Raw genomic sequence first — 56,214 nt, 5'->3', positions numbered from 1 at the left:
CCCGCGGCCAGGCCATGGACCCCGCCTTCGTCGACGGCATGCGCACCGCCATCGAGACGCAGATCGACAAGGAGTCCCTGCCCGCCTTCATGTCCGGCATGCTCTACGACGACGGCATCATCGACCCCCGCGACACCCGCACGGCGCTCGGCATGGCCCTCTCCGCCATCCACAACGGCCCCGTCCACGGCACCGACGCCTTCGGCGTCTTCCGGATGTGAGGAACTCCATGACGACATTCGAGTCCGTCCTCGTCGCCAACCGCGGCGAGATCGCCCGCCGCGTCATCGCCGCGGCGCACGCCCGCGGCCTGCGCGCCGTCGCCGTCTACTCCGACCCGGATGCGAACGCGCCGCACGTCGCCGAGGCAGACGAGGCCGTGCGCCTGCCCGGCGAATCCCCCGCCGACACGTACCTGCAGGGCGAGAAGATCATCGCCGCGGCGAAGGCCACCGGCGCGCAGGCGATTCATCCCGGCTACGGCTTCCTCTCCGAGAATGCCGACTTCGCCGCCGCGGTCCAGGCCGCGGGCATCGTCTGGATCGGCCCCTCGCCCGAGGCCATCACCGCGATGGGCTCCAAGGTCGCGGCCAAGGCCCGCCTCGCCGAGGCCGGCGTGCCCATGCTCACCAATCTCACCCCGGACCAGGTCTCCGACAGCGACTTCCCCGTCCTGGTGAAGGCCTCCGCCGGCGGCGGCGGCCGCGGCATGCGCGTCGTCCGCACCCGCACCGAACTGCAGGAGAACCTGGAGACCGCCGAGCGCGAGGCCAAGTCGGCCTTCGGCGACGGCACCGTCTTCTGCGAGCGGTACCTCGAGCGCGGTCGCCACATCGAGGTCCAGGTGATGGCCGACTCCCAGGGCACCGTCTGGGCGGTGGGCGAGCGCGAGTGCTCGATCCAGCGCCGCCACCAGAAGGTCCTCGAGGAGGCCCCGTCGCCCCTCGTCGAACGGCACCCGGCGATGCGCACCGCCCTGTACGAGGCTGCGGCCAACGCCGCCAAGGCCATCGGCTACACCGGCGCGGGCACCGTGGAGTTCCTCGCGACCGACGCCGGGGAGTTCTTCTTCCTCGAGGTCAACACCCGCCTCCAGGTGGAGCACCCGGTCACCGAGGCCACCACCGGCCTCGACCTGGTCGGCCTGCAGTTCGACGTGGCCGCGGGCCTGCCACTGCCATCGGCCGAGCCGCCCGCGACGCGCGGCTGGGCCATCGAGGCCCGCCTCTACGCCGAAGACCCCGCCAACGACTGGCGGCCCGCGGCCGGCACCGTGCACCGCTTCGAGGTGCCCGGCGTAGTGAGCGAGTTCTCCGGGCCCGATCGCCCGGGCATCCGGCTCGACAGCGCCCTCGCGCCCGCGGGCAGCGTCGTCGAGGTCTTCTACGATCCAATGCTCGCGAAGGTGATCGGTTTCGCGCCGACCCGAGCGCAGGCCCTCGCGATCACCGAAGCGGCGCTGCGCAAGGCGGTCGTCCACGGCATCACCACCAACCGCGACCTGCTGGTGCGGATCCTCGCCGACGCCGACTTCAAGGCCGGCGACTTCGCGACCGACTTCCTCACCGGCGAGCGACTCGAGCGACTCGCCGCGCCCCTGCTGGACGAGGCCGAGCTCGCAGAGGCCGCGTCCGCGGCCGGCGCCGTGCTCGACCGCCGGGGTGCCGCGGCGAGCCCGCTGCCGCACGTCGCGCCGGGATGGCGCAACCTCGGCTCCCGCACCCTGGTCCCCGAGTTCCGGACCACAGACGAGCGCGAGTTCCGCGCCGACGGCGGGCAGGTCGCGACCATCACCGACGACGGTGACCGCGCGACGGTCGCGGTCGAACGCGACGGGATCCGGCGCACCGTCGCCGTGACGACGTACCCCGGGGACCGCACCGTCGTCGAGGTGGAGACCGCGCGCGGCGCGGCGACCCTCACGCTCGTCGACCCCCTCCCGTCGGCGGACGCCGCCGCGGCGGCGGGCTCGCTGCTCGCGCCGATGCCCGGCGTGATCACCCGGATCGGCGCCCAGGAGGGCGATTCGGTCACCGTCGGGCAGCCCGTGCTGTGGATGGAGGCGATGAAGATGGAGCACGCCATCTCCGCCCCCGCAGACGGCGTCATCACGACCATCGCCGTTGAAGTGGGCCAGAACATCGATGCCGGCGCCGTCGTCGCCGTGCTGGAAGATTCGGAGTAGGAACACATGAGCATTTCCATGGACGTCATCGAATCCGAGGAGCGCCAGGCGCTCCGCGCGACCGTCTCGGAGCTGGGCCGCAAGTTCGGCCCCGAGTACATGCGCGAGAAGATCGCGGCGGGCGAGGGCCCCACCGAGCTGTGGAAGGCCGCGGGCGATCTCGGCCTCATCGGTGTGAACATCGCCGAGCAGTACGGCGGCGGCGGCGCCGGCATGTACGAGCTGGGCATCGTCGGCGAGGAGCTCGCGGCAGTCGGTTCCTCTCTACTCATGTTGGTGGTCTCCCCGGCGATCAACGGCACCATCATCTCCAGGTTCGGCACGGAGGAGCAGAAGCAGCGCTGGCTGCCGGGCATCGCCTCCGGCGAGACCATCGCCGCCTTCGCGATCACCGAGCCCGACGCGGGCAGCAACAGCCACCGGATCACCACCACCGCCCGCCGCGACGGCTCCGACTGGATCATCTCCGGCCAGAAGACCTTCATCTCCGGCATCGAGCTGGCCGACGTCATCCTCGTGGTCTCGCGCAGCGAGGACGCGAAGACCGGCAAGCTGCGTCCTGCGCTCTTCCTCATGCCCACCGACTCCCCCGGCCTGCAGAAGACCAAGATCCCCATGGAGGTCGGCCTGCCGGAGTCGCAGTGGACGCTGTTCTTCGACGACGTCCGGCTGCCCGCCGAGGCTCTCGTCGGCGAACCCGACGCCGCCATCGCGCAGCTCTTCGCGGGTCTCAACCCCGAGCGCATCATGGCCGCGGCCGGTTCGGTGGGCTCGGCCCGCTACGCGATCGATCGCGCGGTGGACTACGCCAAGCAGCGCACCGTCTTCAAGGTGCCGATCGGCGCGCACCAGGCCATCGCCCACCCGCTCGCCGAGCTCAAGGTGGAGACCGAGTTGGCGAAGCTGATGCTGCAGAAGGCCGCCACGCTGTACGACGCCGGTGAGGAGTTCGCCGCCGCCGAGGCCGCGAACATGGCGAAGTTCGCCGGCGGCGAGGCCGGCGCGAAGGCCGTCGACCGGGCGATCCACTCGCTCGGCGGCAACGGCCTCACCACCGAGTACGGCCTGGCACAGATGCTGGTGGCCTCGCGGCTGTTCCGCATCGCCCCGGTCAGCCGCGAGATGGTGCTCAACTTCATCTCCGAGCACAGCCTCGGTCTGCCCAAGAGCTACTAGGAGCCCGTATGACCGAGTCTCTGGTCGGATACGAGACGCGCGGCGGTGCCGCGTATCTCACGATCGACAGCCCGCACAACCGGAACGCGATCTCGCAGCGGCTCCTCGCCGACCTGAGTGCGGGACTGGAGCGGGCCGCCGCGGACGATGCCGTGCGCGCCGTGGTGCTCACCCACACCGGCACGACCTTCTGCGCGGGCGCCGATCTCAAGGAAGCTGCGGCCAACGGGGCAGGGAGCGATCCGAAGTCGCGCACGCTGGCGATGATCGGTGCGATGCGCGGGATCATCGAGTGCCCGAAGCCGGTGATCGCCCAGGTCGACGGGCACGTCCGAGCCGGTGGCTTCGGCCTCATCGGCTCGTGCGACTTCGTCTTCGCCGGTCCCGGGGCGTCGTTCGCCGTGACGGAGACGCGGATCGGCGTCGCGCCGGCGATGGTCTCGCTGGTGCTGCTGCCACACCTGCCCTCGCGGGTCGCCTCCACGCTGCTGCTCGCGGGACGGAAGTTCGACGCCGCCGAGGCCGCCGGGTACGGCTTGATCACCGCGGCGGTCGGCGACCCGGCGGCTGCGGTCGCGGAGCAGCTCGCCGAACTGCAGCTGTGCAGCCCCCAGGGCCTGCGCGAGACGAAGCAGATCCTGTGGCACGACGTGCTGCGTTCCTTCGACGAGCGGGCCGACGCCCTCGGCGAGCAGTCCGCGCGACTGTTCGGCTCCACCGAGTCCGTCGAGGGGATCACCGCGTTCCTGCAGAAGCGCGCGCCGAGCTGGGCCGAACCGGTACCGGCGGAATAAGCTGTTCGCGATGACTCCCCTTCGCCCGCCCATCCGCGCACCCCAGCAGTCCCGCAGCCGCGAGACTCGCCAGCGCCTGTTGGAGACCACCATCGCGTCGCTCGCCGCACGCGGATGGACGGCCACCACGGTGGGCAGCGTGGCGCGGCAGGCGGGGGTCTCGCGGGGCGCCGCGCAGCACCACTTCCCCACGCGGGAGGACCTGATCAGCGCCGCGCTGGAGTACATGGGCGAGCAGCGACTCGCGCAGGTCGCGCAGGCGGGCGCCGCGGTGCCAGACGGGCCCGACCGCCCGCACGCGGTGGCTCGGCTCATCGTCGAGTACTACACCGACGACCTGTTCAAGGCCGCGCTGCACGTGTGGACCGCCGCCGCGAGCGACGACGCGCTCCGTGAGCGGATGCTGCCCTTCGAGAACAAGCACTCCCGCGAGGTCTTCGCCCTCGCCATGCGCCTGCTCGGCGTCGACCGGGACGACGAGGAGGCCCGGCGCGCAGTGCAGGCGACGCTGGACCTCGCGCGTGGCCTCGGCCTCGCGGACCTGTTGTCCGACGACGAGGCGCGCCGCGAGCAGGTCGTCGACTTCTGGGGCCGCCAACTCGCCTCGGTCTTCGCCGCGCGCTGATGCCGGAGATCGTCCGGACTAGGCCTTGTCGAGGTAGTCGCCGCGGTCTCCGCCGAGGATGACGTCGTTCATGGCCCGCAGGGCCGCGTGGCGCTCGAGATCCGGGTCCTCGCCGACGATCTCGTAGGCGAGATCCCGTGCCGCGGCGAGCACGTCGCCGTCCTGCGCGAGGTCGAGGAAGCTCAGACGCCGCGCGAGGCCGGACTGGTCGACGCCGAGGATGTCGCCGAAGCCGCGGTACTCGAGGTCGAGCTGGGCCAGTGCGAAGCCGTCGACGGTCTCGGCGACCTTGTGCAGTCGCTCCAGTGTCCGCTCGGACCCGGTAGCGGTGATGAGCAGGCAGAGCCCGGGCAACCCGCCTCGGCCGACGCGGCCGCGCAGCTGGTGCAGCTGGCTGATGCCGAACCGGTCGGCGTCGCGCACCACCATGGTGGTGGCGTTCGCGACGTCGACGCCGACCTCGATCACGGTGGTCGCCACCAGGACGTCGATCTCGCCGGCGGCGAAGGACGCCATGATGTCGGACTTCTCCTCGGCGGGAAGGCGCCCGTGCAGCAGCGCGATCCGGTGCTCGCCGAGCGGTCCCGTCGACAGCTGGTCGTACATCTCGATCGCCGAGACGGTCTTCGGCTTCGCTTCCTCTTCTTCGTCACGATCGTCGCGATCGTCACGGGAAGAGCTCCGCGCCTGCGCCTTCGGCGCGGTCGTCGGCTTGTCGAAATCGTAGTCCTCGTCCGTGAAACCGGCCTTGGCCTGCTCGCCCGTCGCGTCGTCGCCGATCCGCGGGCACACGACATAGATCTGGCGGCCCGATCGGACCTCCTCGTCCACGCGCGCCCAGGCCCGCGCGACCCAGGCCTCCCGGTCCTCGGGGACGACAGAGGTCTGGATCGGCTGCCGCCCACGGGGTAGCTCTCGCAGCACGGACGTGGCCATGTCGCCGAACTGCGCCAGGGCGACGGTGCGCGGGATCGGCGTCGCCGTCATCACGAGCAGGTGCGGCATCGCGTCGTCGTCAGTGCTCTCGCCGGTACCCTTGCGCCGCAGCCGGTCGCGCTGCTCCACGCCGAACCGATGCTGCTCGTCGACGACCACGAGACCCAGCCGAAAGAACTCGACGGTGTCCTCGAGCAACGCGTGCGTACCGATCACGATGCCGGCCTCGCCGGTCACGATGCGAAGGAGTGCCGCTCGGCGCTGCTTGACGGTCATCGAGCCCGTCAACAGGGTCACCGTCGTGGCGGCGTCGGCCGCACCCAATTGTCCCGCCTCGGCCAGATCGCCGAGCATCGCGGTGATCGACAGGAGGTGCTGCGTCGCGAGCACTTCCGTCGGGGCGAGCAGCACAGCCTGGTGTCCCGCGTCGACGGCGGCGAGCATCGCCAGCAGCGCGACCAACGTCTTGCCGGAACCGACCTCACCCTGCAGCAAGCGAGTCATCGGGTGGTCGCGGGCCATGTCGCCGAGGATCTCGGCGAGCACCTCATCCTGGCCCGCGGTGAGCGAGAACGGGAGCCGCTCCCGTAGTCCCGCCTGCAGCGGACCGTCGGGCGCGCGCAACGGTGGCGCGCCGACGATGCCCACGTCGTGCGCCCGGCGGGCGAGGGCGGTCTCGATCGCGACGGCCTCGTCGAAGGCGAGGCGGCGGCGCGCCCGGTCCGCCTGGGCTCGGCCGTCGGGCTTGTGCGCGGCCCGCACCGCGTCGTCGAGGCTCATGAGGGCGTGGAGCGCGAGGAACTCGGGCGGCAGCGATTCGGGCACCGGCGCGAGCCTCCTCAGCACGCTGTCGACCAGCGAGAGGATCAGCCACGTCGGCATGTTCTTGGTGCCGTGGTAGATCGGCACGGTGGGCTGCATCAGCAGGCTCAGGTCGGCGAACTTGAGCCGCTTCGACCCGGCCTTGGTCGAGCCCGCCTCGTTGGCGGCGAGTGCCTCGGCCGAGGTGATCGTGGTGTCCGGCAGGACCAGCCACTCGGGATGAGTGAGCTGCAGCTTGCCGTTGAACTCGCCGAGCCGGCCGATCAGCAGCAGCTGCCGGTCGGGCTGGATCGGCTTGGGCAGGTAGTTGAAGAAGGTCACGTCATAGGCGCGGACCTTGTTGACCACCTGCACCTTGAACATCTTCTTGCCGCGATGGTGTGCGCGCGGCGGGGTGATCGCGGTGACCGTGCCGATCACCACCACGTCGTCGCCGATCCGCGGCTCGGAGCGCCGGGTCCCGTCGTCCTCGACGGCCCCGCCCTCGTACCGGAACGGGAAGTGCCGCAACAGGTCGCCGACGGTGACCAGTCCGAGCTCGGCAGTCGCCGCATCGGCGATCTCAGGGTCGACGGCCTCGGCGAGCGGCGTCTGCAGCGTGAGGGGGCGCGCTGAGGTCATTCGACGCCGATCTCCATCACGCTCGCGTTCTGCCCGCCGACGTAACCGACCACCTCGACCTCGGGGCGGTCGGGACGCAGGGCGGCGCTGACCCGGTCGGGGAAGTCACCGTCGCCCGCATCGCCGAGGAGCACCGTCACCATGTCGCCGCCCGTCGCGAGCAGGAGCTCGGCGAGCGCCTCACCCGCGGAGTACTGGTCCTCCTCGAGGACGACGACCTCGCCGCCGACCATGCCGAGGTAGTCGCCGGGACCGCAGGGCCCGAGGATCGTCAGCGCGTCTTCCGTGACGGCGACGACGGACCCGCACCGCGCGCCCGCGGCGGCCTCCGCCATCGAGTAGGTGTCGTCGGCGGCGTGGCCGTTCGGCTCGTGCACCGCGAGCGCGGCGATCGCCTGCACCATCGACGAGGTCGGTAGCAGCGTCACCAGCACGCCGGATTCGCGGGACCGTGCGGCGACCGCCAGCAGCTCCGGAGTGGGCAGCGCGCCATTGGGCATGAGCAGCACCTCGCGGCCCTCGAACCGGTGCAGCGCGGCGAGCAGCTCGGCGTGGGTCATCCCCTTGTCGCACCGGATCACCTCCGCGCCCGCGCCGGTGAACAGCTCCGCGGCGCCGTCACCGGAGACGAGCGCGACGATCGCGCGCGGAGCGTCGAGCAGCGCCTGCAGCGGCGTCTCGGCGTGGCCCGCCTCCTGCAGTACGTTGACGGCGATGCTGCGCAGCTTCCCATGCCGTAGGCCCGCCTGGATCGCGGCTCCGGGTTCCGTGGTGTGGGTATGGACGGACCACGTCGCGACCGGGTCGGGATCGGCCGCGGCGACCACCACCACCGAATCGCCGAACGCCTGCAACTCCGTGCGCAGCCTGTTCGCCGTGGCCTCGGTGGCGGCGGGCAGCAGGTACATCACCTCGTAGTCGGCGTGCGGGCCGCGGGGCGGGTCGGCGTGGTCGTGGGTGTGACCGTGATCGACGTGCACCTGGACGTGCGGCGCGATCTGCCGGCCGAACCGCGGGCGCTCCGGCACAGCGCCGGAGGTGACCTCGACGAGCGCATCGAGCAGGACGAGCAGGCCGCGGCCACCCGCGTCGACGACGCCGGCGGCGGCGTTGTCGGCGAGCTGGTCCCGGGTGCGCAGGAGGGCGTCGAAGGCCGCGTCGGCGGCGGCCCGGGCGCAGGCGGCGAGGTTCCCACCGCCGGCGAGTGCGGCACCGGCACCATCGGCGGAGGCGCGCAGAACGGAGAGGATGGTGCCCTCGATCGGGTCGGCGACGGCACTGGTGACCAGGTCCGTCGCGTTCCGCAGGCCGGTCGCGAGTCCCTCGGCTGTGAGGTCCGCGTCGGGGCCGAGCTGCGCAGCCAGGCCGCGCATGATCTGCGAGACGATGACGCCCGAGTTGCCCCGCGCTCCGGCGACCGCGCCGGCGACGGTGGCGCGAGCGACTGCGTGCGGCCCCTCGGTGCGGTCCGCCACGTCGGCGGAGCGGGCGGCCGCACGCAGGGTGACCAGCATGTTCGTACCGGTGTCCGCGTCGGCGACCGGGAAGACGTTGAGGGTGTTGATCTCGCCGACCGCACGCTCGAGCCCGAGGACGGCACGCCCCAGCCAGGCCACCACCACGCGGCCGTCCTCCGCAATCGGTCCCGTCACGGCTGCCAGCCTAGTGGGCCGTCGCACAGCGCAGGAGCCCCGGCGCGGTTTGGCCGTAGACCCATATCGGTCTATGATTGCAGGGTTGCCTCGCGTCCGAGCGTGTCCTTCGCGTCTACGACCGGCGGGGCGAAGCACAGGTTTTCAACTATTGCGAGGAGTACACGACTATGGCTGCCGTCTGCGACGTCTGCGACAAGGGCCCCGGCTTCGGTAAGTCGGTCTCCCACTCGCATCGGCGTACCAACCGCCGGTGGAACCCGAACATCCAGACCGTCCGCGCCCAGGTCGCGCCCGGTCAGACCCGCCGCCTGAACGTGTGCACCTCGTGCATCAAGGCCGGCAAGGTCGTTCGCGGCTAGTACGCATCAGCTGTTCCGAAGGCCCGTAACCTCCCCGAGGTCGCGGGCCTTCGCCGTTCGCGACGACGGGCGTCAGCGCACCTGCGCGAGGTGCGGCAGGCGCCAGTCGACGGGCTCTGCACCCAGCCCCGCGAGCGCCTCGTTGGCCTTCGAGAAGGGCTTGGAGCCGAAGAAGCCGCGGGACGCGGACAGCGGCGACGGATGTACCGACTCGATCCGCGGGGTGTCGCCGAGGCGCGGTCCGAGCGAGGCCGCGTCGCGCCCCCACAGGATCGCCACGAGCGGTGCGTCCCGTACGACCAGCGCGTCGATGGCGCATTCGGTGACCTTCTCCCAGCCCTTCCCGCGGTGCGAGGCGGGCGTGCCCGGGCGTACCGTCAGGACGCGGTTCAGCAGGAGCACGCCCTGAGCGGACCACGGCGAGAGGTCGCCGTTCGCGGGCATCGGCAGCTCGAGGTCGTCGCAGTACTCCTTGTAGATGTTCTGCAGGCTCCGCGGGATCGGCCGCACTGACGGGTCGACCGAGAACGAGAGGCCGACCGCGTGCCCCGGGGTCGGGTACGGGTCCTGGCCGACGATGAGCACCCGCACGTCGGCGAAGGGCTGCCGGAAAGCGCGCAGGACGTTGGCCCCGGCCGGCAGGTATCCGTCGCCGGAGGCGTTCTCGGCGCGGAGGAACTCGCCGAGCGCCGCGATCTCGTCGGCGACCGGCGCGAGGGCCTGCGCCCACCCGGCCTCGACGCTGTCCGTCAGTGGTCTCGCCGTCATCGCCCGCTCTCCTCGGTTTCGGTGAAGGTGTTCCAGCCGCCGGCCGCCGGCCCGGCATCGCCGTCGACGGTGACGGTGCCCGCGGGCAGCGCGGCCGGGGCGAGAACCGCCCCGATCGCGCGCCAGCCCTCGGGCAGCTCCGTGGCGGCCGGGAAGGTCGCCAGGAGGGCGTGATCCTCGCCGCCGGTCTGCACCCAGTGCTCGGCGTCGGTGCCGAGCACGGCGGCGCAGGCGACCAGCTCGGCGTCGGGGGCCAGCAGCGCACCGTCGAGCGCGATGGTCACGCCGGAGGCCCGGGCGAGAGATCGTGCATCGCGGAGGAGGCCGTCGGAGACGTCGGTGAGCGCCGTCGCGCCGGCGTCTGCCGCGCGCGGCCCTGCGGCGAGCGGGGGCACCGGGCAGCGGTAGGTCTCAACCAGGCCGTCGAAGCCGTCGAGCCCCGCGAGCAGAACGTCCAGGCCCGCGGCCGAGTGCCCGAGAGTGCCGCACACCGCCACCCGATCGCCGGGCCGCGCGCCGGACAGCAGGATCGGCTCCCGGCCCTGCAGGTCGCCGAGCACGGTCACGGCGAGCAGCACCTGGTCCGTGCGGACCACGTCGCCGCCGGCGATCGCACCGCCGGCCTCGGCCGCGCCGAGGGTGGTGCCGCGCGCGATACCTGCGATGACGTCCTCGCCGGTCTCGGGCGGGCACCCCAGCGTCACGGTGAAGGCGGTGCACACGGCGCCCATCGCCGCGACGTCCGCCGCGTTCTGCGCGATCGCGCGCCGACCCACGTGCTCGGGAGTGGTGAGGTCGAACCGGAAGTGCCGGCCCTCGACGATCGCATCGGAGGAGACGACTGTCCGGCCGTCGGGCGCCACCACCACCGCCGCGTCGTCGCCCGGACCGACCGGGATCCGCGGATCCGGACCCACACCGCCGGTGGCCAGCGCGATCACGCCGTCCTCCCCCAGCTCCGCCACAGTGCGCACGCGGGACTGCGCAGGGCTCTCGGGCTCCTCAGATGTCATCGCGGCTACCGTATCGGACGTGAGCGATGCAGACGACGAGACCACCGCGGCCCCGGACACCGGGAAGCGCCGCAGCCCCGCCTTCCTCGCGACGGCGGTGGCCCTGCCGGTCGCGGTGGTCGCGTGTTTCATCGCGTTCCTCGTGCTGGCGCAGCAGAAGCAGGGCGACGCCCGCGATACCGCGGAGGCCGGCCACCTGAAGTCGATCGCGGCACCGTCGTCCGGCGACGCCGCGTGCGGGAGACTCCTCGGCGCGATCCCCGTCGACCTCGACGGCTATCGGCGCACCGACGACACCGCACCCGGCGGCTTCGCCCGATGGTCCAGCGAGAAGGCCGGCGCCGTCGAGGTGCGGTGCGGCACTGACCGTCCCGCCGAGCTGACTCCGACCGCCAAGCTGCAGATCATCAACGGCGTGCAGTGGCTGCAGGCCACACCGGCGGGCGCGCCCGCCCCCGACGGGGGCAGCTACTGGACGGCCGTCGACCATCGCCCGTACGTCACGCTCTGGGTGCCCGACGGTGCCGGTACCTCCGCCGTGCAGGCCACCTCGGACGCGATCCGGGAGCACCTGCAGGCGGCCTCGCTCGACCTCGGCCGGTAGCCGGCGGCTACCGGAGTCCGATCCCGCGCGCGAGCGCCGTCTCGATGAGGATCGTGAGTAGCTCGGCGTAGTCGACGCCCGACTCGGCCCACATCCGCGGGTACATCGACGTCGAGGTGAAGCCCGGCATGGTGTTGACCTCGTTGATGACGGGGCCGTCGGGGGTCTGGAAGAAGTCGACGCGCGAGAGGCCCTGGCAGTCGAAGGCGTGGAAGGCGCGCACCGCGAGGTCGCGGATCAGGGCCGCCTGCTCCTCGGTGAGGTTCGCGGGCACGGTGTACTGCGCGCGATCGTCGAGGTATTTGGTCTCGAAGTCGTAGAAGGAGTGCTCGGCATCGGCGGCCATCTCGATCTCGGCGATCGCCGACGCGCCGACGCTGCCGTCCGGCCGCTCGAGCACGCCGATCTCGACCTCGCGGCCGATCACGGCCGCCTCGACGATCACCTTCGGATCCCATTTCCGGGCCGCAGCGATCGCCGCGGGCAGCTCGGTCAGGTCCGTGACCCGGGTGATGCCGATCGATGATCCGCCGCGCGCGGGCTTGACGAACAGCGGCAGGCCCAGGCGGTGCAGGACGTCCGACGGGACCTCTGTCTCCCGCTGCCGGAGTACGTGGAAGTCGCCCACAGGCAGGCCGTCCGCCGCGAGCAGCTTCTTCGCGAACTCCTTGTCCATGCCCGCAGCCGAGGCGAGCACACCTGCTCCCACGTAGGGCACGCCGACCATCTCCAGTAGCCCCTGCAGCGTGCCGTCCTCACCGTACGGGCCGTGCAGAACGGGGAAGACGACGTCGACGGCCCCCAGCACCGAGCCCGCCTCGTCGGCGTTGACGGACACCAGTTCGGCGCCGGGTAGGAAGGCGAGATCCGTCGGCCCTTCGGGCACGCTCGGGAGCGCGCGATCAGCGAACTGCAGCGCCTTCGCGTCGCCGTCGGAGAGCACCCACTCGCCGGCCTGAGTGATCCCGACGGGGACAACCTGGTAGCGCTCGGGGTCGAGGTGGGCGAGAATGCTGCCCGCCGAGACGCACGAGACCGCGTGCTCGCTGCTGCGCCCGCCGAAGACCACTGCCACCCTGATTCGCTCCGTCACGGTCGCCCACCTTACGTGTCGGCCGTACGGAGGGCCACGCGGTTACCCGCGCGGACGGCCGTGGGACTAGTCGGCGTCCCTGGGGCGCCACTCGCCGCCGACGTCGCGGTTGAGGAGGTCGTCCATGGCGCGGGAGACGGGGACCCCGTCGTAACAGACGGCGCGCACGGCCTCGGTGAGCGGCATCTCGACGCCGACGCGTCGCGCCAGGTCCGCGATGGAGATGCACGACTTGGCCCCCTCGGCGACCTGCCCGTGCGCGGCGGCCTGCGCCTGCTCGACGGTCATGCCCTGGCCGAGGCGCGCTCCGAAGCTGAAGTTGCGGGACTGGGGCGAGCTGCAAGTTGCGACGAGGTCGCCGACCCCGGCGAGGCCGGCCAAGGTGAGCGGCTCCGCGCCGAGCGCCGTTCCGAGGCGCAGCGTCTCGGCGAGGCCGCGGGTGATGATCGCGGCGCGCGAGTTCTCGCCCAGGTTGATGCCCGACGCGATCCCGCAGACCAGAGCGATGACGTTCTTGGTGGCACCGCCGATCTCGCAGCCGACCACGTCGGCGCTGGTGTAGGGCCGGAAGTAGTCGGTGCGCGCGAGGTACTGGGTGCGGGAGGCGCGATCGGCGTCGTCCGAGGCGACCACGGCGAGGGTCGGCTGGCCCTTCGCGATCTCCTTCGCGAAGTTCGGCCCCGTCAGCACGGCGATCCGCTCCCGATCGATACCCGCGGCGTCGACGACGACCTCGCTCATCCGGTCCAACGTACCGATCTCGATGCCCTTGGCCAGGTTCACGACGGTGACGTCCGGCGGGATCAGGTGCCCCCAGTCGCCCAGGTTGGCGCGCAGCGACTGTGAGGGGACGGCGAGCACCACGAGCCCGGCGCCGCGCATCGCCTCCTCCGGATCGTGTGTCGCGGAAAGGTTCTCGGGGAGCACACCCTCGGGCAGATACTGCGCGTTGATCCGGGTCTCGTTGATCTGGTCGGCGACCTCCTGCCGCCGGCACCACATCCGCACCCGATGCGGCTCCGGACGGGTGGCCTCCGCGAAGACCTTCGCCATCGCGGTTCCGAACGAACCCGCCCCCATCACCGCAACGTCGACCATCCGGGCCCCTCCTCGCATCGCACAGGCCCCACCTGATTCGTGGGCACCCGGGGCGAGCCTATCGCCCGCCCGCACGCGGCGGGTTCGGTTCCGCACGCCTACATTGGTGCCCATGAGCTCACCGCAGGGGGCCGCCGAGCGCCCCGCCGTCGTGGTGGTCACCGCCGTGAAGTCGCTCGACGCAGCCAAGTCCCGCTTCGCCGCGCCCGGCGACGGCCTGCGGGACACCGTCCCGGGGCTGGTGCTGGCGATGCTGCTGGACACCCTCGCCGCGGCCGCCGCCGCGCCCGGGGTCCTCGGGGTGCACGTGGTCTCGCCCGATCCCGACGTCCGCGCCGCGGCGGTCGCCGCCGGTGCGCGCACCGTCGACGAGCCGGAGCCCGGCGGGCTGAACGCCGCGCTCGAGGCGGGCGCCCGCGCCGCCCGGGCGGTCCACGGCCCGGCGGTCGCGGTTCTCGCGCTGCAGGCGGACCTACCGGGGATCACCGCCACGGAGCTCGGGGAGTTCCTCGCGGCAACGGCAGGCCGACGGGGCTTCGTGCCCGATCACGCAGGGACCGGGACCGCGGCGCTCTACGCACCACCGGGGACCGAGCTGCGCGCCGCCTTCGGCCCGGATTCCGCGGCGGCGCACCGGTCCGGAGGCGCCGCGCGTCACTCCGGCCCCTGGCCCGGCCTGCGCACGGACGTCGATACACCGCGGGACCTCGCCGCGGCGGGACACCTCGGAGTGCACACTGCGGCGGTCCTCGCGGCGGCCGATCGGGACTTCACGTCGAATGCCTGCGTCCGGTACGCCAGAATGGAACCGTGACGACCGAGCCCCCCGCCCCCTCCGCAGAACCGACCTCCGTCCCGAGCAGCGCGGTGGCCGAGCCGGCCGTCCCGCCGTCCGGACGGCCGACCGCGATCCCGACCGCGCCGCCCGCCGCACCGCCCGAGGTGCCCAGTGATCTGCCCGCAGACCGCTACCTCAACCGGGAACTGAGCTGGCTCGACTTCAACGCCCGGGTTCTGGCGATGGCGGAGGACGCCTCGCTGCCGCTCCTGGACCGCGCGAAGTTCCTGGCGATCTTCGCCTCGAACCTGGACGAGTTCTTCATGGTCCGGGTGGCCGGGCTCAAGCGCCGCGACCAGATGGGCCTCTCGGTTCGCTCGGCCGACGGTCTCTCGCCCCGCGAGCAGTTACGGCTGATCTCCCAGCGAACCCAGGAGCTCTCGCACAAGCACGCCCTGGTGTTCAGCGACGCGGTGCGCCCGGAGCTGGCGGCGCAGGGCATCTCGGTGGTCAGCTGGACGGATCTCTCGACGGCCGAACGCGACAACCTCTCCGCGTACTTCCACACGCAGGTCTTCCCCGTGCTCACGCCGCTCGCCGTCGACCCCGCGCACCCCTTTCCGTACATCTCGGGCCTGTCTCTGAACCTGGCCGTGGCAGTGGTCGACACATCCACGGGCGGCGAGCATTTCGCCCGCGTGAAGGTGCCGGATAACGTCGCCCGGATGGTCTCCGTCCGCAGCGAGCGGATGGACCACGCGGTGCTCCCCCTCGAGGACCTGATCTCCGCGCACCTCGATGTCCTCTTCCCGGGGATGACGGTGTCCGAGCACCACGTCTTCCGCATCACACGCAACGCGGACTTCGAGGTCGAGGAGGACCGCGACGAGGATCTGCTGCAGGCCCTCGAGCGGGAGCTCGCGCGGCGCCGCTTCGGCTCGCCGGTCCGCCTCGAAGTGGCGGAGGATATGTCCGAGCACATGCTCGAGCTGCTGCTGCGCGAGATGGACGTGGACCCGGCCGATGTCATCACCGTGCCCGGTCTGCTGGACCTGAACTGCATGTTCGAGCTGTACGGCGTGGACCGGCCGGATCTGAAGGAGAAGCCCTTCGTCCCCGTGACCCACCCCGCGTTCGGTGAGCGGGAGACGCCCAAGAGCGTCTTCTCCACGCTTCGCGAGGGCGACGTCCTGGTCCATCACCCGTACGACTCCTTCTCGACCAGCGTGCAGCGGTTCATCGAGCAGGCGGCGGCGGATCCCCATGTGCTGGCGATCAAGCAGACCCTGTACCGCACGTCGGGCGATTCGCCGATCGTCGACGCGCTGATCGACGCCGCCGAGGCCGGCAAGCAGGTCGTCGCCCTGGTCGAGATCAAGGCCCGCTTCGACGAGCAGGCGAACATCAAGTGGGCCAGGAAGCTGGAGCAGGCCGGGGTGCACGTGGTCTACGGCCTGGTGGGCCTCAAGACCCACTGCAAGACCTGCCTGGTGGTCCGCCGCGAGGGCTCGACGATCCGCCGGTACTGCCACATCGGCACGGGTAACTACAACCCCAAGACCGCGCGGCTGTACGAGGACGTCGGCCTCTTCACCGCCGATCCCGATCTGGGCGCGGACCTGACGGACCTGTTCAACCGGCTCACGGGCTACTCCCGCAAGGAGGAGTACCGCAACCTGATGGTGGCGCCGCACGGCATCCGGTCGGGCATCGTGGAGCGGATCGATCGCGAGATCGAGCTGCAGCGCGCGGGCAAGCCTGCCGGCGTGCAGCTCAAGGCCAACGCCGTGGTGGACGAACAGATCATCGATGCGCTGTACCGCGCGAGTCAGGCGGGCGTGCCAGTCGAGGTCGTCGTCCGGGGCATCTGCGCGCTACGGCCCGGCGTCCCGGGGGTGAGCGAGAACATCACCGTCCGATCGATTCTCGGGCAGTTCCTCGAACACTCCCGGATCCTGCACTTCCGCGGCGCCGACGAGTTCTGGATCGGCAGCGCCGACATGATGCACCGCAACCTCGACCGTCGCGTCGAGGTGATGGCGCAGGTGAAGGATCCGCGCCTCGCGCGGCAACTGGGCGAGATGTTCGACTCCGCACTCGATCCCGCCACCCGCTGCTGGGTGCTCGACGGTGACGGGAACTGGAACGCCTCCCCCGTCTCGGGCGAGGCCGTCCGAGATCACCAGCGGGAACTGATGCGCGCGCACCGCGCGAGCCTGCGGTGAGCGGCGGAGGCGAGGGCGCGGTCGTCCGCGCCTCCGGGGGCGTGCTGTGGCGTCCCACCCCGGACGGCCCGGAAGTGGCCGTGGTGCACCGCCCGCGGTACGACGACTGGTCGCTCCCGAAGGGACACGTGGAGCCCGACGAGCACCCCGTCGTGGCCGGGCTACGCGAGGTCGTCGAGGAGACTGGCTTCTCCGCCCGGTTCGTGCGCGCCGTCGGCCAGGTGTCGTATGACGTGCCCCGGCGCAAGCGGCATGGCCCGGGCAGGGCGACGGTGCGCAAGCGCGTCGGATACTGGTCGGCCCTGGCGGGTTCCGGTGTCTTCGCGCCGAACGAGGAGACCGACGAGCTGCGTTGGGCATCGGTGAAGACGGCGACGGCACTGCTGACCTACCCGATCGACAGGCGGATCCTGCGGACCTTCGGCAAGCAACCGCGCTCCACGGCGACGATGCTGATCGTCCGGCACGCCAAGGCCGGCCGGAAGCAGGGCTACCAGGGAGACGACCTCGCGCGGCCGTTGGACAGCAACGGGCGGGCCCAGGCCGAGGCCCTCGTGGACCTGCTGGGGACGTTCGGGCCCGGGCGCCTGCTCTCCGCGCCACCGGTGCGGTGCCTGCAGACCCTGGAGCCGCTGGCGGCCGAGACGGGCCTGCCTCTAGTGGAGGAGCCGACGATGTCGGAGACCGCGTACGCCCGCGATCCGGTGGCGGCCCGTCGCCGGATCCGCGAGATCGCGCGAATGGGCGAGGAATCGGGCACGGTGCCCGTGGTGTGCAGCCAGGGCGGCGTGATCCCGGATCTCACCGCGTGGTGGGCGGGGGCGGACGACGTGCGCCTTCCGGCAGCCCGCAACCGCAAGGCCAGCGTGTGGGTCCTCACTACCGAGGGCGGGCGCCTGCTGACCATGGACCACATCGACAGCCCACTGCCCCTGGAGCACTGAGGCGTCCAGGGGCAGTGGGTCCGACGGGGTCGGGTTACTTCTTAGCGGCCTTCTTGGCGGGAGCCTTCTTGGCCGGAGCCTTCTTGGCCGGAGCCTTGGTCGCGGCCTTCTTCGCCGGGGTGGCCTTGGCCGGGGCCTTCTTGGCGGGGGCCTTGGTCGCGGCCTTCTTGGCGGGGGCCTTGGTCGCGGCCTTCTTCGCCGGCGTGGTCTTCGCCGGGGCCTTCTTGGCGGGGGCCTTGGTCGCGACCTTCTTGGCGGGAGCCTTGGTCGCGGCCTTCTTCGCCGGCGTGGTCTTCGCCGGGGCCTTCTTGGCGGGAGCCTTGGTCGCCTTCGCCGGGGCCTTCTTCGCGGTCGCCTTAGCGGCCTTCGCCGGGGCCTTCTTCGCCGCCGTCTTCTTGGCGGGCGCGGCCGCGGTGGCCGAGCTGCGACGGACGGCGGGACCCGAGGCCGGCAGCTTGGCCGAACCGGAGATCACGGCCTTGAACTGCGCACCGGGACGGAAGGCGGGCACGGACGTGGGCTTGACCTTCACGGTCTCGCCGGTGCGGGGGTTGCGGGCGACGCGGGCGGCGCGTTTGCGCTGCTCGAAGACGCCGAAGCCCGTGATGGTCACCGACTCACCGGAGTGGACGGCACGGACGATCGTGTCCACGATCGCCTCGACGGCGGCGCCGGCGGTCCGGCGGTCAGTGCCCAGCTTCTCGGTGAGCGCCTCGATCAGTTCTGCCTTGTTCATGGACGATCTTCCCTCTGTGGTCGGAGGCTCACCGCTGAGCCAACTAGGGACACCGTAAACGCAGAATTGCATTCAATCCAAGAGCCACGCCAGATTTGATCGAAGATGTGTCGGAATGACAAGTGGCGGCACCGGTTCGATCCGGTGCCGCCACTGACGGGTTTCGAGCTACAGAGTCACGGGTTTGTATGCAGGCCTGCGATTTTCGAACTCGGCGATCGCCTCGTCCTGCTGCAGGGTGATGCCGATGTCGTCCAAACCGGCCATCAGTCGGTGTCGGACCGGATCGTCGATCGTGAAGGGAACTACCAAGTCCCCCGCGGTCACCGTCCTGTCTTCGAGGTCGACGGTGATCTCCAGCCCGGGATCGTTCTCGAGGGCCTTCCAGAGCAGTTCGACGTTCTCCTGCTCGACCAGAGCGGCCACGAGGCCCGCCTTGCCCGAGTTGCCGCGGAAGATGTCCGCGAAACGCGACGAGATGACCACCCGGAAGCCGTAGTCCATGAGCGCCCACACGGCGTGCTCGCGGGAGCTGCCGGTGCCGAAGTCCGGTCCGGCGACGAGCACCGAGCCGCGGTCGTAGGGCGGGATGTTGAGGATGAAGTTCGGATCGCCGCGCCAGGCCGAGAACAGTCCGTCCTCGAATCCGGTGCGGGTCACGCGCTTGAGGTAGACAGCGGGGATGATCTGGTCGGTGTCGACGTTGGTGCGGCGCAGCGGCACGCCGATGCCGGTGTGGGTGACGATGGCTTCCATGCTCGTTCTCCTTGGACTGCGGACGGGCGGGCGCTACGCGCCGGCGACGGGGGCCAGATCGGCCGGGGCGGAGAGGGTGCCGCGGACGGCCGTCGCAGCGGCGACCGCCGGCGACACCAGGTGCGTGCGACTGCCCTTACCCTGGCGGCCCTCGAAGTTGCGGTTCGACGTGGACGCGGAGCGCTCGCCGGCGGCGAGCTGATCCGGATTCATGCCCAGGCACATCGAGCAGCCGGCCTGCCGCCATTCCGCTCCGGCGTCGAGGAAGACCTGCCCCAGACCCTCCTCCTCGGCCTGGGCGCGCACGCGCATCGACCCGGGGACGACGAGCATCCGGACACCGTCGGCCACCTTGCGGCCGCGGAGGATCTCGGCGACGGCGCGCAGATCTTCGATCCGGCCGTTGGTGCACGAGCCGACGAAGACTGCGTCCACAGCGATGTCGCGCAGCGGGGTGCCCGCCTCGAGGCCCATGTACTGCAGCGCCTTCGCGGCGGTCTCCTTCTCGCCGTCCGAGCCGAAGGACTCCGGATCGGGCACCGAGGCGCTGAGCGGCAGGCCCTGTCCGGGGTTCGTGCCCCAGGTGACGAAGGGGGTGAGCGCGCTGCCGTCGATGTCGACCTCGGCGTCGAAAGTCGCCCCCTCGTCGGTGCGGAGGGCGTCCCAGGCTTCGATCGCCGCGTCCCAATCCGCACCCTTGGGCGCGTGATCGCGCCCCTCGAGGTAGTCATAGGTGATCCGGTCGGGTGCGATCAGTCCGGCCCGGGCACCGGCCTCGATCGACATGTTGCAGATGGTCATCCGGGCCTCCATCGAGAGCTTCTCGATGGCGCTGCCCCGGTACTCCAGGACGTAGCCCTGGCCGCCGCCGGTGCCGATCTTGGCGATGATCGCCAGGATCAGGTCCTTGGAGGTGACGCCGGGCTGCAACTCACCGGAGACGTTGATGGCCATGGTCTTGAAGGGCTTGAGCGGAAGGGTCTGAGTGGCCAGCACGTGCTCGACCTCCGAGGTCCCGATGCCCATGGCGATGGCGCCGAACGCGCCGTGCGTGGACGTATGGCTGTCGCCGCAGACGACGGTCATACCCGGTTGGGTCAGACCGAGCTGCGGCCCCATCACGTGGACGATGCCCTGCTCGCCATCGCCCATGGAATGTAGGCGCACGCCGAACTCAGCGCAGTTGCGGCGCAGCGTCTCCACCTGGGTGCGGGAGACCTCGTCGGCGATGGGCTGGACCAGCGTGTCGGTAGGCACGTTGTGATCCTCGGTGGCGATGGTGAGGTCGGGGCGCCGCACCGGTCGGCCCGCCAGGCGCAGGCCGTCGAAGGCCTGCGGGCTGGTCACCTCGTGCACGAGGTGCAGGTCGATGTAGATGAGGTCGGGCTCACGCGAGGCGCCCTCGCCCTCCCCCTTGACGACGACGTGCTGATCCCAGACCTTCTCGGCCATTGTGCGCGGCTGCATGCTTCCCACCTGCTCCATGATCTTCGCTCCGCCGGTGGCCGCGGGCTGCGCGTTGAATCCCACCATGCGAGAGCCTAGTATCGAACTATGGGAAATGATACCGCACCGTCGGACGCCCCCGAAAGCCTCGCCCCGGTGAGCGGCATCGGCGTTCTCGACAAGTCGGTCGCCGTGCTGCGCGCGGCCGCCGAGGAGCCGGCGAGCCTCGCCGAGCTGTGCGGCCGCACGGGCCTGCCGCGGGCGACGGCGCACCGTCTGGCCGTCGGACTGGAACTACATGGACTGCTCACCCGGGACGGGGACGGCCTGTGGCGGCCCGGATCCGCGCTGCGCGAGCTCGCGGCCAGCACCGCCGACGCGCTCGTCGACACGGCGGCGATGGTCCTGCCCCGGCTGCGCGAGATCACCGGGGAGTCCGTGCAGCTCTACCGCCGCGACGGCGATCACCGGGTGTGCATCGCCGCCGCCGAGCCGCCCTCGGGCCTGCGCGACACCGTACCGGTGGGATCCCGCCTCCCGATGACCGCCGGCTCGGGCGCGAAAGTGCTCGCGGCGTGGGCGGACCCCCGGACCGACTCCTTCTTCAGCGACCGCGCGCTCGCCGAAGTCCGCAAGCGCGGCTGGGCGCAGAGCTCCGGCGAACGCGAGTCCGGGGTCGCCAGCGTCTCAGCGCCGGTCCGCAATCCCCGCGGCGAGGTGATCGCGGCGATCTCCGTGTCGGGCCCCATCGACCGCATGGGCCGACGCCCGGGCGCCCGCTGGGCGGCGGATCTGCTGCAGGCCGCCGAGGCGCTGCAGCGCCGCATCTGAGTCACTACTCGGCCGGCCCTCCCACCCGGCAGCGCACCGCGGCACCGTCCACCATGAGGACGGCGGAGACGCGGCTCGCGGTGTCCGCCATGCGCGCCGCGCGGTGCGCGATGACGGCCTCGGCCACCATGGGCCAGACGTCGTGCCGGATCGCGCGCCGGATGGAACGCGCCCCGTACACCGGGTCGAAGCCGGTCTCCACCAGATGGGCGGCGACCGCGTCGTCGATCGTCAGGTCCACGCCCCGCTTGCGGGCCCGGTCCGCGAACATCTCCAGCTCGTGCCGGGCCACCTCGGCCGCGGTGTCCTGGGAGAGCTCCTCGAAGAGCGTGACCTCGTCGATCCGGTTGAGGAACTCGGGATCGAAGAACCGGGCGATCGACTGCTCCGAGATCCGGTCGAGACGCCCCTCCAGGACGCGGTCCACCCGCTCCCCCGCCGGCGCGGGCAGCAGCCGCGAGACCGAGCGCCCGGCCCGGTGCCACGGACGCTCCTGCTCGGCGCGCAGCTCGCGGCTGCCGAGATTGGAGGTCATGAACACCAGGCAGTTGCGGAAGTCGTAGCGCTGCTGTCCGTTCGCGAGGGTCAGCTGCCCCCGGTCGAGCACGTGCAGTAGCGCCCGCAGCACCGTGGTGTGCGCCTTCTCCACCTCGTCGAAGAGCACGATCCCCGGCATGGAGACAGTGCCCTCGATGCGATCGCGGTCGAAGACGCTGAGCCCCTCCTTGGAACCCGAGTACCCGGGCGGCGCGCCGGCGAAGGACGCGGCGTAGTGCTCCTGCGCCATGGCCGACATGTCCACCTGGCAGAAGTCGTCCGGTCCCGTCCGCAACGCCGACGCGAGCTGGCGGACGATCTCGGTTTTGCCGGTCCCGGTGGGGCCGACCAGCAGGTGACTGGCGAGCGGACGGGTCTTGTCCGTGAGGCCCGCCTGCACCACCGAGAGGGTCTTGAAGATCGACTCGATCGCGTGGTCCTGCCCGAAGACGTTGGCGCGCAGCTGCGCCAGGATCCGCGCCGCGTCGACCCGCCCGACCGCCGCCTTAGCGAACTCGGCGTCGGCGGGGCGGGTGGCCTCCCGGCCGCCGAGGACGACACCCTCGGCGGCCAGACGATCGGTGATGAAGGGCACGGTCTACGCCTCGCGAGTCTTCTCGGTGGGCAAGGTTCCGACGGGGCAGTCGGCGACGCCGATGGTGTCACGCGTGAAGGATTCGACCTGCTCCCGCGCGGCCTCGGCGTCGGTCACCCACAGCTTGTAGAAGTCGAAGGGGCAGTCGGCGACACCCTTGTCACCCTCGCCGGCGGCGTGAATGCCGGTGTAGCCGCGATGGAGCAGCTTGAACAGGTGGTTCTGCGACTGGTCGTGCTTGCGGGCATCGCGGATGGTGGACACCGAGAGCTGCGCATACTGGATGCCGTACTCTTCCTCGCCGGTCTCGCCGAGCGTGCGGCCGTCGAAGCCGATGATCGAGGAGTGCCCGAAATACGAGTACACGCCGTCGAATCCGGCCGCGTTCGCCACCGCGACATAGCAGTTGTTCGCCCACGCCATCGCCTTGGCGATGAGCACCTGCTGATCCTTCGCGGGGTACATGTAGCCCTGGCACCGGACAATCAGCTCGGCACCCTTCATCGCGCAGTCTCGCCAGATCTCGGGGTAATTGCCGTCGTCGCACACGATGAGCGAGACCTTGAGGCCCTTCGGGCCGTCCACCACGTACGTCGAGCTACCGGGGTACCAGCCCTCGATCGGGGCCCATGGGATGATCTTGCGGTACTTCTGCACGATCTCGCCCTGGTCGTTGACCAGAATCAGCGTGTTGTAGGGCGGCTTGTTCGGGTGGTCCTCGTGCTGCTCGCCCGTGATCGAGAAGACGCCCCAGGTACCGGCTTTGCGGCAGGCCTCCGAGAAGATCTGTGTCTCCTCTCCCGGGATGGCCGCGGCGGTGGCGTACATCTCGTCAGGGTCGTACATGATCCCCTGAGTCGAGTATTCCGGGAACACCACAAGATCCATGCCGGGCAGGCCGGCCTTCATGCCCACCACCATCTCGGCGATCTTGTGACAGTTGGCGATCACTTCCTCGCGGTTGTGCAGGCGCGGCATCTTGTAGTTGACGACGGCGACGCCGACGGTGTCCGGGCTGGAGGAGATGTCTCCATGACGCATGGTGGGACCTTTCGTTGATTTTCGTTGATGTCGTTACAGAGCAGGGGTTGAAGGATCAGGCAGCCTCGGGAGCGGCAGCGGCAGCGGCGACGGGCACGGACTCGGGCGCGGACGCCGGGGCCGGCAGCGACGGCAGCACCCGCGCCGCCACGGCGCTAAGCACCACGAGCGCGACGGCGATCACCACCGCCCACAGAGCCGCCGACGTGCTCGTGGGCCAGCTCCCCCGCCAGGCCAGCAGCGCGGGGATCGTCGCCGTCAGGTGCGATCCGATGAGGATCAGCCAGCCGGTGAAGGGCATGAGCGAGGTCTTCCCGCAGGCCAGGATGACGAAGAACAGCAGCCACATGACAGCCCAGACGAACCAGATGACGCCGAAGACGGGATCGGAAGAGATGGAGAAGATGCCGAACACGACAGCCATCGCTGCTACGAAGAGCGAGTACCAGCCGAGGCCGCGGCCGTCGTTGCCCATGAGGTTGTTGACACCGACGTAGAGGTAGGTGAGGCCGAACAGGTAGCTCGACCCCGCCCCGAAGACCCCGCCGAGATCCCCGTCGGCGGCGACGATCGCCAGGGTCGGCAGGACGACTTGTATCGCCCCGACGAAGAGGTTGAAGACGCCCGCCTCACGGGCCGAGATCGCCCCGAGGAACCAGGCCCCGTTGACGAACAGAACAGCTCCGACGAAGAGCAATCCGAGTGTGGTCATCGCGACTCCCGATTTTATTACCGATTCGGCACTATATCTGATCGGTAGTATTGGCGGGCAACTCGAGACGCGCAGCGGATTCAGGGAAAATGCAGGTGGATAGGGCTACGACAGGCGTAGGACAAGTGCTTGGAAGACCTCACGGCCGGTGTCGGAGATCGTCAGAAGGACGCTGCGCCGGTCGCCTGGAGCGGGCCGACGGTACGCCAGGTTGCGCTCGACGAGGCGGTCGACCAGGCGCGTGGTAGACGACGGGGTGGTGCCCGTCCGGGCCGCCAACTCGCCGACCGTGGCACCCTCGACCGCGGCCAGCAGGCGCAGCGCGCGGAAGTGCTCGACGGTGAGGTCGTGCTCGGCGAGGGTGGGGGTCAGCACCTTCAGGATCAGATCGTCGGCCTCGCACACGGCCGCGAAAGCGGTGCGCGCCGGCGCCTCGCGCAGGTCCGCGCTCGCGTCCATGTCCGCCCCGATCCTCGACTGTTTCATCGCAATCCGCGACCACTGTATCGCGTTCTTTCCTGGGTGCGGGCGCGCTCCGCGTAGGCTCGTCCCCACACTGGTCCGTAGTGCAGGACTTCAGACGAGCGGACGTCCATGAGCGAGTACACCGTTGGTTTGCTATATCCCCGAGGCGGCCCCGCGGGGCTGTTCGGCCCGTCGTGCCTCAGTTGCACGACGCTTGCCGCCGACGACATCAACGCCCGGGGCGGGATCCTCGGGCGCGAACTGGGTGTGCGCCCCATCGACTCCGCCACCGGCGTGGCCAATGTGACCCGCGAGGTCGAGTCCCTGGTGGCGGCGGGCGAGATCGACGCCATCGTCGGCTGGCATACCTCCGACGTGCGGCGCGCGCTCTCCGCTCGGATCGACCTGCGGGTTCCCTATGTCTACACCGCGCTCTACGAAGGTGGCGAGTCGACGGCCGGCGTCTTCCTCACGGGCGAGACGCCCGAGGAACAGATCCTCCCCGCCCTCGAATGGCTCCGCCGGGAACGGGGCCTACGCCGGTGGTGGATCGTAGGCAGCGACTACCTCTGGGCCCGCGACAGCGCGAAGGCCTGCGTCCGGTTCACCCGGCGCCTCGGCGACGATCTCGTGGGTGCGCGCTTCGTCCCCGTCGGCACCGGGGACTTCTCGGCCGTCATCACCGCCATCGCGCGCTCCGACGCCGACGGCGTCCTGATGCTGCTGCTCGGGCAGGACGCGGTCGAGTTCAACCGGGCCTTCGCGGCGGCCGGCCTCGACGGTGCCTTCGTGCGTTACTCGCCGCTCATGGACGAGCACATGCTCATGGCCTCGGGCCCGGACGCCACGCGCGACCTGTTCGCCTCGGCGGGCTACTTCGACTCCGTGGTGACGTCCGAGTCGATGGAGTTCGGCGCCCGCTACTTCGGCCGCTTCGGCCCCAATGCCTGCATTCCGACGTCGATGGGCGAATCCTGCTTCGAGGGAATGCTGCTACTCGAGTCCCTCTTGTCGACGGTGCGCAGCACAGACGTCCGCGACATCATGGCAGGGGTCGGCGGTGTGCACTACGAGGGGGCCCGCGGCGACATGGCGCTCCGCGACGGCCACGCGCATCAGCGCATGTACCTGGCGAGGGCGGAGGGCTGCGACTTCGACGTGATCGGCCAGCTCTGACACTGTGCCGCCCCTCGCGCGGGGCGGTCGGCGCCATCGTGCGCCACCCGCCGGCGAACACCGGTACGACGCCGGGCCCGGGGCCGGCGCCACCGGGTCGCGGATCATCGCGGCGACGTTGCGACCCGGTACCCGAACCCCAGCGAATCGTTCTCGACAGGATCCGTCGAGCACAGCCCCGGACCGATCATGGACCAGTCGAAGCGCATAGCGCCGGGGGAGGAACGACGAAGGCCCGGATCACATGATCCGGGCCTTCCGCTGTACCCCCGATGGGATTCGAACCCACGCTACCGCCGTGAGAGGGCGGCGTCCTAGGCCGCTAGACGACGGGGGCTAGAACTGCTGCCGACGCGCACGAGGCGCCTCGACGATGTCGATGAAGGTAGCACACCTGCATCGAACGTACCCCCGATGGGATTCGAACCCACGCTACCGCCGTGAGAGGGCGGCGTCCTAGGCCGCTAGACGACGGGGGCTAGGACTGCGCCCTCCGCACGCGGAGGGCGCTGTCACGCTGGCCTACCAGGACTCGAACCTAGAATGGCTGAACCAGAATCAGCTGTGTTGCCAATTACACCATAGGCCAATGACTCTCCCCGAGGTCGTTTCCGACCTCGTTTTGAGCCGCGATCCAGCTTACCCAGCCGCACTGGGAACGCCAAATCGCCAGGTCATCCCCTACTGCGGGGAGGCACCGTCCGCGGGCACGAGGACGCGGGCCGCAGCGAGGCGCGCCAGCGTCCGCTCGCGGCCCAGCAGTTCCAGCGACTCGAACAGCGGCGGGCTGATGGGCGAGCCCGTGACGCCCACGCGGATCGGGGCGTAGGCCTTGCGCGGCTTGAGCTCGAGCTCGTCGATGAGCCGGCCCTTGAGGGCGCCCTCGATGGCCTCGGTCGTCCAGTCGGTGAGCCCGTCGAGCGCTGCGATGCTCTCGTCGAGCACCTGGCCGGCATCGGCCTTGATGTTCTTCGCGGCAGCCGCAGGATCGACGGCGAAGTCGGCCTCGTCGACGTAGAGGAACTTCAGCAGGTCCCAGGCGTCCGAGAGCACGACGATGCGGGTCTGCACCAGCTCGGCCGCGGTCGCGAAAGCGGGGTCGCCCTCGGGGCCGAGGCGGGCACCGTCGACGAAGCCCCGCTCGACGAGGAAGGCCCGCAGGCGCGCCTCGAAGTCGGCCGGCGCGAGCAGCCTGATGTGCTCGGCGTTGATCGCGTCCGCCTTCTTCTGGTCGAAGCGCGCCGGGTTGGAGTTCACCCGGTGCACGTCGAAGGCGGCGATCATCTCCTCGACGCTGAAGACGTCGTTGTCCGCCGAGATACCCCAGCCGAGCAGGGCGAGGTAGTTGAGCAGGCCCTCCGGGATGAAGCCGCGGTCGCGGTGGTGGAAGAGGTTGGACTCGGGGTCGCGCTTGGACAACTTCTTGTTGCCCTCCCCCATCACGAAGGGCAGGTGCCCGAACTCGGGGGTGCGATCGGCGACGCCGATCGCCTCCAGCGCCTCGTACAGCGCGATCTGCCGCGGCGTGGAGCTCAGCAGGTCCTCGCCGCGCAGGACGTGCGTGATCTTCATCATCGCGTCGTCGACGGGGTTGACCAGGGTGTACAGCGGGTCGCCGTTCGCGCGGGTGAGGGCGAAGTCGGGCACGCTGCCCGCGGCGAAGGTGGTCTCGCCGCGCACCATGTCGTTCCAGGTGAAGTCATGATCGGGCATCTTCAGCCGCACGACGGGGCTGCGGCCCTCGGCGCGGTAGGCGGCCTTCTGCTCGTCGGTGAGGTCGCGGTCGAAGTTGTCGTAGCCCAGCTTCGGGTTCCGGCCGGCGGCGACGTGCCGCGCCTCCACCTCCTCCGGCGTCGAGAAGGCCTCGTAGGCGAAGCCGCCCTCGACGAGGCGCCGCACGAGGTCCAGGTGCAGGTCCTTGCGCTCGGACTGCCGGTAGGGGCCGTACGGCCCGCCCACCTCGGGCCCCTCGTCCCAGTCGAGGCCCAGCCACCGCAGCGACTCGAGGATCGCGGCGTAGCTCTCCTCGCTGTCGCGGGCGGCGTCCGTGTCCTCGATGCGGAAGACGAACGTGCCGCCGGTGTGTCGCGCGTGGGCGAAGTTGAACAGCGCGGTGCGCACCATGCCGACGTGGGGCGTGCCGGTGGGCGACGGGCAGAAGCGCACGCGGACGGACCCGGGCGCGGCGGCGGTCGACGGTGCGGCGGAAGACTCAGTCACGACGTCCAGGGTAGTCGCCGCGCGCGGCGCGCCCGCTCACGAGTGCGCCGCGACCAGCGACCGGATCTTCTCGAGCTGCAGCGCGGAGACCTCGTCGGCGCGCTCGTCCTCGGCGAAGACGTTGGAGCAGATGATCGCGTCCTCGCGGGCGAGGAACCCGGAAGCGCCGAGGTGGCCGAACAGCTCGTCCCAGTCGACGTCGCCGTCGCCGATCGTGAGGTGCTGGTGCACGCGGACCGCGTTGCCGGGCGGGTTGGTGATGTAGCGCAGGCCGTGCGAGCGTCGGTGATCGAAGCTGTCCGCGGCGTACACCGCGCCGAGCCGCTCCCCCAGCTGCGGGATCAGCGCGGCCGCGCGGTCGCCGTAGTGGAACGTGTGGCTGCCCACGTACACGAAGCCGACGGCCGGCGTGTCCAGCCCGCGGATGATCCGCCAGGCCTCGAGCCCGTCCTCGACGAAGTCGTCGGGGTGCGGGTCGATGTTGAGCGTGACGCCCTCCCGCTCGAGCAGGGGAACGAGCTCCTCCATGCTCCGGTAGAAGCCCGCCTCGGACTCCTCGGCGCGCTCGGGCCGGCCGCTGAACTCGGTGTTGATGACGGGGACCTCGAGCTCCGCGGCGATCGCGATGATGCGCCGGAAGTTCCGGACCGCCGTCTCGCGCTGCGGCTCGTCGGGCCACGAGATGCGCTGCACCGGGAGCAACGACGTGATCCCGACGCCCGCGTCGGCGGCGCGCTTACGCACGAGCGCGAGCTGCGCCCGGTCCACACGCGGGTGGGCGAAGAACGGGATGAAATCGGCGTGCGGAGTCAGCTGGATCCACTCGTAGCCGGCCTTGGCGGCCACGTCGAAGAAGTCCTCGAAATCGTGCGTCGAGTGGTACGGCGTGGGATCGAGGGCGATGCGGACCACGATGCCCCCTAGGCGCGCTCGGCGTAGAACGCCGGCATCTCGGGGAGCTCGACGGGCACGGGGCCGGTCGTCTCCAGTGCCTTGACGCCGGCGGCGCAGCACACGGCCACCTTGTAGCCGTCGAAGGCCGACGGTCCGGCGATGGTGCCCGCCTGCGCGGCGTCGACCCAGGCCTGAACCTGGCGGTCGTAGGCGTCGCGGAACCGGGTGGTGAAGTCGGCGTGGTCCGCGACGGAGAACCTGCCCTGCTGCCACATCTGCAGGCCCGCGGGCTCGCCGATGCGGGCGACGCCCCGCTCGAAGACGGCCTCGGTCTCGACCTGGTAGCCGAACTCGATGGAGACGTTCATCTCGACGTCGACGAGCACCCCGTTGTCGAGCTCCATGAGCACGAGGATCGGCTCGCGCAGGTGCTCCGGGCTCCGCGAATTGCGGCGCGGGTACTTCACTTCGACCGAGGTCACGACGCCGCCCGCCAGCCACGGCACGACGTCGAACTCGTGCACCACGGAGTCGTTGATGAGCATGGTCTGCACGTAGCTCTCGGGCACCGAGGCGTTGCGGTGGCGGGCGTGCAGCATGACCAGCTCGCCGGCGGGCTTGGCGGCCACCACCTTCCGCAGCTCCTCGTACTCGCGATCGAAACGGCGCATGAACCCGACCTGGATCAGCTGCCGGCCGCCGGCCATCTCGGCCTCGACGACGCGCCAGGAGGACTCGGGGTCCTGGGTGAGCGGCTTCTCGCAGAGCACCGGCAGGCCTGCGGCGAGGACCTGCAGCAGCGCGTCCTCGTGGAACTGGCCGGGGGTGGCGACGAGCACGCCGTCGACGACGCCCGACGCGAGCGCGGAGTCGAGGTCTGCGAAACCGGCGGCGCCGGGGGCGAGGTCGAGGGCGGCGGCGCGTCGCGCCCCGTCGGGCTCGACGACCGCGGAGACGGACGCCCCCGCGATGGTGGTGGCGATGCGCTTCACGTGGTCGGCGCCCATCATGCCGGCGCCGACCACGGCGACGCGGAAGTCGTTGGTCATCTGCGGGTGTCTCCTTGCGGGGCTTCGGGGTCCGGGCTCGATGTCCGGGTTCGGGATCAGCGGGTGCGGGTGAGCGGGTGGCAGCCGAAGATGTGCTGCCGAGTGCGGGTCGCGATGCCCGCGGGGACGGCGATGTCGCAGCCGGGCATGTCTTGCTCGACGATGGCGAACAGGTCCGGGTTGATGCGTAGCGCCGCCTCGATGACGGGCGCGAAGTCCGGGATCCCGTTCGGCGGCTCGACCATGATGGCGGAGGCGGCGTCGGCGAACGGGGTGTCGTTCTTGAGCACCTCCCAGATCAGCGCCGGGTCGATCTGCTTGAGGTGCAGGTAGCCGATGCGCTCCGGGTGGCGCTGCATGAGGGCCACGTTGTCGCCGCCGTAGTAGGCGAAGTGGCCGGTGTCGAGGCACAGGTTGACGTACCGCGGGTCGGTCTCGGCGAGGAGACGCTCCACCTCTCCGGTGGTGCCGACGTGGCTGTCGGCGTGGGAGTGGAACTGCTGCTTGATCCCGTACTCCTCGGCGAGCGCCTTGCCGAGCCGGTCGTGGCCGGCGGCGAGGGCCTTCCACTGCTCGTCGTTCAGCGTGCGGGATTCGAGGGCCTCGCCGGTCAGGTCCGAGCGCCACAGGTCGGGGATGACGACGATGTGCTCGGCGCCCAGGGCGCCCACGAGGGTCGCGACGTCGCTCACCTGCTTCCAGGCGCGGTCCCACTGGTCCGCGCCCTTGTGGAAGCCCGTGAAGATCGTGCCGCCGGACAGTTCGAGGTCACGCTTGGCGAGCTCGTCCTTCAGGCGCTCGGGGTCGGTCGGCAGGTAGCCGTAGGGTCCCAGCTCGATGTAGTGGTACCCGGCTTCGGCCACCTCGTCGAGGAAGCGGTCCCAGGGGGTCTGCCGCGGGTGGTCGGCGAACCAGACGCCCCACGAGTCGGGGGCGGTGCCGATGCGGAGGCCCGCGGTGTGGGGGGCGGTGGAGGCGGTCGTGCCCAGAGTGTCGGTCATGACGGTGGTCCTTCGTGTGGTCGTGGAGGGGTGGGCGCGGCTCAGCCGAGGAGGGGCCGCTGCGCCTTCTGCTGATCGAGGTACTCGGCGCGCGCAGTGACGGTGCTGTCGATCGTGGACACCGCGGCGACCGGGACGTCCCACCAGCCGTTGCCCTCGGGGGCGTAGACCAACGGGTCGTTGTGGATCTGGATGACGGTGGGGCCGCTCGCCGCCTTGGCGGCGCGGACGGCCTCGGTGAGCTGCGCGACCGAGTCCGGTCCGGGCTCGATGTCGATGACCCGCGCGCCGTAGCTGCGGGCGTTCGCCGCCAGGTCGACCGGGAGGAAATCGCCGCGCTCGAGGTCCGGTGCGGGCACGCCGCCCGACCCATCCGCGGTGCGGTACCGGGTGCCGAAACGCTGCGAGCCGACGGTCTCAGAGAGGTGGCCGATCGAGGCGTAGCCCTGGTTCTCGACGATGACGACGATGAGCTTGATCCCCTCGGCGACGGCGGTCACCAGCTCGCTGTTGAGCATGAGGTACGAGCCGTCACCGACCATGACAACCACGTCGCGGTCGTCGCCGAGGGCGAGCAGCCCGCGCTTCGCGCCGAGTCCGCCCGCGATCTCGTATCCCATGCAGGAGAATGCGTACTCGACGTGGTAGCCGAGCGGGTCGCGCACGCGCCACAGCTTCTGCAGGTCCCCCGGGAGGGAGCCCGCGGCCTGGATGATCACGTCGGCCGGGTCCATCGCGGCGTGCACCGCGCCGATCACCTCGGGCTGGCCGGGCAGGTCGGCGCCGGTGGGCGCGAGCGCGACGTCGACGACCGCGTCCCAGTCCGCCTTGGCCGCAGCGGCCGCAGCGACGGACTCCGGCGGAACGCGGTAGTCGGCGAGCTCCGCGCGCAGCGCCGCGAGGCCCTCGCGGGCGTCGGCGATGAGCGGAAGCTGGGAGCCGTGCTTGTAGGCGTCGAAGGAGGCGACGTTGAGGTTCACGAAGCGCACGCCGGCGTCCTGGAAGGCCGTCCGGCTGGCGGTGGTGAAATCGCTGTACCGGGTGCCGATCCCGATGATCACGTCGGCGTGCGCGGCTATCGCGTTCGCCGCAGCGGTGCCGGTGGCGCCCACGCCGCCGAGGTTCAGCGGGTGATCCCAGGGAAGCGATCCGCCGCCTGCCTGCGTGGTGCCGACGGGGATCGACGTGCCGTCCGCGAACCGGCGCAGCTCGTCCTCCGCGCCCGCGTAAAGGACGCCGCCGCCGGCGACGATGAACGGGCGCTTCGCCTCCCGGATCGCCGCGACGGCGCGGGCCAGCGGACCGCGCTCGGGCAGGGGCCGGCGGATGTGCCATTCGCGGTCCGCGAGGAACTCCTCGGGCACGTCGACGGCCTCGGCCTGGACGTCCTCGGGCAGCGCGATGGTCACGGCGCCGGTCTCCGCGGGGTCGGTCAGCACGCGCATCGCGGCGAGGGCGATGGAGAACAGCTGTTCCGGCCGCTGCACCCTGTCGAAGAACGTCGACAGGGGCCGGAAGGCGTCGGAGACCTGCAACCCGATGTCGTGCGGGTGCTCGAGCTGCTGCAGCACCGGATCGGCGACGCGGGTGGCGAAGGTGTCGGAGACCAGGAGCAGCGCGGGCAGCCTGTTAGCGGTCGCGAGCGCGGCGCCCGTGAGCATGTTGGCGGCACCGGGGCCCACGGAGGCGGTGCACGCGTAGGTGCCGCGCCGGCGGTGCATGCGGGCGTAACCGACGGCCTGGTGCACCATGGCCTGCTCGTTACGGGCCTGGTGGTAGGGCATGAGCCCGGCGTCGGTCGCCGCGTACTGCAGCAGCGCCTGGCCCACGCCGGCCACGTTGCCGTGGCCGAAGATGCCGAAGGTCGCGGGGACGGTGCGCTCGCGCACGGTGCTCACCGTGCCGTCGTCGTGCACCGTCTCATCCACGGTCCACTGGTGCGCCAGGAACTCGATGAGGGCCTGGCCCACGGTCATCCGCCGGGTGCTCATCGCTCGTCTCCTTCGGTCGGTGCGGCCGTGTAGGGCAGCCGCGGGTCGGGGCCCTGCGCGGGCCAGGTGTCCCGCAGCCATGCCTGCCGCGGGTCGTCGCTGATCAGCCAGACCCGTTCGGGGTCGGGGCCGGCCATGACGTTGAGGTAGTAGAGGTCGTACTCGGGGGCGGCCATCGCAGGGCCGTGGTAGCCGAAGGGCACAAGCGCGATGTCGCCGGTGCGGACGAGGGCGTTGGTGTCGATCTCCCCCGCCGCCGACGAGTAGGTGACGAAACTCCCGAAGGCGTCGGCGGTCTCGGGCACGGTCCCGGCGGGCAGTCCGCGGGCGGGCGCCGCCTCGAAGTAGTAGATCTCCTCGAGGCGGGATTCGTGGCCTGCGACGTGTTCGTCGTGCTTATGGGCGGGGTGGCTGCTCCAGTTGCCGCCGGGGGTGATCACCTCGCACACGATGAGGGCGGCCGCGTCGAGCGCACCGGGCGTGCCGAAGTTGTGGACCTGCCGGGTGTCCCGGCCCGCGCCGCGGACCTCGACGGGCACCTCCGCGGCGGGGATGTACCTCGTAGGGCGGCGCTGCGACGTGGGCGCCTCCGCGATGGCGATGCGCGCGGTTCCGCGCACGGTGAATCCCCCACCGGCGCCGACGTACAGGACGTCGGTGGGCCCGTCGAAGACCGACGCGCGGCCCGCGATGGCCACGGACGGCGCACCGTCGAAGCTCGCGGCGGCGGCACCGTCGAGCTCGACGTGGCACCCGCCCGAGAGCGGCACGACGATGCGCTCGATGTCACCGCCGGGCAGCACGACCGGCGCGTCGCCGAGGTCCGCGATGCGGATCCCGGTGTGCGCCCAGCCGGGCAGGGAGCCGTCGACCACCGATTCCCACCCGTCGCGCGCCAGCGCGCCTCGGGCGTGGAACCATTCGTTGGGCGTCGTCGCCATCGCCGTCCTCTCCTGTTCACGTCCTCGCGGACGATGGTGCTGCCGGAATGAAGTCCGCGTCAGTCGTTCTGGGGGAATCCCAGGTCGACGCCGCCGTGGCTGGGGTCGAGCCACCGGCTCGTGATCGCCTTGAGCTGGGTGAAGAACTTCACGCCCTCGGCGCCGTGCGCCTTGGTGTCGCCGAACATCGAGTCCTTCCAGCCGCCGAAGCTGAAGGTGGCGACGGGGACCGGGATCGGCACGTTGATGCCGACCATGCCGACGCGGATGTCCTTCTGGAACCGCCGAGCGGCGCCGCCGTCGTTGGTGAAGATCGCGGTGCCGTTGCCGAAGGCGCCGGCGTTGATGAGATCGACGCCCTCCTCGTACGAGGCGACGCGCACGATCACGAGCACGGGGCCGAAGATCTCCTCGGTGTACACCCGGGAGGTGGTGGGGACGCGGTCGATCAGGGTGGGGCCGAGCCAGAACCCGTTGGCGTCGCCGTCGGGGTTCACATCGCGGCCGTCGACGACGACGCTCGCCCCGTCCGCGATGGCCACGTCGATGTACGAGGCGACCTTGTCGCGATGCACTCGCGTGACGAGCGGTCCCATGTCGCAACCGCGGCGGCCGTCGCCGATCCGCAGCCCGGCCATGCGATCGGTGATCTCCGCGATCAGTGCGTCGGCGACGGGCTCGACGGCGACCACGACCGAGATGGCCATGCACCGCTCGCCGGCGGAACCGAAGCCGGCGTTGATCGCGGCGTCGGCAGTGAGGGCGAGGTCGGCGTCGGGCAACACCAGCATGTGGTTCTTGGCGCCGCCGAGGGCCTGGACCCGCTTGCCGTGCGCGGTGGCGGTCTCGTAGACGTACCGGGCGATGGGCGTCGAACCGACGAAGGAGACGGCGGCGACGTCCGGGTGGGTCAGCAGGCCGTCGACGGCCTCCTTGTCGCCGTTGAGCACCGTGAACACGCCCTCGGGCAGGCCGGCCTCGCGCCACAGCTCCGCCATCCAGATCGCGGCCGACGGGTCCTTCTCGCTGGGCTTGAGCACGACGGCGTTACCGGCGGCGATCGCGATCGGGAAGAACCAGGCGGGCACCATGGCCGGGAAGTTGAACGGGCTGATCACCGCGACCACGCCGAGCGGCTGGCGGGTGGAGTAGACGTCGATCCCGGAGGAGACCTGCTCGCTGTACTCGCCCTTGAGGTGATGCGCCATGCCGCAGGCGAACTCGACGACCTCCTGGCCGCGGCTGATCTCGCCGAGCGCGTCGGAGAGGACCTTTCCGTGCTCACTGGTGATGATCTCGGCGAGCTCGCCCTTGCGGGCGTTGAGCAGCTCGCGGAACGAGAACAGCACAGACTGGCGCTTGGCGAGGGAGAGCTCCCCCCAGGCCTCCGAAGCCTTCTTGGCGGAGGCCACGGCAGCGTCGATCTCGGCGCGGTCGGCGAGTGCGACCCGCTTGGTCACGACGCCCAGCGCCGGGTCGTAGACGTCGGCGGTGCGGCCGCTGGAGGACGGGTACTCGGCACCGTCGATCCAGTGCGGGACGACGGTGAGGGTCTCGGTGGTGGTCATGGAGCGGCTCCTTCTTGCGGAGTAGGAGGTGGCGGGCTTCAGGCGCCGTGCACGAGGCCTGCGGCGGTGTCGACGGCGGCGGTCACGTCGCCGTCGCGCGGGTAGAGGAGCGTGCGTCCGACGACGAGGCCGTGGACGCCCGGCAGGGCGAGGGCCTTGGCCCACGAGGCGTAGACCGCCGCCGGGTCGCCGCCGGGGTCGCCGCCGAGGAGCAGGGTCGGCAGCGTCGTCGCCGCCATCACCCGCTCCATGTCGTCGACCACTGGGAGCTTGAGCCAGCTGTAGGCGGAGGTGTTCCCGAGGCCGGAGGCGATGGCGACCGAGTTGATGACGGCCTCCGTGGAGAGGTCGTTGCCGACCCGACCGTCGGTGCGACGGCTCATGAAGGGCTCCAGCATGATCGGGAGCTTCGCGGCCGCCCCGGCATCGACCGCGCGGGCCGTGGCCTCGAGCGTGACGACGGTGCCTGGATCGTCGAGGTCGACGCGCACGAGCAGCTTGCCGAAGTCCAGGCCGTCGCGCCGCATCGCGGGCACGTCGTACGCGGTGTACCGGTCGTCCATCTCGAACGCCGCGCCGCGCAGGCCGCCCCGGTTCATGGAGCCGACCACGATCTTGTCGTCGAGCAGGCCCAGCAGCGCGAGGTCCTCGATGACGTCGGGGGTGCCGAGCACCCCGTCGACCCCGGGGCGGGAGAGGGCGAGCGCCATCCGCTGCAGCAGGTCGTACCGGTCGGCCATGGCCATCGCGTCGGAGCCGACGCCGAGCGCGCCGCGGGCCGGGTGGTCCGCCGCCACGATGAGCAGCCGGCGGTCGCCGCGGACGAGGGGGCGGCGGATCCGTGCGCCGAGCACGTCGGCGATGGCGTCGGGGTTCTCGTGCCGAGCGGCGCGCAGCCGGTCGAAATCGCCCGCCGTGAGCGGGCCTGTGGTGCGGGCGGTGTCAGACATGGTTGTTGTCCCGTTCCTCGATGACGGACTCCACCTCGTCGGTGGTGGGCATGGCGGTCGAGCATTCGCGGCGCGAGGCGACGATGGCCCCGGCGACATTGGCGAAGCGCAGGACCCGCTCGAGCGGCCAGCCCGCGAGCAGGCCGTGGCAGACGGCCCCGCCGAAGCCGTCACCGGCGCCGAGACCGTTGATCACGTCGACGAAGTGCGGTGCGACCTCGACACTCTCGTCCCGGGTCTTCGCGAGGACGCCCTTGGGACCCTGCTTCACCACGGCGAGCTCGACGCCGCGCTCCAGCAGGGCGTCGGCCGCACGGCCGGGCTCGGTCTCGCCGACCGCGACCTCGCACTCCTCGCGGTTGCCGATGGCGACGGTGACGTGCTCGAGGGCCTTGCCCACCTCCTGGCTAGCGACCTCGGCGGACTCCCAGAACATGGGCCGGTAGTCGAGGTCGAGGACCGTCAGCGGAGTGCGGCCGCGGGCGTTCCACGCCGTGTGGTGCGCGGACCGGCTGGGCTCGCGGGAGAGCCCGGTGACGGTGGCCCAGAAGATCTTCGCGGAGCGGATCGCGTCGAGGTCGAGCGCGTCGTCGTCCAGCATGAGGTCCGGCGCGATCGGGTCGCGGTAGAAGTAGAGCGGGAAGTCGTCCGGGGGGAAGATCTCGCAGAAGGTGACGGGGGTGTTCAAGCCGCGCACCTCGCCCACGTACCGGTCGTCGACGCCGAGGCGTACCAGCTCCTGATGAACGAAGCGCCCGAACGGATCCGCGCCGGTCGCCGTGATGACCGCGGAACGTCGGCCGTGACGGGCCGCGGCGACGGCGACGTTGGTCGCGCTGCCCCCGAGGTACTTGCCGAAGGTCTCGACGCGATCGAGTCCGACACCGTCCTGCAGGGGATAGATGTCGACCCCGACCCGCCCGATGGTGATCAGGTCGAACGGGGCACCGTGGGTACCAGCGTCAGTCATGTGGGAGGCCCTCCTTAGCCTGGTCCCGGACGAGATGTGGATCACTCCCGCTCATTTGTCCTGTCAATCTAACAGAAGGGGGCGACATACTTCAAGAGGTCTCTACCAGCAGATTCAATACTGGAAGCCGCGGCCTCTGGGCGCTGATGGGCGCGAGTCGGGCCAGACATTCGTCTCTCATGTGCGGACATATAGTGCCCACGTACCCCAAGGGACGATTGTACGAACAAGCACCGAGCAGCGTCCGCATTTCCCGGATAGGTGCACTAGACTGCATCGCATGTCGCCTGCCCCGGTCTCGGTCGAGCTCGACCGCACCAGCCCCGTGCCGCTGTACTACCAGCTGGCGCAGGCCCTCGAACGTTCCATCCTGAACGGCGAGCTGGTGCCCGGCGACCGGATCGAGAACGAGATCGACCTCGCCAAGCGGCTCACCCTCTCTCGCCCGACTGCGCGGCAGGCGATCCAGGCGCTCGTGGACAAGGGCCTACTGGTGCGCAAGCGCGGCGTCGGCACCCAAGTGGTGCGCAACGAGGTGCACCGCGCGGTCGAGCTCACCAGCCTGTACGAGGACCTGATCGCCGCGGGCCAGACCCCGTCGACGGAGCTGCTCGACTACCGGCTCGGCCGGCCCGATGAGGAGATCGCGGACGAGCTGGGCATCGAGCACGACGCCCAGGTGGTGTCGATCCGGCGCCTGCGCAGCGCGGACGACGTGCCGCTCGCCATCCTCTCCAACTACATTCCCGCCGAGCTCGCCCCCGCCCCCGACGAGCTGCAGAGCAAGGGCCTGTACCAGTGCCTGCGCGGGCGGGGCATCACGATCGCCCAGGCGCAGCAGCGGATCGGCGCCCGCATCTCCGACGACGAGGAGTCCCGGCTCCTCGACGAGCCGGCCGGCGGCGCCGTCCTCACGATGCAGCGCGTGGCCTTCAACGAGTCTGGCACCGCCATTGAGCTGGGCCGCCACGTGTACCGGGCGTCGCGGTACTTCTTCGACGTCTCAGTGTTCAGCCGCTAGCCGTCCACCGCCGCCAGATTAGGCGGCACGACGATCTGGATCGCGGTGGGCCGCGGCCGGTGCGAACCGTCGATCGCGCCGTGGAAGGCCATGATCGCGTGAGCGGCTCCGCGCAGATCCGCCCGCAGGTCGTGGTGCAGCACCGCCGAGACCCGACCCGCCAGCAGCAGTTCGCGGTTCGATTCGGCGAGATCGTGTGCGATGTAGCCGCGATATCTCCTTCCTACCTCATCGAACGCCGCGATGATCCCCCGGTTGCCTCCACCCGGTGAGTAGACCGCGGCGATGTCCGGGGCGCTCGCGAGCACCGCGGCGACCTCCCGGCGGCACACCGCATCGAGGCCACCCGTATCGGCGATGCCGATGATCCGCCGCGCCGGGTCGGTCCGGTGGATCTCGCTGCGGAACCCCGTTTCCCGTTCCTCCTCGCCCCGGAAGAACCGGCCGCTGGTGACGACGAGCAGGGCTCCGCGCGACTCCCCCACCCACTGGGTGACGAGGTGCGCCGCGGTCACGCCCGCGGCACGGTTGTCCATGCCCACGTACGCGATCCGGGCGCTCTGCGGAACGTCGGTGACGACAGTGACGACGGGGATGCGGCGAGCGGTCAGGCGCGCGATCGCAGCCGCGACCGCTGTAGTGTCCGGAGCCTTGAGGACGACGCCGTGGCTACCGCGGCGCGCGATGCCGTCGAGCTCCGCGACGAGTTCCTCCGACTCCCACGCCTCCCGCACGTGATAGCGGGCGCGGAAGACCGCCGGTCGCAAGGTGGGGAGCTCGGCCTCCAGCGCGGCGCGGGTCAGGTCCGAGAAGCGGCGCGGAGTCTCCATGACGAGATCGAGCATGAACCGGCGACCCGACAGCCGCAGTTGCGAGCGCTGCCGGTCGAGATCGGAGATCGCCTGCCGGACCTGTGCCGCCGTCCCCTCTCGCACCCCCACGCGGCCGTGGAGCACGCGGTCGACGGTGGCCTCGCTGACGCCCGCCTGCTGCGCGATCTCGCGGATCGGATGGGAGTACGCCACCGCGGGCCTCCTCGTGCTGAGGGATTCTTGAGGGTTTTCCGGGCTACCCGGGACCTCGACAGCTTGCCACGATGAACCCGGGGGCGGACACCGATTCCCCACTCCCGCTTCGCATCGACGTCAGGAAAGCGATATGCCCACCATCTTCTCGGCCCGGACCGGGGCGCCGGACCGCACGGGCCGGATCAGCGCGGCCGACTGCCGCCTCGAGGACTTCACGGCGCAACTCGAGTTCGAGACCGACGTGGCCGCCTACCCCTACGCGGACCGGGCGGTACGCGGGGTCCTGTTCTACGGCGCCGCGGCCACGGAGGCTGCGGCCGATCCGGACAGGCGCGAGCACCTGTCCGACGAGCTGGCGCGGGCGCTCCTGACCGGCCCGGGCATCGTCGTCTTCGACGGTGCCTTCGACGACCGGCACGGCCTCGACGAGTCGACGGCGCTGTTCACCGCCATGATCGCCGAACAGCGCGTGAACGGCTCCGGCGGCGGCGACCACTTCGCCGCGCCGGGCGCGAACGACCGGATCTGGAACGCCCTGAGCAAGCACGCGCTGCGCGATCCGGCATCGTTCGCGCGGTACTACGCCAACGACGTGCTCGCGCTGGTCGCGACCGCCTGGCTGGGGCCGATGTACCAGGTGACGTCCGCGATCAACGTGGTGAACCCCGGGGGGACCGCGCAGTCCCCGCACCGCGACTACCACCTCGGCTTCATGGAGCCGGAGACGGCGCAGCGCTTCCCCCGGCACACGCACCAGCTCTCCCCCGCCCTCACACTGCAGGGCGCCGTCGCACAGGTGGACATGCCCGTCTCATCGGGTCCCACCCTGTACCTGCCGTACTCCCAGCGCTACGAGCCCGGCTACCTCGCCTTCAACCTCCCGGAGTTCCGGGGCTACTTCGAGGCGAACCACGTTCAGCTCCCGCTGCGCGCCGGCGACGCGGTGTTTTTCAACCCGGCGCTGTTCCACGCCGCGGGCTCGAACCGATCGGCGGGCATCCGCCGGATGGCGAACCTGCTGCAGATCAGTTCGGCGTTCGGGCGCGCGATGGACGCCGTGGACCGGTCCGCGATCCTGCGCGCCGTCTACCCCGAGCTGCAATCGCTCGCCGCGACCGGCGATGACCGCGCCGTGGAAAACCTCGTCGCCGCCTCGGCCGAGGGTTACGCGTTCCCCTCGAACCTGGACCTCGATCAGCCGCTCGGCGGCATGCACGGCGAGACGCAGGCCGAGCTCACCCGCCGCGCGCTGGCGGCCGGGATGTCCCCGGACTTCTTCGCCGCGGAGCTCGCGGCCCTCGATGAGCGGCACCGCCCGTGACGGCGCGGGTCGGCGGGGAGCTGACGGACAAGGTGGTGCTGGTGTCCGGTGGGAGCCGCGGCGTCGGAGCGGCGGTGGTCAGGGCGGCGGCCGCGGCGGGCGCCGCGGTCGCGTTCACGGGACGGGACGCCACCGCGGGCGAGGCGTTCCGCGACGCGCTCCGCGCGGACGGCACGGAGGCGGTCTTCGTTCGGGCCGACGTCGCCGATCCGGCGCAGGCGACGGGGTCGGTGGAGGCGGTGGTCGAGGCTCTCGGCCGCGTCGACTGCCTCTGCAACGCGGCGGGCCTCACGTCTCGTGGCACCCTGACCGGGACCACGCCGGAGCTGTTCGACGAGCACGTCGCGATCAATCTCCGGGCGCCCTTCTTCACGATGGCCGCCGCGGTGCGCGACATGCGCGCACGACGTGCCCCCGGAACCGTCGTCAACATCATCTCGATGTCGGCACACGGCGGGCAGCCCTACCTGGCGCCGTACGTCGCCGCGAAGGCCGGGCTGATCGGGCTCACGAAGAACGCGGCCCACGCCCACCGCTTCGACCGGATCCGGATCAACGGCCTCAACATCGGCTGGACCGAGACGGAGGGCGAGGCCCTGGTGCAGAAGCAGTTCCACGACGCTCCGGACGACTGGGCCGAGCGTGCCGGGCGCGGGTTGCCGGCGGGGCGCCTCGCCTCTGCGCAGGACGCGGCCGCCGCGGTGGTCTTCCTGCTCTCGGACGCCAGCGGCGTGGTCACCGGCTCGGTGATCGACTGGGATCAGCAGGTCCGCGGCGCCTACGACTGACGGCTTGCGCCTCGAGAGTCTTTGACCGAACATATGGACATGATGCGCATCGTCGCCCGGACCGGTCGGCGGGAGGGCACGAGCTTCAGCCGCCCGCTCGCCCTGCTCGTCGCGGGCGCGTTGTTCCTCGAGAACCTCGACGGCACCGTGCTGCAGACGGCCGCGCCGGCGGTGGCCCGAGACTTCGGGGTCACCCCGGCCGGCGTCAGCCCCGCGATCGTCGGCTACCTGCTCGCGGTGGCGGTCGCGATCCCCGCGGCGGGGTGGGTCGCGGAGCGGTACGGCGCGCGTCGCGTCTTCCTGTGGTCCGTCGCGGCGTTCACTGTCGCATCCGTCGCGTGCGCTCTCGCGCCGGACCTGCTGTCGCTGACGCTCTTCCGCGTCCTACAGGGGATCGCCGGGGCACTGATGATCCCGGTCGGCCGGATCGCGGTGCTGCGAGCCGTGCGCCCGGTCGACCTCCTCGCGGCGATGGCATACCTGACCTGGCCGTCCCTCGTCGCGCCGGTGATCGCTCCGTTCCTCGGCGGCGTCATCACCGACACGCTGGGATGGCGCTGGATCTTCGCTCTCAACCTGCCCATCGGGGTGGCCCTCGCGATCGGCGGGGCGTTCCTGATCCCCCGGACCGAGCAGCCGATCCGCACGCCGTTCGATCGCTGGGGCTACCTCGTCACGGCGGGCGCCGTCGTGTGCCTGACCGGAGGCGTCGAGCTGCTCCAGGGCGGACGACCGTGGGCGGTGGCCGGACTGCTCGGAGTCGCCGTCCTACTCGCGGCGATGGCCGCGCGGGGCATGACACGGCGCGCGCACCCGCTGTTCGAGCCGGCTGTCATGCGCATCCAGACCTTCCGCGTGGGCAACGTAAGCGGATCGACCTACCGCCTCGTGATCACGGGCGCGCCCTTCCTCTTCGTACTGCTCTTCCAGGCCGGGTTCGGATGGAGCGCTGCCGCTGCGGGCGCGATGGTGACGGCGGTCTTCCTCGGCAACCTGGGGATCAAGCCGCTCACCTCACCGATCATCCGGCGGCTGGGCTTCCGCCGGACCGTGGTGTGGTCGATCGTCGCGGGCGGGGCGACGCTCCTCGCCTTCGTCTGGGTGCATTCGTCGACGCCCGCACCGCTCATCGCCGCGCTCCTCGTGCTCTCCGGGGTGGTGCGATCCATCGGCTTCAGCGCCTACAACACCCTGATGTTCGCCGATGTGCCGCGCGAGCTGCTGCCCGCGGCGAACGGACTGTCGGCGACGTTGCAGCAGGTGGGCACCGCCCTCGGCATCGCAGCGGCCGCCGCAGCCGCGAGCCTCGGCACGTCATGGGCCGGGCCGGACGCGGTCGAGCTGGGCTACCGGGTCGCGTTCGTCCCCTTCGCCGCGCTGCTCCTGCTCCCCCTCCTCGGGGCGCTGCGCCTCCCGGCGAACGCCGGCGGACACGCCACCGCCCGACGGTGACGGGCACCGTCGGGCGGGTGGTGTCGGAGGCGGCTACAGGACGACCGTGACGCCCTCCGCGGCGGACCGCCGCGCGGCAGCGAGGACACGGGCCTGCGCAATCGCGTCGTTCCGGCCGAAGACCGGCTCCGCCCCGCCCGCGAAGGCGGAGCTCGCCGCCTCGAACTCGATCCGGTAGGCGTCCTCGTTGTCCGGGCCGGCGGCGGTGAGCCGGAAGGCTCCGTCCGGGTCCGCGGGCAGCCGCTCGGACCGCTCCCCACGGATCAGCTCGACGGCGCCGTACCGGCACAGCCACGGGTCGTCGACGACGATCCGTCCGGCAGTGCCGACGAGCTCCAGCTGATCGCGCCGCTCCAGGTCCAGTCCGACGTCGATCAGCCCGAGGACGCCGCCCTCCAGCTCGAGGACCGCGGAGGCACGCAGATCGTGGCTGGCGCCGGTACCGGCCGGATCGGCGACCCGTACGGCGCGCACCGTCGACGGCTCGCCGCCGAACAGCCGCACCGCGCTGACGCAGTACCCGCCGAGGTCCGCCAACGCGCCCCCACCGAGGGCCGTCGTACGCCGGATGTCGCCAGCGGGGGCGCTCACGCTGAGCGCGGCGCGGACGAGCGCGAGCTCACCGATCGCGCCCTCCGCGAGCAGGCGGCGGACGAGCAGCGTCTGCGGGTGAAGGCGCCACATGAAGCCCTCAATCGCGTGCCGCTCCGCGCGCTCCGCGGCGTCGAAGACGGCCGTCGCCTCATCCGGGTCCAGGGTGAGCGGCTTCTCGCACAGCACGTGCTTCCCCGCCTCCAGCGCCCGGATCGCCCACTCACCGTGGAGCGTGATCGGCAGCGGCACGTAGACCGCGTCGATGCCTGTGTCCTCGAGCAGATCCTCGTACCTTCCGTACGCGACGGGCGCCCCGACCTCGGCGGCGTATGCCGTCGCGCGGTCGGCATCACGCCCCGCGACGGCGGCGAGCCCTGCGCCGTCCGCGGCCGCGATCGCGCGGGCGGCGACCCGGCCGATCCCCGATGTCGATAGCAGGCCCCAGCGCACCGTCACGCCCGGACCTCCACCACCGCGCCGGTCCGGAGCGACTCCGCGGCGGCGTCGGCGAGCACCAGCGCCGCACGACCGTCGTCGAATCCGGGCGATGCCGCACCGCCGGTCTCGGTCATTGTGACGAAGGCGTCGAGCTCCGCGCGATAGGCCGGGGTGTAGCGGTCCAGGAAGAAGTTCAGAACCGGCCCCGCAGCACCGGTGTGCGCGGCCCCCGAGAAGGACACGGAGGTCGCGTGCTGATTGGCCGCACTAAGCGCGCCCAGCGCCCCGAAGGCCTCCAGCCGCTGGTCGTAGCCGTAGGCGCAGCGCCGGGAATTGGTGATCGTCGCCAGCTGCCCGCCGGCGCCGCGCAGCACGACCATGGCGCCGTCGATGTCGCCGGCCGCGCGGATCTCCGCGGAGACCAGGTTCGATCCCAGCGCCGACACCGCTACCACCTCGCCGAGGAAGAACCGGGCGAGGTCGAGATCGTGGATCATCATGTCCCGGAACAGCCCACCCGACGAGGCGACGTAGTCCGCCGGCGGCGGCGCGGGGTCGCGGCTGACGATGGTCAGCTGCTCCAGCGGGCCGATCTCGCCCGCGTCGACGCGACCGCGGACCTCGGCGAAGGAGGAGTCGAACCGGCGGTTGAAGCCGAGCATCACCCTGTCGGTGAGGTCGCCCAGATCGGCGCGGCAGGCGTCGACCCGGGCGATGTCGAGGTCGATGGGCTTCTCGCACAGCACGGTCCGTCCCGTTCGCACGGCGCGGGTGAGCAGGTCGACGTGCGTCGGCGTCGGCGAGGCGACCACGACGGCGTCCACGTCACGCGCCTCGAGGACCTCCTCGACGTCAGTGGTCCACGCGGCGCCGAAGCGCTCGCCGACCTCTCTCGCCGCCGCCTCGATCGGGTCGAAGACCCACGCCAGCTCGGCGCGGTCGCTCACCGCGACCGAGTCGGCGTGCACGCGCCCGATCCGGCCGCAGCCCAGCACCGCGATCCTGATCCTGCTCATCGCACCTCCTCCAGGTTCTGCGCGGCACGCAGGGTCTCGACGGCCAGGGCGACGGATTCGCGCTGGCCCAGGGTGTAGTCCTCGTTCTCGATGGACAGCGGGCCGTCGTACCCGGCGTGCCGGAGCGCGGCGATGAACCGCACCCAGAAGTCGACCCCGTCCGGGTGTCCGGTGCCGACGGCGACGTAGTTCCAGGCCCGCTCGCCGGTGCGCGGATTCGGGACGGTCTCGAGCCGCGAGGCGACCGCAGCGCGGTCCTCGATGCGGGTGTCCTTGGCGTGCACGTGATGGATCGCGCCGTCCAGGGCGCGGATCGCGGCGAGCGGATCGGCGCCCATCCAGATGAGGTGGCTGGGATCGAAGTTCGCGCCCACCACATCACCCACGGCGGCGCGCAGCCGAAGGAGGCCGGGCACGTTGTAGACGAGCTGGTTGGCGTGCATCTCGACGGCGATCCGTACGCCGCGAGCGCGAGCCTCATCGGCGATCGGCCCCCACCAGTCGATGGCCCGTTCCCACTGGTAGTCCAGGAGTTCCAGGTTCTCCGGCGGCCATACGGTGGTGATCCACGGCGGCACGGTATCGCCCGGATAGCCGGGGAGTCCCGACATCGTGACGACGGTGTCGATCTCGAACTCCTGCGCCAGCTGCAGGGCGCCGCGCAGGATGGCGGCGTCGCGCTCCCCGTGCCGGGGGTGCAGCGGGTTGCCGGCGGCGTTGAAGGCCTCGAGTCGCAGGCCCCGCGAGGCGATGTCGCGGGCCAGCAGGGCGCGGGTGTCGGCGTCGCGGAGGAGTTTCTGCACGTCCGCATGGGGTGCCGGCGACCACCCGCCGTGCGCGCCGCCCAGGCCGATCTCGACGGTCTCGACGCCGAGGTCCACGGCCGTGTCGAGGGCCTCGGCGCGGGTGAGCTCGGAGAGGCTGTCGGTGAGCAATCCGATCTGCACGTCAGCCCCCGATCCCGGACGCCGCCGGCACCGTCAGGCCGAACAGTCCCCGGCGACGGACGAAGGAGTCGTCGGGGACGCCGATCTCCGCGAGTCCGGCGACACCGGAAGTGAACAGCGCGCCGTCGAGCGGAAGGGCCACAGTCGCGCCGAGCGCGCCGGACGCGTACGCGGCCACGGTGATCTCGAGGATGTGGCGGGCCACCGCGGCGTCGACGGCCGGCGCGCGGCCGCCGTCGATCGCGTCGGCGAAGTCGAGCACCGTGTCGCGCATCGACGCGGCGATGAGGGGCTCGAGTTCGGCGCCCGCCGGCAGGTCGACGGTGCGCGTCCCGGACTCCGTGGTGACGGTGAGGGATTCGAACGGGGCCCACGGCATCGTCCCGTCCGCGCGGTAATGCGCGACCGCGCGGCCGCGGGTGCCCTCGACCGCGATGCCGCCCTGGCCCCTGCCCCACGCGATGTTCACCATCGCGACGCGGCGGCCGGCCTCAAGGCGGCACAACGCGATTCCGTCGACGGCGTCGCCGTCGGTCGAGCTGTCCACGAACGCGGAGACCCGCTCCGCGCGGGCACCCAGGAGTGCCTCGGCGAGGTACACCCCGTGCAGCATGTCGACCAGGACGCCCCCGCCCGCTTGCGCGGGATCGTGCCGCCACGCGGGCCGATAGCCCGCCGCGCCCGGCAGGTCCAGCACACCCAGCATGTCGACGCGCGCCGTGCGGATCTCGCCGAGCTCGCCGGAGTCGATGATCGCGGTGAGTGCCACCACCTCCGGGAAGAACAGGTAGTTGGCGACCACGGCGAGTACGGTTCCCGCCTCCTCAGCCGCGGCGCGCATGGCCTCGGCGTCCGCCGGGACGGCGGCGATCGGCTTCTCGCACAGCACGTGCTTGCCGGCGCGGGCCGCGGAGATCGCGACGTCGCGATGCAGGTGCTGCGGGGTGCACAGGTCGAGCGCGTCGACGTCGTCGCGCGCCAGCAGGTCGGCGACGTCCGCATGTACCTGCTCCGGCGTGAGCCCGGCCGCGACGCGCCCCAGCTCGAGCCGTTCCGGTGTCGGATCGGCGATGCCGACGATGCGGAACCGGTCGTCCGCGGAGAGGTAGGCGGGGATGTGGAAACCCAGGGCGATGTTGCCGCAGCCCACGAGGGCCACGCGGATCGGCTCGGTCATGCGGTGCTCGATTCGGGTCGGTGATGGTCAGGTGTCGATGCACACGGGGCGACCGGCCTCGTCGGACCGGACGGCGGCCTCGACCAAGGCGAGGGTGCGGACGCCGTCGTCGACGCCGGGGAGGTCCGCCAGGTACGGGGCAGGGTCCTCGCCCGACGCATCCGCCAGCAGCGCGAGGGCGAAGTCGCGGTAGAGGTTCGCGAAGGCGAGGGCGTACCCGTCGGGGTGTCCGGCGGTGAACCGGGATGCGGCGGTCGCCGCCGGGGTCGCCCCGGGCCCGGCCTTGGTCAGCAGCCGGTCGGGTTCGCCGGCGGCTCGCCACCACAGCGTCTCCGGGGTGTCGTGGTCCCAGGCCAGGCTCCCGCGGTCGCCGTAGACGGTGACCGCGAGGCCGTGCGTGGCCCCGGCGGCCTGCGAGGTGCTCCAGCACCGCCCGCGGGCGCCGCCGTCGAAACCGAGGGTCAGGTAGGCGTTGTCGAAGGCGACGTGTGCGGGATCGACCCGCGCGAGGTCCGCGCCGACCGTCGTGATGCGGCGGCCGGCGACGAACTCCGCGAGATGCAGGGCATGCGTTCCGAGATCGGCGATCAGCGCGGTGACGCCGCCCTCCGTCCCGTCCACCCGCCAGGAACCGGGCGGGGTGCTCGCCGCGTACATCCCGCCGGCGAACCTGCTCTCGACCAGGGTGATCCGCCCGAGGTCGCCCCGGGCGACCATCTCCCTGGCCTGCCGGACCATGGGATAGCCGCTGTAGCAATGGGTGAGCATGAGGCGGCGCCCCGACCCCGCCACCGCCGCCGCTACCCGACGGGCGCCGGCGGCGGTGTCGGTGAGCGGCTTCTCGCAGATCACGTGGAAGCCGGCGGCCAGTAGGTCGCAGGCGATCTCGGCGTGGCCGGCCGGCCTGGTCGCGACGATCACCGCGTCGACGCGGTCCGCCCGCGCGGACTCCCCCGCGATGAGGGTGCGGTGATCGGCATAGGTGCGGTCGGGTGCCACAAGCCATGACCGCGCAGTGGCGGCGTTCGTCGCCGGTGTGCGGGAGAAGGCGCCCGCGACGAGGTCCCACAGCCCGTCGGTGCGGAGCGCGATGGCATGGGTCTCGCCGATGTAGCTACCGATCCCGCCGCCGATCATCGCGACGCGCAGGCGGCGCCCGAAGCGTTCCAGGAGTGTCGCCGCCACCGGATCACCTGCGCAGTTCGTGGCTGAGGGTCTCCAACTCGTCGCCGCCAGCCATCTGCGAGGTCAGCTCCTCGAGGCTGATCTCGTCGTACGTGCAGTCGAGCTTCTGCCGACCGCGGTTGAGCAGCACGAAGTGATCGCCCACCATGTACGCGTGGTGCGGGTTGTGCGTGATGAAGACGACGCCGAAGCCCTGGTCCCGGGCCGCCGTGATGTAGCGCAGGACCATGCCGGACTGCTTGACGCCGAGCGCCGCCGTCGGCTCATCGAGGATGAGCACGCGGGCGCCGAAGTAGATCGCCCGGGCGATCGCGACACACTGCCGCTGGCCGCCCGACAGCGAGCTGATGGGGGCGTCCACGTCCGGAAGGTCGATGCCCATCTTGAACAGCTCCTCCTTCGTCGTCGCGCGCATGGTCTGCACGTCGAGACTCCTGAGGAGGCCCGAGCGCAGCTCCTGCCCGAGGAAGAAGTTGCGCCACACCGGCATCAGCCCCACGACCGCGAGGTCCTGGTAGACGGTGGCGACGCCCTTCGCGAGCGCGTCCTTCGGCGAGTCGAGGGTGGTCACCTCGCCGTCGACGAGGACCTCCCCCTCGCTGGGCTTGTGCAGCCCCGCCATCGTCTTGATCAGCGTCGACTTGCCTGCGCCGTTGTCGCCGAGCACGCAGGTGACTTCACCGGGAAACACACGGAGGTTGATCCCCTTGAGCGCGATGATGTTGCCGTACTGCTTGCCGACCTCCTTGAACTCGATCAGCGCAATCTTGTCGTCGCCGGTCTCGGGCGTCTCGGCCTGAATATCGTCCGTGGTCATCGGGTCACCTCTTTGCGGCGAAGTTGCGGAATGCGTTGTTGGCGATCACGGCGAACAGCAGCATGATGCCGAGGAAGAACTTGAACCAGTCGGGGTTCCAACCGGCGTAGACGATGCACTGATTGACCATGCCGAAGATGAAGGCGCCGATCATCGCACCTACCGCGGTGCCATAGCCACCCGTGAGGAGGCAGCCACCGATCACGGCGCCGATGATGTACAAGAACTCGTTGCCGACGCCCTGCCCGGACTGGACGGTGTCGTAGGAGTACAACAGATGCTGGCCGACGAACCAGGCGCAGAAGGCGACGAACATGAACAGGCCTATCTTGACCTTGGTCACTGGGACGCCCACGGCCCGTGCCGAGTCCTGGTTGCCGCCGACGGCGAAGATCCAGTTGCCCACGCGGGTGCGCATGAGGACGTACGTGGCGACCGCGGTGAATAGGATCCACCAGAGCACAGTGACCTTGAGCCCGACGCCGAAGACGTGGATCGTCGAGGAGAAGACGGCCTGCGCCGACGGGAAGCCCTCCATGTCCGCGATGGTGGGGGTGGCGACCTGGCCGGTGACCATCTTCGTGACCGCGAGGTTGATGCCGGTGAGCATGAGGAACGTGGCCAGCGTGATGAGGAAGCTGGGGATCTTGGTGCGCATCACCATATAGCCGTTGAAGGCGCCCACCGCGAGCGACAGCCCCAGGGCGAGCAGGGACCCCACCCAGGTGTTCAGGTGCAGGTTGTAGGCGAGCATCGACGCCGCGAGGGACGAGAAGGTCACGGCCACACCGGTTGACAGATCGAACTCGCCGCCGATCATGAGCACGGCGACGCCACAGGCCATGATGCCGATCGTCGAACTGGCATACAGGACGGTGACGAAGGCTTCCGGGCTGCGGAAGGGCGGCGCCACGATCAGGAAGAAGATCAGGATCGCGATCGCGCCGATCAACGCGCCCACCTCGGGGCGCAGGATCAACCGCTGCAGGGGCTTCTGCTTCTTGACCCGCTCATCGGTGACGGGCGTGTGCGTGCTCAGGTCGAGGGCCTCGTCGGTGGTCATCAGCGGGTCCCGCCCTTGGCGAGCTCGGCGACCTTGTCGACGTTCGTCTTGTCGATGAACGCCGGTCCGGTGAACACCGCCTGGCCACCGCCGATGGTGTTGCCGTTGATGATCTGCAGCCAGAGCGAGTCGATGGCGAGGTAGCCCTGGAGGTAGGGCTGCTGGTCGACGGCCCACGCGACCTTGCCGTTCTGGATCGCGCCGACCAGTGCCGCGTTGGTGTCGAAGGTGACGATGCGGGGCTTGGCGCCAGCGCCCTCGACGGCCTTGGTAGCGGTGAGCGCGAACGGGGCGCCCAGGGCGACGACGGTATCGATGCTCGGGTCCTGCTGCAGCTTGGCGTTGACCTTCGACTGCACGTCGGTCATGTCCTCGCCGTTGACGTTGAGGTTCTCGACGGTGCCGCCGGCGAGGCCGGTCCGCACGCCGGCGCACCGCGACTCGAGCTGGACTTGACCCTGCTGTTGGATGATGCAGATGGCCTTCTTCGCGCCCTCCTTGGAGAGGCGCTCGCCGACCGCGACGCCCGCGGTGGTCTCGTCCTGGCCGAAGTACTGCTGGATCCCCATGCGCGCGTAGTCGTTGTAGCCGGCGTTGAACGCGGAGACCGGGATCCCCGCCTTCTGCGCGTTCTGCACCACGGCCTGGAAGGCGTTGGGCGTGGACAGCGTGAGCGCGATCCCGTCGACCTTGCTGTCGATCGCGGCCTGCACCAGGTTCGCCTGGTTGGGCGCCTGCGGGTCGTTGGAGTACCGGAGGGTGACGTTGTCCTTCTTCGCCGCCATCTCCGCGCCCTTGCGGATGAGGTCCCAGAAGGTGTCGCCGGGCTGCTGGTGCGTGACCATGGCGATGGTCAGGCGCTTCGTGCCCGCCGAGCCGACGCCGGCACCGCCGTCGCCGGTGTCGCGCGGCGCGCCGCCCGTGCTCGAGCAACCCACCACCGTGATGAGCGCGGCCGTGCCGGCCGCGGTCGCGGCGAGCAGGGTACGGAGCCTTCGCGGCCGCTGCGTGGTCTTCTTCATTGCTGTGTCCCTTCGACCTCACCGAGTGAGACGACCCACTCGCTGAGCTGAATGTAGTACAGATCACAGCGCTTGCCCAGTGTTTGTTCAGACATACGCACATTGATGCGATCTTGCGGCTCAACCGGGAGCTCCGGTGGTCCCCCGGACGACCAGTCGCGGTGCGAGAACATCCCTCTCGCTGTCGCGCGCCGCCGACGGTGCGCCGCCGTCCGCCCCCATCCGGTCGCACAGGAGCGCACCCGCCCGGTTCCCCACGTCGAAGCTGCGGTCGTCGACCGTCGTCAGCCCCACCAACCGGGTCGACGCCAGCGAAGTGTTGTCGTAGCCGACGACGGAGAGATCGCGCGGAACGTCCCGCCCGTGTTCGCGCGCCGCTCCGAGCACGCCGACGGCCATCACGTCGTTCGCCGCGAACACCGCGGTGATCCCGGGATCGGCCGCGAACAGCTCGGCGGCGGCGCGGAACCCGGCCTCGTCCGACGCCTCGCCGCGCCAGGAGGCGTCCACCACGGTCACGCCGAGGCGCGAGGCCTCGACGGAGAACGCCGCGCGCCGCACCTCACCCGCGCCGCCGCCGGCGCACACCTGCCCGAGCGTGCGATGCCCCAGTTCCACGAGGTGCCGAGCCGCGAGGCGTGCGCCCTCGGCGTCGTCGTTGGCGACCGCATCGAACCGAGCGTCGTGCGCCGCCCGCGTACCCGCGACCACGACCGGCGGCAGCGCGGCACCGTCTCGGGCCAGTAGCGATCGCGGCGGGTCCATGCCGAGCACGAGCCCGTCGACCCGCATGGCGAGCATGGACTCGACCGGATCCTCAGCCTGATCCGCGGTTGCGACGTCGACGACCGCCAGCCGGTAGCCGGCCGGGCCGAGCGCGGCGTGCAGGCCGCGCACCAGGTCGACGAACCAGAGGTTCGTGTAGTCGTCGATCAGCACTCCGACGGTGCGCGTGCGCCGCGCCGCAAGATTCGCCGCCGCCCGGCTCGGCCGGTACCCGAGCTCCGCGATCGCCTCCTCCACCGCCCGGCGAGACGCCTCGCCGACCCGCGGGGATCCCTGCAGGACCAGTGATACCAAGGATTTCGACACCCCCGCCCGCCTCCCGACGTCGTAGATCGTCGGTCGCTTACCTTCCATGCGCCACCCTCTTGACAGGACATACGAACATTGCTCATCCTTGTTGGAGCGCTCCAACTCACATCGACACTAGGTCGAGACGGAGCGCACAGCAACCCGAAGGAGGGAACATGAGCAGGAACAGCATCGGCGTCGCCGTGATCGGCGCCGGCATGGCGGGCAAGGCGCACGCCGCGGGTTACCGAGCCGCCACCGCTGTCTACGGCCCCGGACTGCCGGACGTGCGGCTGGTGTCCATCGCCGACGCGTACGAGCCGCTGGCGCAGGACACCGCGCGCCGGTTCGGCTTCGAGCGGCACGACACCTCCTGGCAGTCGATCGCCGCCGCCGACGACATCGACGTGGTGAGCGTCGTCGTGGCCAACGCCCTGCACCGCGAGATCGTCGAATCCCTTCTGGTCGCGGGCAAGCACGTGCTCTGCGAGAAGCCGCTGTCCGACACGATCGACGATGCCCGCGCCATGGTGGCCGCCGCGGACGCAGCGGCCGAGCGCGGCGTCCTGGGCCGGATCGGCCTCACCTACCTGCGCTCGCCCGGCATCGCCCTGCTCGGCGACCTGGTGCGCAGCGGCCGCCTCGGTCGGCTCATCAACTTCGACGGCGCGTACTGGACCGACTACGCCTGCGACCCCGACGGACCCATCAGTTGGCGGTTCAAGGGGCCCGCGGGGTCCGGCGCCCTCGCCGACGTCGGCAGCCACCTCACCTACATCGCCGAGCTCTTCGGCGGCCCCGTCGCCACCGTGCGCGGAGCGACGCTGCACACCGCGTTCCCGACGCGGCCGAGGCCGCTGGGCCGCGTGATCGGTCACGAGCACGGCGCCGTCAGCGCCGAGCACGACACCGTCGAGAACGACGACGTGGCAGGCTTCTTCGTCGACTTCGCCGGCGGCGGGACCGGGGCGCTGCAGGTCTCCCGCGTCGCCGCGGGTCACCCCAACACCCTGAAGTTCGAGGTCTTCTGCGAGCGCGGATCGGCCGCGTTCGACTTCCGCAACCCGGGACAGGTCCGGGTCCTCCTCACCGACGGGGACCACGCCCTGGGCGGGCCCCGGACGGTGACGCTCGGCCCCGACCACCCGTACTGGCGCGGCGGCCTCGCGATGGACGCGCCCGGCGTGGGGATCGGCCAGAACGACGGCTTCGTCTTCCAGGCCCGCGCGATGCTCGAGGAGGTCGCGGGCCTGCCGGTGGACGAATCGCTGCCGCGCAACGCCGACTTCGCCGACGGCCTGCACAACATGGAACTCATCGACGCCGTCGCCCGGTCCGCCGTGGCGGGTGGAGCGCCGGTCGACGTGCCAGCCCTCCTCCACCAGTCCTGATCACTTCCCGACCGACTCCGACGGAGACTCCAATGAAACTCGGCCTGTACAACGCCATCTACCACGACCGCCCGCTGCCCGACGCGCTCCGCGCGATCGCCGCGGTGGGCCTCACCGGTATCGAGCTCAACACCGGCGGCTTCCTGCCGCCGGTGCACGTGCCGAACATCGCCGACATCCTCGTCAGCGACACGGCCCGCGACGACTACCTCGGCATCTTCGAAGGCACCGGCGTCGCCATCGCCGGCCTCAACTGCAACGGCAACCCGCTGCATCCGAACCGCGCGATCGGCGGCATGCACGCCGACGACATCCGCCGCTCGATCCGGCTCGCGGCCCGCCTGGGCCAGGACCGCGTCGTCACCATGTCCGGCCTGCCCGGCGGCGACCCCGGTGCGCTGCACCAGAACTGGGTGGTCAACGCCTGGAACTCCGCCGCGCTCGACGTCCTGGACCACCAGTGGGAGATCGCCACCGACTTCTGGCGCGAGACCGACCGCATCGCCCGCGACCACGGCGTCAAGGTCGCGCTCGAGCTGCACCCGCAGAACATCGTCTTCAACAGCGCGACCGTGCACGAGCTGGTCGAGCGGACCGGCTCCACGCACCTCGGCGTGGAGCTCGACGCCTCACACCTGTTCTGGCAGCAGATGGACCCGGTGGCAGTGGTCCGCCACCTCGGCGACCTGGTCGTGCACGCCGCCGCCAAGGACGTGCGCATCAACCCGGAGTACGCGGCGCTGAACGGAGTGCTGGACAACTCGTTCCGCCGCCTGGGGCCGGACGAGGCCCGCACCAACCTGGGCGGCGACGAGTGGGCCAACGAGTGGCCGAAGGAGTCCGCATGGGACTTCGTCGCGCTGGGCAAGGGCCACGACGTCGGTTACTGGACCGAGTTCCTCCGGGCACTGCACGACGTGGACCCGGACATGCTCGTGAACATCGAGCACGAGGACACCGAGCTCGGCCGCGAGGAGGGAGTCGCGGTCGCGGCCGAGGTCCTCCTCGCCGCCGACGCGGCACTGGCCGAGTCCTTGCTCGCGGAGTCCGCGAGCGCATGACGGACGACGGTGCCGGCAGTCCGCCGGCACCGTCTCCCCGGCTCGGCCTACGCGAGCGTCACCCAGCGCCCCTCGTCGACCGAGCGGGTCATGGCGTCGAGCGCGCGGGCGCTGCGGACCGCGTCCTCGACCGTGGCACCCTGCGGGGTGCCGCTGACGATCGAACGCAGGAAGTGGTGCGCCTCGATCACCTTGAGGTCGTCGTAACCCATGGGGTTCGCCGCGCCGGGCTGGAAGGCCGCGTAGTCGCCACTCCCCGGCCCGACGTGCACGGTGGACACGGGCTGATCCTGATAGGTGTCGCCGAGCGCGGCCTCGAGTTCGCCCATGCGCCGGTAGTCCCAGCGCACCATGCCCGAGGTCCCGTGGATCTCGAAACCGTAGGAGTTCTGCTCCCCCACCGCGACCCGGCTCGCCTCGAGCACGCAGCGCGCGCCGGAGGCCAGGCGCAGTTGCGCCGACAGGTAGTCCTCGTTCTCGACGGGGCCGCGCACACCGGAGGGGGCGAGCTGATGCCCCGAGGTGGCGCCGATGGGCTCCGAACGCTCGGGGATGAAGATCGCCGTGTCCGCGACGAGGGCGTCGATATCGCCGAGCAGGTAGGTCACCAGGTCCACGCCGTGCGATCCCAGGTCGCCGAGGACGCCGTTGCCGCCACGGTCTCGCTGGTACCGCCAGGTGAGAGCGCCGTCGGGATGGGCGGCGTAGTCGCTGAACAACCGGAACCGGGCGTGCGTCACGGTGCCGAGCCGGCCCTCGGAGATCAGCGTCCGGGCAGCCTCCACCGCGGGGGCGTTGCGGTAGTTGAAGCCGACCGCGGTGCGGCGGTCGTTCCGCGCCGCGGCCTCGGCCACCGCGGCCGCGTCGGCCTCGGTAAGGCCAACGGGCTTCTCGATCCACAGGTGCTTACCCGCGTCGAGTACGGCGACGCCGATGTCGCGATGAAGGAAGTTCGGCACCGTCACCGAGACGGCCCGGATCGACGGATCGTCGAGGAGCGCACGCCAGTCGGTGTACGCGGCGTCCGCCCCGAACCGGGCGGCGAAGGTCTCCGCACGCCCGGGCACGTCGTCCGCCACCGCGGCGAGCACGGGCACCGCGGGGCCGTCCGGGTAGTGGTGCGGCACACGGGCGTACGCCTGGGCGTGCACGCGGCCCATCCAGCCCATGCCGATCACCGCGACCCGCACCGCGGTCGGGTCTTGCTGCGTCTCGTCGTGCATCGTGTGCCATCTCCGTCGTGT

At 71.0% G+C, this 56,214-nt stretch carries 51 protein-coding genes and 3 tRNA genes (1 of these 54 running past the window's edge); 18 read left to right on the top strand and 36 right to left on the bottom strand.

All coding sequences use genetic code 11. The features are described 5' to 3' along the window. The 5 genes in view from HNP44_RS18290 to HNP44_RS18270 are tightly spaced (at most 10 nt apart) and all read left to right on the top strand, a layout consistent with a single transcriptional unit that may run on beyond the window. On the top strand, positions 1–221 hold the 3' end of the coding sequence (locus HNP44_RS18290) for an acyl-CoA carboxylase subunit beta (protein ID WP_259142728.1). The gene continues 1,369 nt to the left of window position 1, outside the view; the window shows 221 of its 1,590 coding nt (coding positions 1,370–1,590); its start codon lies beyond the left edge, outside the window; it ends in the stop codon at positions 219–221. Between the two features lie 8 nt (positions 222–229). Continuing rightward, positions 230–2,185, top strand: coding sequence for an acetyl/propionyl/methylcrotonyl-CoA carboxylase subunit alpha (locus HNP44_RS18285; protein WP_259142726.1), 1,956 nt, complete (start codon positions 230–232; stop codon positions 2,183–2,185). Positions 2,186–2,191: 6 nt separating this feature from the next. Then, positions 2,192–3,361, top strand: coding sequence for an acyl-CoA dehydrogenase family protein (locus HNP44_RS18280; RefSeq protein ID WP_102102332.1), 1,170 nt, complete (start codon positions 2,192–2,194; stop codon positions 3,359–3,361). An 8-nt stretch (positions 3,362–3,369) separates the two neighbouring features. Further along, complete coding sequence (locus tag HNP44_RS18275; protein WP_259142723.1) at positions 3,370–4,155, top strand: enoyl-CoA hydratase family protein; 786 nt, start codon at positions 3,370–3,372, stop codon at positions 4,153–4,155. A 10-nt stretch (positions 4,156–4,165) separates the two neighbouring features. Next, positions 4,166–4,780, top strand: a complete 615-nt coding sequence (locus HNP44_RS18270) for a TetR/AcrR family transcriptional regulator (RefSeq protein WP_259142721.1) — start codon at positions 4,166–4,168, stop codon at positions 4,778–4,780. Between the two features lie 18 nt (positions 4,781–4,798). Here HNP44_RS18270 and HNP44_RS18265 read toward each other — a convergent pair whose 3' ends face one another. Together HNP44_RS18265 and HNP44_RS18260 are read right to left on the bottom strand one after the other, a co-directional pair. After that, positions 4,799–7,159: an ATP-dependent DNA helicase RecG gene (locus tag HNP44_RS18265; RefSeq protein ID WP_259142719.1), complete on the bottom strand. Its 2,361-nt coding sequence runs from the start codon at positions 7,157–7,159 to the stop codon at positions 4,799–4,801. After that, complete coding sequence (locus HNP44_RS18260) at positions 7,156–8,811, bottom strand: DAK2 domain-containing protein (RefSeq protein ID WP_259142717.1); 1,656 nt, start codon at positions 8,809–8,811, stop codon at positions 7,156–7,158. Before HNP44_RS18260 ends, HNP44_RS18265 begins: the two co-directional genes overlap by 4 nt. Before the next feature lie 170 nt (positions 8,812–8,981). Here HNP44_RS18260 and rpmB point away from each other — a divergent pair, with 170 nt between their 5' ends. After that, positions 8,982–9,173: a 50S ribosomal protein L28 gene (gene rpmB, locus HNP44_RS18255; protein WP_068521417.1), complete on the top strand. Its 192-nt coding sequence runs from the start codon at positions 8,982–8,984 to the stop codon at positions 9,171–9,173. A gap of 72 nt (positions 9,174–9,245) precedes the next feature. Here the strand turns inward: rpmB and HNP44_RS18250 are convergent, their stop codons facing one another. Both HNP44_RS18250 and HNP44_RS18245 read right to left on the bottom strand, forming a co-directional pair. Then, positions 9,246–9,941 carry a uracil-DNA glycosylase gene (locus HNP44_RS18250; protein WP_259142711.1) on the bottom strand — a complete coding sequence of 232 codons (696 nt, stop codon included), beginning with the start codon at positions 9,939–9,941 and terminating at the stop codon, positions 9,246–9,248. Further along, entirely contained in the window at positions 9,938–10,954 is a 1,017-nt protein-coding gene (locus HNP44_RS18245; protein WP_259142708.1) for a thiamine-phosphate kinase, read from the bottom strand. Before HNP44_RS18245 ends, HNP44_RS18250 begins: the two co-directional genes overlap by 4 nt. Before the next feature lie 19 nt (positions 10,955–10,973). Between HNP44_RS18245 and HNP44_RS18240 the strand changes: the two genes are divergently transcribed. Next, positions 10,974–11,558, top strand: a complete 585-nt coding sequence (locus HNP44_RS18240; RefSeq protein WP_259142705.1) for a DUF3515 domain-containing protein — start codon at positions 10,974–10,976, stop codon at positions 11,556–11,558. A gap of 7 nt (positions 11,559–11,565) precedes the next feature. Here the strand turns inward: HNP44_RS18240 and HNP44_RS18235 are convergent, their stop codons facing one another. Next, complete coding sequence (locus HNP44_RS18235; RefSeq protein ID WP_259142702.1) at positions 11,566–12,651, bottom strand: D-alanine--D-alanine ligase family protein; 1,086 nt, start codon at positions 12,649–12,651, stop codon at positions 11,566–11,568. A gap of 66 nt (positions 12,652–12,717) precedes the next feature. After that, positions 12,718–13,749 (bottom strand): NAD(P)H-dependent glycerol-3-phosphate dehydrogenase, encoded by a 1,032-nt coding sequence (locus HNP44_RS18230; RefSeq protein WP_259142699.1) that lies wholly within the window; start codon positions 13,747–13,749, stop codon positions 12,718–12,720. 112 nt (positions 13,750–13,861) lie between these two features. Between HNP44_RS18230 and cofC the strand changes: the two genes are divergently transcribed. Genes cofC through HNP44_RS18215 form a run of 3 tightly spaced genes read left to right on the top strand, consistent with a single transcriptional unit; the run spans position 13,862 to position 17,696 of the window. Continuing rightward, positions 13,862–14,563 (top strand): 2-phospho-L-lactate guanylyltransferase, encoded by a 702-nt coding sequence (cofC, locus tag HNP44_RS18225; RefSeq protein WP_374758801.1) that lies wholly within the window; start codon positions 13,862–13,864, stop codon positions 14,561–14,563. 53 nt (positions 14,564–14,616) lie between these two features. Beyond that, complete coding sequence (locus HNP44_RS18220; RefSeq protein WP_259142980.1) at positions 14,617–16,752, top strand: RNA degradosome polyphosphate kinase; 2,136 nt, start codon at positions 14,617–14,619, stop codon at positions 16,750–16,752. Further along, positions 16,749–17,696, top strand: coding sequence for an NUDIX hydrolase (locus HNP44_RS18215; RefSeq protein ID WP_259142694.1), 948 nt, complete (start codon positions 16,749–16,751; stop codon positions 17,694–17,696). Before HNP44_RS18220 ends, HNP44_RS18215 begins: the two co-directional genes overlap by 4 nt. A 34-nt stretch (positions 17,697–17,730) precedes the next feature. Here the strand turns inward: HNP44_RS18215 and HNP44_RS18210 are convergent, their stop codons facing one another. The 3 genes from HNP44_RS18210 to leuC all read right to left on the bottom strand — a co-directional run bounded on the left by HNP44_RS18210 (position 17,731) and on the right by leuC (position 20,655). After that, positions 17,731–18,432, bottom strand: coding sequence for an HU family DNA-binding protein (locus tag HNP44_RS18210; protein ID WP_259142692.1), 702 nt, complete (start codon positions 18,430–18,432; stop codon positions 17,731–17,733). Positions 18,433–18,600: 168 nt separating this feature from the next. Continuing rightward, the gene (leuD, locus tag HNP44_RS18205) at positions 18,601–19,188 is read right to left on the bottom strand and encodes a 3-isopropylmalate dehydratase small subunit (RefSeq protein WP_259142690.1); all 588 of its coding nucleotides are present in this window, start codon (positions 19,186–19,188) and stop codon (positions 18,601–18,603) included. Positions 19,189–19,221: 33 nt separating this feature from the next. Then, positions 19,222–20,655 carry a 3-isopropylmalate dehydratase large subunit gene (gene leuC, locus HNP44_RS18200; protein ID WP_259142973.1) on the bottom strand — a complete coding sequence of 478 codons (1,434 nt, stop codon included), beginning with the start codon at positions 20,653–20,655 and terminating at the stop codon, positions 19,222–19,224. A gap of 87 nt (positions 20,656–20,742) precedes the next feature. Between leuC and HNP44_RS18195 the strand changes: the two genes are divergently transcribed. Further along, entirely contained in the window at positions 20,743–21,465 is a 723-nt protein-coding gene (locus HNP44_RS18195) for an IclR family transcriptional regulator (RefSeq protein WP_259142688.1), read from the top strand. 4 nt (positions 21,466–21,469) lie between these two features. On the opposite strand, the gene HNP44_RS18190 is transcribed toward HNP44_RS18195, so the two are convergent. The 4 genes from HNP44_RS18190 to HNP44_RS18175 form a co-directional block, all read right to left on the bottom strand. Continuing rightward, the gene (locus HNP44_RS18190) at positions 21,470–22,597 is read right to left on the bottom strand and encodes an AAA family ATPase (protein WP_259142684.1); all 1,128 of its coding nucleotides are present in this window, start codon (positions 22,595–22,597) and stop codon (positions 21,470–21,472) included. 3 nt (positions 22,598–22,600) lie between these two features. Further along, positions 22,601–23,638 (bottom strand): aliphatic amidase, encoded by a 1,038-nt coding sequence (locus tag HNP44_RS18185; protein WP_259142683.1) that lies wholly within the window; start codon positions 23,636–23,638, stop codon positions 22,601–22,603. A gap of 55 nt (positions 23,639–23,693) precedes the next feature. Continuing rightward, complete coding sequence (locus tag HNP44_RS18180) at positions 23,694–24,350, bottom strand: AmiS/UreI family transporter (protein WP_259142682.1); 657 nt, start codon at positions 24,348–24,350, stop codon at positions 23,694–23,696. Positions 24,351–24,455: 105 nt separating this feature from the next. Continuing rightward, positions 24,456–24,809, bottom strand: a complete 354-nt coding sequence (locus tag HNP44_RS18175; RefSeq protein WP_259142681.1) for a MarR family winged helix-turn-helix transcriptional regulator — start codon at positions 24,807–24,809, stop codon at positions 24,456–24,458. A gap of 135 nt (positions 24,810–24,944) precedes the next feature. Here HNP44_RS18175 and HNP44_RS18170 point away from each other — a divergent pair, with 135 nt between their 5' ends. Beyond that, complete coding sequence (locus tag HNP44_RS18170; protein ID WP_259142680.1) at positions 24,945–25,991, top strand: substrate-binding domain-containing protein; 1,047 nt, start codon at positions 24,945–24,947, stop codon at positions 25,989–25,991. A gap of 264 nt (positions 25,992–26,255) precedes the next feature. Here the strand turns inward: HNP44_RS18170 and HNP44_RS18165 are convergent. From HNP44_RS18165 to iolC, 12 genes are all read right to left on the bottom strand, one after another. Next, positions 26,256–26,328 (bottom strand) — tRNA-Glu (locus HNP44_RS18165). A 69-nt stretch (positions 26,329–26,397) separates the two neighbouring features. Beyond that, positions 26,398–26,470: transfer RNA gene (locus HNP44_RS18160), tRNA-Glu, on the bottom strand. A 38-nt stretch (positions 26,471–26,508) separates the two neighbouring features. Further along, positions 26,509–26,580 (bottom strand) — tRNA-Gln (locus HNP44_RS18155). Between the two features lie 92 nt (positions 26,581–26,672). Then, positions 26,673–28,211 (bottom strand): glutamate--tRNA ligase, encoded by a 1,539-nt coding sequence (gene gltX, locus HNP44_RS18150; RefSeq protein WP_310437696.1) that lies wholly within the window; start codon positions 28,209–28,211, stop codon positions 26,673–26,675. A gap of 36 nt (positions 28,212–28,247) precedes the next feature. Beyond that, positions 28,248–29,123: a sugar phosphate isomerase/epimerase family protein gene (locus HNP44_RS18145; protein ID WP_259142679.1), complete on the bottom strand. Its 876-nt coding sequence runs from the start codon at positions 29,121–29,123 to the stop codon at positions 28,248–28,250. Positions 29,124–29,131: 8 nt separating this feature from the next. Next, positions 29,132–30,154, bottom strand: a complete 1,023-nt coding sequence (locus tag HNP44_RS18140; protein WP_259142678.1) for a Gfo/Idh/MocA family protein — start codon at positions 30,152–30,154, stop codon at positions 29,132–29,134. 56 nt (positions 30,155–30,210) lie between these two features. Continuing rightward, a complete protein-coding gene (locus HNP44_RS18135; protein WP_259142677.1) occupies positions 30,211–31,155 on the bottom strand; it encodes a sugar phosphate isomerase/epimerase family protein in 945 nt (314 codons plus the stop codon). A 41-nt stretch (positions 31,156–31,196) separates the two neighbouring features. Further along, positions 31,197–33,146, bottom strand: coding sequence for a 3D-(3,5/4)-trihydroxycyclohexane-1,2-dione acylhydrolase (decyclizing) (gene iolD / locus HNP44_RS18130; RefSeq protein WP_259142676.1), 1,950 nt, complete (start codon positions 33,144–33,146; stop codon positions 31,197–31,199). Beyond that, complete coding sequence (iolB, locus tag HNP44_RS18125) at positions 33,143–34,087, bottom strand: 5-deoxy-glucuronate isomerase (protein ID WP_259142675.1); 945 nt, start codon at positions 34,085–34,087, stop codon at positions 33,143–33,145. The genes iolD and iolB overlap by 4 nt, the downstream gene beginning before the upstream one ends. A 59-nt stretch (positions 34,088–34,146) precedes the next feature. Further along, positions 34,147–35,655, bottom strand: a complete 1,509-nt coding sequence (locus HNP44_RS18120; protein ID WP_259142674.1) for a CoA-acylating methylmalonate-semialdehyde dehydrogenase — start codon at positions 35,653–35,655, stop codon at positions 34,147–34,149. A 38-nt stretch (positions 35,656–35,693) separates the two neighbouring features. Then, positions 35,694–36,605: a Cgl0159 family (beta/alpha)8-fold protein gene (locus tag HNP44_RS18115; RefSeq protein WP_259142673.1), complete on the bottom strand. Its 912-nt coding sequence runs from the start codon at positions 36,603–36,605 to the stop codon at positions 35,694–35,696. Next, positions 36,598–37,575 (bottom strand): 5-dehydro-2-deoxygluconokinase, encoded by a 978-nt coding sequence (gene iolC, locus HNP44_RS18110; RefSeq protein ID WP_259142672.1) that lies wholly within the window; start codon positions 37,573–37,575, stop codon positions 36,598–36,600. The genes HNP44_RS18115 and iolC overlap by 8 nt, the downstream gene beginning before the upstream one ends. 280 nt (positions 37,576–37,855) lie before the next feature. On the opposite strand from iolC, the gene HNP44_RS18105 reads away from it, so the two are divergent. Beyond that, on the top strand, positions 37,856–38,596 hold the full coding sequence (locus tag HNP44_RS18105) for a GntR family transcriptional regulator (RefSeq protein ID WP_259142671.1): 741 nt from the start codon (positions 37,856–37,858) through the stop codon (positions 38,594–38,596). On the opposite strand, the gene HNP44_RS18100 is transcribed toward HNP44_RS18105, so the two are convergent. After that, positions 38,593–39,621 carry a LacI family DNA-binding transcriptional regulator gene (locus HNP44_RS18100; RefSeq protein ID WP_259142670.1) on the bottom strand — a complete coding sequence of 343 codons (1,029 nt, stop codon included), beginning with the start codon at positions 39,619–39,621 and terminating at the stop codon, positions 38,593–38,595. The two genes, HNP44_RS18105 and HNP44_RS18100, sit on opposite strands and share 4 nt — an antisense overlap. Before the next feature lie 133 nt (positions 39,622–39,754). Here HNP44_RS18100 and HNP44_RS18095 point away from each other — a divergent pair, with 133 nt between their 5' ends. Genes HNP44_RS18095 through HNP44_RS18085 form a run of 3 tightly spaced genes read left to right on the top strand, consistent with a single transcriptional unit; the run spans position 39,755 to position 43,185 of the window. Further along, positions 39,755–40,945, top strand: coding sequence for a phytanoyl-CoA dioxygenase family protein (locus HNP44_RS18095; protein WP_259142669.1), 1,191 nt, complete (start codon positions 39,755–39,757; stop codon positions 40,943–40,945). Further along, on the top strand, positions 40,942–41,733 hold the full coding sequence (locus HNP44_RS18090; RefSeq protein ID WP_259142668.1) for an SDR family oxidoreductase: 792 nt from the start codon (positions 40,942–40,944) through the stop codon (positions 41,731–41,733). The genes HNP44_RS18095 and HNP44_RS18090 overlap by 4 nt, the downstream gene beginning before the upstream one ends. Positions 41,734–41,772: 39 nt before the next feature. Continuing rightward, positions 41,773–43,185: an MFS transporter gene (locus HNP44_RS18085; protein ID WP_259142667.1), complete on the top strand. Its 1,413-nt coding sequence runs from the start codon at positions 41,773–41,775 to the stop codon at positions 43,183–43,185. 33 nt (positions 43,186–43,218) lie between these two features. Here HNP44_RS18085 and HNP44_RS18080 read toward each other — a convergent pair whose 3' ends face one another. The 9 genes from HNP44_RS18080 to HNP44_RS18040 all read right to left on the bottom strand — a co-directional run bounded on the left by HNP44_RS18080 (position 43,219) and on the right by HNP44_RS18040 (position 52,584). After that, complete coding sequence (locus HNP44_RS18080) at positions 43,219–44,235, bottom strand: Gfo/Idh/MocA family protein (RefSeq protein WP_259142666.1); 1,017 nt, start codon at positions 44,233–44,235, stop codon at positions 43,219–43,221. After that, complete coding sequence (iolG, locus tag HNP44_RS18075; RefSeq protein WP_259142665.1) at positions 44,232–45,233, bottom strand: inositol 2-dehydrogenase; 1,002 nt, start codon at positions 45,231–45,233, stop codon at positions 44,232–44,234. The genes HNP44_RS18080 and iolG overlap by 4 nt, the downstream gene beginning before the upstream one ends. After that, positions 45,230–46,180: a sugar phosphate isomerase/epimerase family protein gene (locus HNP44_RS18070; protein WP_259142664.1), complete on the bottom strand. Its 951-nt coding sequence runs from the start codon at positions 46,178–46,180 to the stop codon at positions 45,230–45,232. The genes iolG and HNP44_RS18070 overlap by 4 nt, the downstream gene beginning before the upstream one ends. Before the next feature lies 1 nt (position 46,181). Continuing rightward, a complete protein-coding gene (locus tag HNP44_RS18065) occupies positions 46,182–47,357 on the bottom strand; it encodes a Gfo/Idh/MocA family protein (protein WP_259142663.1) in 1,176 nt (391 codons plus the stop codon). Between the two features lie 27 nt (positions 47,358–47,384). Further along, entirely contained in the window at positions 47,385–48,542 is a 1,158-nt protein-coding gene (locus HNP44_RS18060; RefSeq protein ID WP_259142662.1) for a Gfo/Idh/MocA family protein, read from the bottom strand. 4 nt (positions 48,543–48,546) lie between these two features. Continuing rightward, positions 48,547–49,359: an ATP-binding cassette domain-containing protein gene (locus HNP44_RS18055; protein WP_259142661.1), complete on the bottom strand. Its 813-nt coding sequence runs from the start codon at positions 49,357–49,359 to the stop codon at positions 48,547–48,549. A 4-nt stretch (positions 49,360–49,363) separates the two neighbouring features. Then, complete coding sequence (locus tag HNP44_RS18050; protein WP_259142660.1) at positions 49,364–50,422, bottom strand: ABC transporter permease; 1,059 nt, start codon at positions 50,420–50,422, stop codon at positions 49,364–49,366. Next, complete coding sequence (locus HNP44_RS18045; RefSeq protein WP_259142659.1) at positions 50,422–51,444, bottom strand: substrate-binding domain-containing protein; 1,023 nt, start codon at positions 51,442–51,444, stop codon at positions 50,422–50,424. The genes HNP44_RS18050 and HNP44_RS18045 overlap by 1 nt, the downstream gene beginning before the upstream one ends. A gap of 120 nt (positions 51,445–51,564) precedes the next feature. Beyond that, positions 51,565–52,584: a LacI family DNA-binding transcriptional regulator gene (locus HNP44_RS18040; RefSeq protein ID WP_259142658.1), complete on the bottom strand. Its 1,020-nt coding sequence runs from the start codon at positions 52,582–52,584 to the stop codon at positions 51,565–51,567. A gap of 110 nt (positions 52,585–52,694) precedes the next feature. Between HNP44_RS18040 and HNP44_RS18035 the strand changes: the two genes are divergently transcribed. After that, positions 52,695–53,909: a Gfo/Idh/MocA family protein gene (locus tag HNP44_RS18035; RefSeq protein WP_259142656.1), complete on the top strand. Its 1,215-nt coding sequence runs from the start codon at positions 52,695–52,697 to the stop codon at positions 53,907–53,909. A 32-nt stretch (positions 53,910–53,941) separates the two neighbouring features. Further along, positions 53,942–54,970 carry a sugar phosphate isomerase/epimerase family protein gene (locus tag HNP44_RS18030; RefSeq protein ID WP_259142655.1) on the top strand — a complete coding sequence of 343 codons (1,029 nt, stop codon included), beginning with the start codon at positions 53,942–53,944 and terminating at the stop codon, positions 54,968–54,970. A gap of 47 nt (positions 54,971–55,017) precedes the next feature. Here the strand turns inward: HNP44_RS18030 and HNP44_RS18025 are convergent, their stop codons facing one another. After that, entirely contained in the window at positions 55,018–56,193 is a 1,176-nt protein-coding gene (locus HNP44_RS18025; protein ID WP_259142654.1) for a Gfo/Idh/MocA family protein, read from the bottom strand. Positions 56,194–56,214: the final 21 nt, after the last annotated feature.

Source organism: Tsukamurella ocularis, assembly GCF_024807615.1.
Classification (GTDB): Bacteria; Actinomycetota; Actinomycetes; order Mycobacteriales; family Mycobacteriaceae; genus Tsukamurella; species Tsukamurella ocularis.
This window is presented reverse-complemented; position numbering and strand designations above follow the sequence as displayed.

What these genes read in the sequence shown, in the direction of transcription:
- HNP44_RS18285 (WP_259142726.1), top strand. Translation starts at nt 230, where the DNA reads ATGACGACATTCGAGTCCGTCCTCGTCGCCAACCGCGGCGAGATCGCC.
- HNP44_RS18280 (WP_102102332.1), top strand. Translation starts at nt 2,192, where the DNA reads ATGAGCATTTCCATGGACGTCATCGAATCCGAGGAGCGCCAGGCGCTC.
- HNP44_RS18275 (WP_259142723.1), top strand. Translation starts at nt 3,370, where the DNA reads ATGACCGAGTCTCTGGTCGGATACGAGACGCGCGGCGGTGCCGCGTAT.
- HNP44_RS18270 (WP_259142721.1), top strand. Translation starts at nt 4,166, where the DNA reads ATGACTCCCCTTCGCCCGCCCATCCGCGCACCCCAGCAGTCCCGCAGC.
- HNP44_RS18265 (WP_259142719.1), bottom strand. Translation starts at nt 7,159, where the DNA reads ATGACCTCAGCGCGCCCCCTCACGCTGCAGACGCCGCTCGCCGAGGCC.
- rpmB (WP_068521417.1), top strand. Translation starts at nt 8,982, where the DNA reads ATGGCTGCCGTCTGCGACGTCTGCGACAAGGGCCCCGGCTTCGGTAAG.
- HNP44_RS18250 (WP_259142711.1), bottom strand. Translation starts at nt 9,941, where the DNA reads ATGACGGCGAGACCACTGACGGACAGCGTCGAGGCCGGGTGGGCGCAG.
- HNP44_RS18245 (WP_259142708.1), bottom strand. Translation starts at nt 10,954, where the DNA reads ATGACATCTGAGGAGCCCGAGAGCCCTGCGCAGTCCCGCGTGCGCACT.
- HNP44_RS18230 (WP_259142699.1), bottom strand. Translation starts at nt 13,749, where the DNA reads ATGGTCGACGTTGCGGTGATGGGGGCGGGTTCGTTCGGAACCGCGATG.
- cofC (WP_374758801.1), top strand. Translation starts at nt 13,862, where the DNA reads ATGAGCTCACCGCAGGGGGCCGCCGAGCGCCCCGCCGTCGTGGTGGTC.
- HNP44_RS18210 (WP_259142692.1), bottom strand. Translation starts at nt 18,432, where the DNA reads ATGAACAAGGCAGAACTGATCGAGGCGCTCACCGAGAAGCTGGGCACT.
- leuD (WP_259142690.1), bottom strand. Translation starts at nt 19,188, where the DNA reads ATGGAAGCCATCGTCACCCACACCGGCATCGGCGTGCCGCTGCGCCGC.
- leuC (WP_259142973.1), bottom strand. Translation starts at nt 20,655, where the DNA reads ATGCAGCCGCGCACAATGGCCGAGAAGGTCTGGGATCAGCACGTCGTC.
- HNP44_RS18195 (WP_259142688.1), top strand. Translation starts at nt 20,743, where the DNA reads ATGGGAAATGATACCGCACCGTCGGACGCCCCCGAAAGCCTCGCCCCG.
- HNP44_RS18185 (WP_259142683.1), bottom strand. Translation starts at nt 23,638, where the DNA reads ATGCGTCATGGAGACATCTCCTCCAGCCCGGACACCGTCGGCGTCGCC.
- HNP44_RS18180 (WP_259142682.1), bottom strand. Translation starts at nt 24,350, where the DNA reads ATGACCACACTCGGATTGCTCTTCGTCGGAGCTGTTCTGTTCGTCAAC.
- HNP44_RS18175 (WP_259142681.1), bottom strand. Translation starts at nt 24,809, where the DNA reads ATGGACGCGAGCGCGGACCTGCGCGAGGCGCCGGCGCGCACCGCTTTC.
- HNP44_RS18170 (WP_259142680.1), top strand. Translation starts at nt 24,945, where the DNA reads ATGAGCGAGTACACCGTTGGTTTGCTATATCCCCGAGGCGGCCCCGCG.
- HNP44_RS18140 (WP_259142678.1), bottom strand. Translation starts at nt 30,154, where the DNA reads ATGACCAACGACTTCCGCGTCGCCGTGGTCGGCGCCGGCATGATGGGC.
- HNP44_RS18135 (WP_259142677.1), bottom strand. Translation starts at nt 31,155, where the DNA reads ATGACCGACACTCTGGGCACGACCGCCTCCACCGCCCCCCACACCGCG.
- iolD (WP_259142676.1), bottom strand. Translation starts at nt 33,146, where the DNA reads ATGAGCACCCGGCGGATGACCGTGGGCCAGGCCCTCATCGAGTTCCTG.
- iolB (WP_259142675.1), bottom strand. Translation starts at nt 34,087, where the DNA reads ATGGCGACGACGCCCAACGAATGGTTCCACGCCCGAGGCGCGCTGGCG.
- HNP44_RS18120 (WP_259142674.1), bottom strand. Translation starts at nt 35,655, where the DNA reads ATGACCACCACCGAGACCCTCACCGTCGTCCCGCACTGGATCGACGGT.
- HNP44_RS18115 (WP_259142673.1), bottom strand. Translation starts at nt 36,605, where the DNA reads ATGTCTGACACCGCCCGCACCACAGGCCCGCTCACGGCGGGCGATTTC.
- iolC (WP_259142672.1), bottom strand. Translation starts at nt 37,575, where the DNA reads ATGACTGACGCTGGTACCCACGGTGCCCCGTTCGACCTGATCACCATC.
- HNP44_RS18105 (WP_259142671.1), top strand. Translation starts at nt 37,856, where the DNA reads ATGTCGCCTGCCCCGGTCTCGGTCGAGCTCGACCGCACCAGCCCCGTG.
- HNP44_RS18095 (WP_259142669.1), top strand. Translation starts at nt 39,755, where the DNA reads ATGCCCACCATCTTCTCGGCCCGGACCGGGGCGCCGGACCGCACGGGC.
- HNP44_RS18085 (WP_259142667.1), top strand. Translation starts at nt 41,773, where the DNA reads ATGATGCGCATCGTCGCCCGGACCGGTCGGCGGGAGGGCACGAGCTTC.
- iolG (WP_259142665.1), bottom strand. Translation starts at nt 45,233, where the DNA reads ATGAGCAGGATCAGGATCGCGGTGCTGGGCTGCGGCCGGATCGGGCGC.
- HNP44_RS18065 (WP_259142663.1), bottom strand. Translation starts at nt 47,357, where the DNA reads ATGACCGAGCCGATCCGCGTGGCCCTCGTGGGCTGCGGCAACATCGCC.
- HNP44_RS18055 (WP_259142661.1), bottom strand. Translation starts at nt 49,359, where the DNA reads ATGACCACGGACGATATTCAGGCCGAGACGCCCGAGACCGGCGACGAC.
- HNP44_RS18050 (WP_259142660.1), bottom strand. Translation starts at nt 50,422, where the DNA reads ATGACCACCGACGAGGCCCTCGACCTGAGCACGCACACGCCCGTCACC.
- HNP44_RS18045 (WP_259142659.1), bottom strand. Translation starts at nt 51,444, where the DNA reads ATGAAGAAGACCACGCAGCGGCCGCGAAGGCTCCGTACCCTGCTCGCC.
- HNP44_RS18040 (WP_259142658.1), bottom strand. Translation starts at nt 52,584, where the DNA reads ATGGAAGGTAAGCGACCGACGATCTACGACGTCGGGAGGCGGGCGGGG.
- HNP44_RS18035 (WP_259142656.1), top strand. Translation starts at nt 52,695, where the DNA reads ATGAGCAGGAACAGCATCGGCGTCGCCGTGATCGGCGCCGGCATGGCG.
- HNP44_RS18030 (WP_259142655.1), top strand. Translation starts at nt 53,942, where the DNA reads ATGAAACTCGGCCTGTACAACGCCATCTACCACGACCGCCCGCTGCCC.
- HNP44_RS18025 (WP_259142654.1), bottom strand. Translation starts at nt 56,193, where the DNA reads ATGCACGACGAGACGCAGCAAGACCCGACCGCGGTGCGGGTCGCGGTG.